The following is a 55,135-nucleotide window of genomic DNA, read 5'->3' on the forward strand; positions in this document are numbered from 1 at the left end:
GCGGCGACTTCGATCTGGCCGGCTTCGCCGTCGGCGCGATGGAACGCGGCACCCACCTGCCGCAGGGCGTGGCCGAGGGCGACGTGCTGCTCGGCCTCGCCTCCAACGGCGTCCATTCCAACGGCTATTCCTTCGTCCGCAAGGTGGTGGAACTGTCGGGCCTGTCGTGGTCCTCGCCGTCGCCCTTCGGCGAGGGCAGCCTGGGGCAGGCGCTGCTGGCGCCGACCCGGCTCTACGTCAAGCCCGCGCTGGCGGCGATAAGGGCGGGCGGCGTCCACGGCCTCGCCCATGTCACCGGCGGCGGGCTGACCGAGAACCCGCCGCGGGCGCTGCCCGACGGCCTCGCCTGCGAGATCGACCTGTCCTCCTGGCAGTTGCCGCCGGTGTTCCGCTGGCTGGCCGCCACCGCCGGGATGGCCGAGGCGGAACTGCTGAAGACCTTCAACTGCGGCATCGGCATGGTGCTGATCACCGCCGCCGACCGCGCCGACGACCTGACCGCGCTGCTGGAAGGGCAGGGCGAGACCGTCGCCCGGCTCGGCCGGGTGGTGCAGGGGGAGGGCGTGGCCTACCGGGGCCGGCTGCTGTGAAGCGCGTCGCCGTCCTGATCTCCGGCGGCGGCTCCAACATGCTGCGCCTGCTGGAGAGCATGGAGGGCGACCATCCGGCCCGTGCGGTGCTTGTGGCCTCGAACGACCCGGCCGCCGCCGGGCTGGCGAAGGCGGCGGCGAAGGGCATTCCCACCGCGGCGGTGGACCACCGCCCCTTCGGCCGCGACCGCGAGGGCTTCGAGGCAGCGTTGCTGCGGCCGATCCTCGCGGCGGAGCCCGATATAATCTGCCTCGCCGGTTTCATGCGGGTGCTGACCCCCGGCTTCGTGCGCCGCTTCGAGGGGCGGATGCTGAACATCCACCCGTCGCTCCTGCCGAAATACCCCGGCCTCCACACCCATGCCCGGGCGCTGGCGGCGGGCGACAGCGAGGCCGGCTGCAGCGTGCACGAGGTGACGGCAGACCTGGACGCCGGCCCGATCCTGGGCCAGGCGCGGGTGCCGGTGCTGGAAGGGGACAGCGAGGAAACCCTCGCCGCAAGGGTGCTGGCGATGGAACACCGGCTCTACCCGGCGGTGCTGCGCCGCTACGCGCAGGGCGACCGGACGCCGCTCATGCTGCCGTAAGGCCACGGATTTTCGACGAAAATCCGGCTACCCCTTCGGCCCCGACGGCCGGGTCAGCACGAAGGCCGCCCCCGCCCCCATCAGCACCCCCTGTCCCAGCAGCGCCTGCCAGGGCAGGCCGAGCGCCACCGCCAGCACGAAGCTCGCCGCCATCATCCCCACCGCCAGCCGCTTCGCCCAGGGGGCGATGGCGCCGTGTTCCTCCCAGTTGCGGATCGGCGGGCCGAAGACCGGATGCTCCAGCAGCCAGCGGTGCAGCCGCGGCGAGGAGCGGGCGAAGGCCGCGGCCGAGACCAGCAGGAAGGGCGTCGTCGGCACCACCGGCAAGAGCACGCCGACCAGCCCGAGGGCCAGGAACAGAAGACCAAGGCTTTGCCACAGCCAGCGCAAGGGCGCCTCCGCCATCGGGTTCGGGCCGCATGGAAGCCACAGCCGGCGGCCCGGCGCAAGGCGGCATCGGCGCTTTCCTTTTTTCCCCCGCGCGCTTATAGCGAAAAACAGCTTGCGGGACGACCCCGCGCCCAGCCACAGGACGGCCCATGCGCACGATCACCACGACCGAGGACCTCGCCACCTTCTGCGAGGCCGCCCGGGCCGCGCCCTACGTCACCATCGACACCGAATTCCTGCGCGAACGGACCTACTGGTCGAAGCTCTGCCTGATCCAGATGGCGCTGCCCGGCAAGGACGGCGAGGCGGTGCTGATCGACCCGATCGAGGGCGAGGGCATGAGCCTGCAGCCGCTCTACGACCTCTTCGGCCACGAGGCGACGGTGAAGGTCTTCCATGCCGCCCGGCAGGACCTGGAGATCTTCTTCGTCGAAGGCGGCGTCTTCCCGAAGCCGCTGTTCGACACCCAGGTCGCCGCCATGGTCTGCGGCTTCGGCGAGCAGGTGGGCTACGAGACGCTGGTGAAGCGGATCGCCAAGGCGTCGCTGGACAAGACCAGCCGCTTCACCGACTGGTCGCGCCGGCCGCTCAGCGAGGCGCAGAAGGACTATGCCCTGGCCGACGTGACGCACCTGCGGGTGATCTACGAATGGCTGGCCGCGCAGCTGAAGAAGAACGGCCGCGGCCCCTGGGTCGAGGAGGAGCTGGCGATCCTGACCGACCCGGCCACCTATACCACCCACCCCGACGAGGCCTGGCTCAGGATCAAGACCCGCACCTCCTCGGGCCGCTTCCTGGCGGTGGTGAAGGAACTGGCGCGGTTCCGCGAAGCCTATGCGCAGGCGCAGAACGTGCCGCGCTCGCGGGTGATGAAGGACGATGCGCTGCTGGAACTGGCCTCCACCCGGCCCGCCTCGATGGAGGAACTGGGGCGGTCGCGGCTGCTCTTGCGCGAGGGCCGCAAGCCCGAGATCGCCGAGGGCATCCTGGCGGCGGTCAAGGCCGGGCTGGAGATGCGGCCCGAGGACATGCCCAAGGTCGACCCGGCCAAGGACCAGCCGCAGGTGAACGGCGCGCTGGCCGACCTGCTGCGGGTGCTGCTGAAAGCGAAGTCCGAATCCCTCGGCGTCGCGCCCCGGCTGATCGCCTCCTCCGCCGACCTGGACGCCATCGCCTCGGGCAGCCGCGAGGTCGAGGCGCTGCGCGGCTGGCGGCGCGAGGCCTTCGGCGAGGATGCGCTGCGGCTGTGCAAGGGCGAGGTGGCGCTGTCGGCCAAGGGTTCCGAGGTCCGCGTCGTCCGTCTCTGACCGCCGTCGCGGTATTGCGCGGCTTCGCCGCAAGCCTTTTGTCTCGCCTCTGCGCCTTTCAGGCGCAACCGGCTCGGGTCTGCCTCCGGCGGGGATATTTAGGGGCAGGTGAAAGAAAGAAGCGCTCTTCTTCCAAATTCACCTGCCACAAATATCCTCAGGGGGTTTGGGGGCAGAATGCCCCCATCAGCCGACAGCAGCCGCAAGAGCCTCCGCCAGCCATCACGAAAAGGAATGCGGCGGCAGCCGCGCCTTTGGATACAGGATCAGCGGCGGGCGGCGCGGGCGTTCATCTCGCCCTGCACCACGATCTCGCGGATCGAGTCCAGCTTGTAGTTCGAGAGGTAAAGCGCCACCACCACCTCGCGCGAGGGCGGCGTGCCCGCCCGCATCGCCTCGATGGGCGGGAAGACGCGGAAGTCCAGCACCAGCCGGCCGCTTTCGTCCAGCGGCTGCGGCACCAGCTCGGCGTCCCAGTAGCCTTGGGTCGGCGGCAGGCCGGTGGCGCGGACGATGGCGCCGCCCGGCACTTCCTCGACATGCAATGTCACCACCTGCTGTACCAGCGCCCGGCGGTCCTGCGGGGCGGCGGGCAGGGCGACCTTCTCCACCTCCTGCGAGCGGCCGAACCAGTTGAACGGGTTCATCTTGCTGTCCCGGAAGCCGCCGCAGCCCGCAAGGACCAGGCAGAGGCAGATGAGGGCAGGGCGCAGCGTCGGGCGGATCATGCGGGGTCTCCAGCTTCTGACCCTTGGCTAGCGCATGGCGCGGCTTTTGAAAAGCCGCGATCCCCCACCCACTGGACACGGCCGCCCGCAGGGCCTACCTCGGGGCGGCAGGAGAAAGACCATGGCCACCGCCGCCTTCGAGGACATCGCCGAGACCTTCGACTTCCTGGACGACTGGGAGGACCGCTACCGCCATGTGATCGAACTGGGCCGCGCCATGGTGCCCTTGGACGACAGCTTCAAGGTCCCGGCCTACAAGGTGGAGGGCTGCGCCAGCCAGGTCTGGCTGCGGCCGATGATCGAGGGCGGCCGCTTCGACTTCCAGGGCGACAGCGATGCCATGATCGTCCGAGGGTTGATCGCGGTGCTGCACGCGCTGTATTCCGGCCTGCCGCTGGCGGGCGTAGCCGAGGTGGACGCCGCCGCCGAACTGGCCCGGCTGGGGCTGAACGAACACCTCTCCTCGCAGCGCTCCAACGGTCTGCGCGCCATGGTGGAGCGCATCCGCAAGGTTGCGGCGGAGGGATGAGGCGGAGGACGGCCCTGCTTCCCGTTCTCCTCCTGCTTGCAGGTCCGGCGATTTCGGGCATGGCAAGGCCCGCCCTCGCGCAACAGGAGTTCCCCGATCTGGAACCCGGTGCGATAAGGTCGGCCTATGAGGCTGCCAGGGCTGGCTGGACGACCGTTCCCGAGTCCGTGAAACATGCCTTTCTGGTCGCGGAAGACAAGACCTTTCGCCGGCGCGCCCCGTCCCGATCCACGATCACCGCAAGCATCGCATCGTGGTATCCCGAACCGGGCGGGCGGCAGTCGTTTCCCGTCGCCATTGCCATCGCCCGGGCGCTTGCGCCGGACGAGATTCTGGATTGGTTCGTCCATGGCAGCTTCCTCGGGCAAGGATGCTTCGGTGCAGGACGGGCCTCGCAGGCCTATTTCGGCAAGGAAGCCGCACGGCTCGACCTTCATGAGGCGGCGCTTCTTGCCGCCCTTGTGGCCGATCCAGCCGCCTTGGGCAGGGATCCGGCCCGGGTCCGCGACAGAAGGAACTACATTCTGTCGGTCATGGCGGAGGAGGGCTTCGTCCCGCGGGAGGATGCCGAGGCGGCCGCATTGCGATCCCTGTCGCTGCGCGATCCGTTGGGGGAGTGCCTGCCGGAGTGATCGTCCCCTCCGGGATGGCCTGCGCAGGGCAGATTTCCCGCAAGGGTTCTACCCTTCACATCGCCGCGCAGGCCGCCCGGCACCACTCCAGCGCCTCTGCCGACAGCCTTGGCCTCAGCTTTTCCAGCACCTCGGCGTGGTAGCCGTTCAGCCAGGCGCGTTCGGCCGGGGACAGGGCCTCGGCGCGGATCAGGCGGCGGTCGAAGGGGACGAAGGTCAGGGTCTCGAAGCAGAGCTGCCGGCGGTTGTCGCCGAGCGGCGGCGCCTCCTGCACCACGATCAGGTTCTCGATGCGGATGCCGAAGGCGCCCTCGCGGTAATAGCCGGGCTCGTTCGACAGGATCATCCCCTGTTCCAGCGGCACCTCGGAGATGCGGGACAGCCGCTGCGGCCCTTCGTGCACCGAAAGAAACGCGCCGACGCCATGGCCGGTGCCGTGGTCGAAGTCCTGCCCCTCCACCCAGAGCGGAAAGCGCGCCAGCGGGTCGAGGTCGCGCCCCGCCAGCCCGACCGGCCAGCGCACGCGGGAGATGGCGATCAGGCCCTGCAACACGCGAGTATAGCAGGTCCGCGCCTCCTCGCCAGGGCTCCCGATGGCCATGGTGCGGGTGATGTCGGTGGTGCCATCGAGGTATTGCGCGCCGGAATCGACCAACAGCAGTTCGTTGCGTCCGACCGCGCGGTTGGTCTCCTCGGTCACCCGGTAGTGCATCATCGCCCCGTGGGGGCCCGAGCCGCAGATGGTGTCGAAGCTGATCTCGTGCAGGGCGTTGGTGGCGCGGCGGAAGCCCTCCAGCGCGCGGACCACCGAGATTTCGGTCAGCGAGCCTTCCGGCTGCGCGTCCAGCCAGCACAGGAATTCGACCATCGCCGCGCCGTCGCGCAGATGCGCCTCGCGCATCCCCTGCACCTCGGCCTCGGTCTTGCGGGCCTTGGGCAGGCGGCAGGGGTCGTCGCCCCAGGCCACCGCGATTCCGGCTTCCTCCAGTTCCTGCGACACCGCCAGCGGCGCGGTGCCGCGGTCCACCCGCACCGGCCCCGGCAAGGTGTGCAGGGCGGGCACGAAGGCCGAGGGCGGGCGGATCGTCACCTGCGGGCCGAGGTGGGCGCGCACCGCATCGTCGATCTTGGCGGACTCGGCGAAGAGCGTCACCTTCGCGTCGTCGTGCAGGACGGCAAAGCCGTGCAGGATCGGGTTGCGCGGCACGTCCGCCCCGCGGATGTTCAAAAGCCAGCAGAGCGAATCCGGCAGGGTGATCACCGCCGCCCGCTGCCCGGCCTTGCGCAGGTCCTCGGCCAGCCGGGCGCGCTTGGCCGCGCTCGATTCCCCGGCCAGCGCCTCGGGATGGACGAACGCCAGGCCCACCGGCGCCGGGGGCTGGTCGGGCCAGATGGCGTCGACGAAGTTCCGCGTCGGCCGCAGGGTGACGCCGCTGCCCTCCAGCGCGGCGCGGATGCGGGCGATCTCGTCCGCCGTGTGCAGCCAGGGGTCGAAGCCGACCTCGCCTTCCGCCAGATGCTCGCGCAGCCAGTCGCCCGGCTTCACCTCGGGCCAGGGGACGGGCGTGAAATCCGACAGCGCCACCTGCGCCTTGACCTGGGTCCGGTAGCGGCCGTCGATGAAGATCCCGGCCACATCCGGCAGCACGATGCAGAACCCGGCCGAGCCGGTGAAGCCGGTCAGCCATTGCAGCCTTTCGTCCCGCCTGGCGACATATTCGCCCTGATGCACATCCGCCCGCGGCACGATGAAACCCGCCAGCCCCTCGGCCGCCAGCGCGCGGCGCAAGGCGGCCAGACGCGGCGGACCCTGTTCGGGCGAGGCATGGCTGTCGAAGGTCTGGAACACGTCAAAGCCTCATTTTCTGTCTGCAAGTATCCCGGGGGTAGTCTATCGGTTTCGCCATCGGTTCGAGAAACCGATGGACTGGGGGGCTGGCCCCCCGGGCCACCGGCCACAGGCTACCCCGTCCGCCGCATCGTGCTGCGCCGCTGCGCCCGCGGGTCGCTGTCGAACAGGCTCGCCAGCTGCTCGGTCATCGCGCCGGCCAGCTGCTCGACATCGGTGATGGTGACCGCGCGGTTGTAGTAGCGGGTCACGTCATGGCCGATGCCGATGGCGATCAGCTCCACCCGTCGCAGCCGCTCGACCATCGCGATCACGTCGCGCAGGTGCTTTTCCAGATAGTTCGCCGGGTTGACCGAGAGGGTGGAATCGTCCACCGGCGCGCCGTCGGAGATCACCATCAGGATCTTCCGCGCCTCCGGCCGGCCGGCCAGCCGGCGGTGCGCCCATTCCAGCGCCTCGCCGTCGATGTTCTCCTTCAGCAACCCTTCCTTCATCATCAGCCCGAGGTTCGGCCTGACCCGCCGCCAGGGCGCGTCGGCCGACTTGTAGATGATGTGGCGCAGGTCGTTCAGCCGGCCCGGCTGCTGCGGGCGGCCCTGGGCCAGCCAGCGCTCGCGGCTCTGTCCGCCCTTCCAGGCCCGGGTGGTGAAGCCGAGGATTTCCACCTTCACGCTGCACCGCTCCAGCGTCCGCGCCAGCACGTCGGCGCAGATCGCGGCGATGGAGATCGGGCGGCCGCGCATGGAGCCGGAGTTGTCCAGCAGCAGCGTCACCACGGTGTCGCGGAACTCGGTGTCCTTCTCCCATTTGAACGACAGCGGCGTGGTCGGGTTCGCCACCACCCGGGCCAGCCGCCCGGCGTCGAGGATGCCTTCCTCCAGGTCGAACAGCCAGCTGCGGTTCTGCTGCGCCTGCAGCCGCCGTTGCAGCTTGTTCGCCAGCCGGCCGACCGCGCCCTTCAGCGGCTCCAGCTGCTGGTCGAGATAGGCGCGCAGACGTTCCAGCTCGGCCGGTTCCGCCAGTTCCTCGGCCTTGATCTCCTCGTCGAAATCGGTGGTGTAGACGGTGTAGTTCGGGTCGGCGTCGGAATGCGGGGCAGGGGGCGGCGGGTCCAGCGGCGCCTCGCCCTCGGGCAGCTCCGCCTCGTCGCCCTGTTCCATGTCGGCGCTGTCCTCCATGGTGACCTGCGCCTGCGACTGGTCCTGCTGCTCCTCCTGGTTCTGCTCGGGGCTGGCGTCCGACTCCTCGGAGTCCTGCTCCTCCTCGCCGGCGGAATCGGGGCTGTCCTGGTCCTCCTCGGCCTCGTCGCCGGCCTCGTCTTCTTCCGGCCGGTCCGGGTCGTCGCCCAGCTGGTCGCCGTAGCCGAGGTCGGCGATCACCTTGCGCGCCAGCCGGGCGAAGGCGGCCTGGTCGTCCAGCACATGATCGAGGGTCTCCAGCGTCCCCCCCGCCTGTTCCTCGATGAAGCCGCGCCAGAGGTTCATCACGTTCTGCGCGCCGCGCGGCAGGTCGCGGCCCGTCGCCAAGTTGCGCACCAGATAGCCCGCGGCCACCGGCAGCGGCGCGTCCTGGGGGTTGGTGATCTGGGCATAGGCCTTGCGGTCGGCCTCGTGGCCGATCTTGGCATCGATGTTGCCGGCGGTGCCCGGCATGTCGCGGGCCCCCATTGCCTCGCAGCGCGCGGTCTCCATCGCGTCGTAAATGTCGCGCGCCAATTGACCGACCGGGGCATAGCGGGTGCCGACGCCATCGTCGTGATACTTGCGGCGCAGGGCGAAGGCATCCGCCGTGCCGCGGGCCAGCAGCACCTCGTCCCGCGTCATCCGGCGCGAGACCTGCGGCAGGCGCACGCCTTCCTTGTTCATCCCCGGCGGATCGACCGAATAGGAGACGGTCATCTCCGGGTCGTCCGCCATGGTGCGGGTCGCCTCGGCGAGGGCCTTCTTGAACGGGTCGGCGGGGTTGTCGGAGGGTTTGCTCATATCTCACCCGCGGCGGGCAGGGTGGGGGCCTGCCCCACCGCCCGGCTCATTTCATCGCCATGCTGGCCGCCGATTCCGGCAGTTCCTCGTTGAAGCAGCGCTGGTAGAACTCGGCCACGGTCTGCCGCTCCAACTCGTCGCACTTGTTCAGGAAGGTCAGCCGGAAGGCATAGCCGACGTTGCGGAAGATCTCGGCGTTCTGCGCCCAGTTCAGCACCGTCCGCGGCGACATCACCGTGGAGAGGTCGCCGTTCATGAAGGCGGTGCGGGTCAGGTCGGCCACCGTCACCATCTGGCTGATGGTCTTGCGGCCCTTCTCGTTGTTGTAATGCGGGTTCTTGGCCAGGACGATGGCGGTCTCGGCATCGTGGCTCAGGTAGTTCAGCGTCGCCACCAGCGACCAACGGTCCATCTGCGCCTGGTTGATCTGCTGGACCCCGTGGTAAAGGCCGGTGGTATCGCCAAGGCCCACCGTATTCGCGGTGGCGAAGAGGCGGAAGCTGGGGTGGGGCGTGATGATCTCGTTCTGGTCCAGCAGCGTCAGCTTGCCGTCATGCTCCAGCACCCGCTGGATGACGAACATCACGTCGGCGCGGCCGGCGTCGTATTCGTCGAAGACGATGGCGACCGGGTTGCGCAGCGCCCAGGGCAGGATGCCCTCGTGGAACTTGGTGACCTGCTTGCCGTCTTCCAGCTTGATCGCGTCCTTGCCGATCAGGTCGATGCGGGAGATGTGGCTGTCGAGGTTCACCCGCACGCAGGGCCAGTTCAGCCGCGCCGCCACCTGCTCGATATGGGTGGATTTGCCGGTGCCGTGATAGCCCTGGATCATCACCCGGCGGTTGTAGGCGAAGCCCGCCAGGATCGCCAGCGTGGTGTCGGGGTCGAACTTGTAGGTCGGGTCGATCTCGGGCACCCGCTCGGTCTTGTCGGCAAAGCCCTTGACCCGCATCTCGGTGTCGATACCGAAGGTCTCGCGGACGGAGATTTCCTCGGTGGGTTTCGCAATGGTATCGAGCATGGGAACGTCCTGACTTCTCGCGCCCGCGAGCGCGAGCCAATCGGTCCGAGTAGTGGAGGATTCGCCGCGCAGCCGCAAGGGGAAGCGGCAGAAATGTGCCTGCTCGCGGAGCCCGGTATCCCTGGCGAAGGCGCGTGCCTTCGCCACTGTGCACCGTTTCAGCCGGGACCGGCCGGGCCCCCAAGGCCCGGCCAGCGCCCGCCCCGCCCTCGGCGGGCGCTTCTCGCCCGCCGGGTCGGGCGCTGGCCTCTCGGGGTCTCGTGACTGCCGTCTCGGGGTGCTGCCGCCGCGCACGGGCGGGGGCGAGGCAGTGCCTCGCCTCATCCCGCCCGGACAGAGCGGGAGTGATCCCGGCCCTCAATCCCGGAAGTAGCGGCTGTCCTTGATCTGGTCCCAGGCCCAGACCACTTCCTGCAGTTGCTCCTCGTGGCCGCGGTCGCCGCCGTTCATGTCGGGGTGCAGCACCTTGATCAGGCCCTTGTAGACCTTGCGGATCTCCGTCTTCGACATGGTGTCGCGGGCGTCGAGGATCTCGATCGCCTTGCGCTCGGTCGGCGGCAGCTTGCGGGTCGCGCCCGAGGCCGGGAGGGCGCCGGGGTTGCGGGTGGCCTTCTCGCCCAGGATCTGCATCGGGTCGTTGACGCCCATCCGCGCCCAGGCATTGCCGTCGCCCTGGCGCGAGAAGGGCTTGGTCTCGCGGCCCCAGACGCGGTCCTGGTCGACGATCTTCTGGAATTCCTCGTCGGTGGTGCCGTGGAAGTAGTTCCACTTCAGGTTGTATTCGCGGATGTGGTCCTTGCAGAACCAGAAGAACTCGTCCAGCAGGTCGGGCGACTTCGGCGCGCGATAGGCGCCGGGCCGGTCGCAGCCGGGATGGTCGCAGGCGCGGCCGGTCGCCTCGGCCGCGGCGGGGCCGCCGCGGCGGCTGGCCTGCTTGCGCTTCTTGTCGGCGCTGACGCGCAGGTCGAAGTCAAAGGGGGGCTTGGTCGCCATATTCCGGATGCCTGCTGCTGCCTTTCCGACTCGGGGGGAGGAGTTTAAGGCCTTTGCCGGCGGATTGAAGGGGGAGGAAGAAAAATGAGCGTGAAGGACGAGATCGAGGCCCGGCTGACCGAGGCCTTCGCACCGATCGAGCTGGTGGTGGAGAACGAGAGCCACCGCCATGCCGGGCACGCCGGCGACGACGGCTCGGGCGAGAGCCATTTCCGGGTGACGATCCGCGCCGCCGCCTTCGCGCCGATGGGCCGGGTGGAACGGCACCGGGCGGTGCATCGCGCGCTCGGCGACCTGACGGCGCGAATCCACGCGCTGGCGCTGGACATCGGCTGAGGCAATCGCGCGGCTGCCGCCGCAAGCCTCTTGTCTCGTCGTCGGCCTTCGCCTCCTCCTCGGCGTTGGGGGCATTCTGCCCCCAAACCCCCTGAGAGTATTTGAGCCAAGATGAAGGGCATGCAGCTTCATCTTGGCTCAAATACTCCCGCCGGAGGCTCCGCCGCCCGGGCCAGGCGCTCCGTCAGCCTGCCGCCTTGGCCTTCAGCCGGTAGGCGTGCAAGAGCGGCTCGGTATAGCCCGAGGGCTGTTCGCGCCCCTTGAACACCAGATCGCAGGCCGCCTGGAAGGCGATGCCCTGAAAGCCCGGCGCCATCGGGCGATAGAGCGGATCGCCCGCGTTCTGCCGGTCCACCACGGCGGCCATCTTCTTCATCGCCTCCATCACCTCGTCGCGGCCGACCACGCCCTGGTGCAGCCAGTTGGCGATGTGCTGGGCCGAGATGCGGCAGGTCGCGCGGTCTTCCATCAGCCCGACGTCGTTGATGTCGGGCACCTTGGAGCAGCCGACGCCCTGGTCGATCCAGCGCACGACATAGCCGAGGATGCCCTGCGCGTTGTTCTCGACCTCCCGGCGCACCTGGTCGGCCGACCAGCGGCGGAAGCTGGCCAGCGGGATCTCCAGGATGCCGTCGACATGGGCGCGCCGCCCGCCCTTGGCCAGCTTCGCCTGCACCGCCAGCACGTCGACCTTGTGGTAGTGCAGCGCGTGCAGCGTGGCCGCGGTGGGCGAGGGCACCCAGGCGCAGTTCGCGCCTGCCCGCGGATGGGCGATCTTCTCGTCCAGCATCGCCGCCATCAGGTCCGGCATCGCCCACATGCCCTTGCCGATCTGCGCCTTGCCCGACAGCCCGCATTCCAGCCCGATGTCGACGTTCAGGTTCTCGTAGGCGGTGATCCAGCCCTTGCGCTTGATGAAGTCCTTGCGGCTGAACGGCCCGGCCTCCATCGAGGTGTGGATCTCGTCGCCGGTGCGGTCGAGGAAGCCGGTGTTGATGAAGGCCACCCGCGATTTCGCCGCCCTTATGCATTCCTTCAGGTTGACCGAGGTCCGCCGCTCCTCGTCCATGATGCCCAGCTTCACGGTGTTGCGGGGCAGGCCGAGCACGTCCTCCACCCGGGTGAAGATCTCGTCGGCGAAGGCCACTTCCTCGGGCCCGTGCATCTTCGGCTTGACCACATAGACCGAGCCGTGGAGCGAGTTGCGCGCGCCTTCCGCCTTCTTCAGGTCGTGGATGGCGATGGCGGTGGTGACCATGGCGTCCATGATCCCCTCGGGGACCTCGGAGCCGTCCGGCAGCAGGATCGCCGGGTTGGTCATCAGATGGCCGACATTGCGCACCCACATCAGGGCGCGGCCCTTCAGCACCAGCGGGCTGCCGTCCGGCGCGGTATAGCTGCGGTCGGCGGCCAGGCGGCGGGTCAGCTGCTTGCCGCCCTTCTCGAAGTTGTCGGCAAGGTCGCCCTTCATCAGCCCCAGCCAGTTGCCATAGGCCAGCACCTTGTCCTCGGCATCGACGCAGGCGACCGAATCCTCGCAATCCATGATCGCCGACATCGCGCTTTCCAGCTGCACATCGGCCAGGCAGGCCTGGTCGCGCGCGCCGATGAAATGCGCCCGGTCGAAGACCAGCTCGACATGCAGCCCGTTGTTCCGCAGCAGGATGGCGTCGGGGGCCTTCGGGTTGCCCTTGTAGCCGACGAATTTCGACGGCGTGACCAGCGGCATCTCGTCCACCAGCAGCGCGCCGTCGCGGACATGATAGCGCCGCACATCGGCGTGGGAGGCGCCGTCGATCGGGAAGGCCTCGTCCAGGAACACCCTTGCGCGGGCCACCACCCGGGCGCCGCGGCCCTTGTCGTAGCCGCCCTTCGGCGGGGCCGAGCCCAAGGCATCGGTGCCGTAGAGGCAGTCGTAAAGGCTGCCCCAACGGGCATTGGCGGCGTTCAAGGCATAGCGGGCATTGGTGATCGGCACCACCAGCTGCGGGCCGGGGACGCGGGCGATCTCGGGGTCCACGTTCTCGGTCTCGATGCGGAAGGCCGGGCCTTCGGGCAAGAGATAGCCGATCTCGGCCAGATAGGCCTTGTAGGCGGCATGGTCATGCGGCTGGCCCCTGCGGGCCCGATGCCAGGCGTCGATCTTGTCCTGCAGGTCCTGCCGTTTCGCCAAGAGCGCCCGGTTCTTCGGCGCGAGGTCGGTGAGGATTGCGGCAAACCCGCTCCAGAACGCCTCCGGCGCGACCCCGGTGCCGGACAGCGCCCGGTCCTCGATGAAGCGGGCCAGCTGCCCGTCGACCTGAAGCCCGGATTTCGTCACCCGTCCTGCCATCGCGGCCTCCTTCGCATACCATGGCACACATTACGCCCCGGTCCGGGGCAGGGGCAAGGTGCGAGGCCGGCGGATTATCCGCCATCGCCGACAAGCACCTTTCGGGATGCGTTGAAAGCGAAACTTAGCCGACCGGCGAAGTTTTTCTTGCCGCGGGGCCGGGCGGATGATAGTTAGAGATATGGCTAAGCATGATGCCGACCTCTCGCTTCTCTTCCACGCGCTCTCCGATCCCACCCGGCGGGCGATCCTGACCCGGCTGGCCGAAGGGCCGGCGCCGGTGACCGCGCTTGCCGCCCCGACCGGGCTGCGGCTGCCGACGGTGATGCGGCACCTCTCGGTGCTGGAGGAGGCGGGGCTGATCGCCACGGCGAAGGATGGCCGCGTGCGGTCCTGCGCCATCGTGCCGGAGGCGCTGGCCCCGGTGCGGAGCTGGCTCGACGAGCAGCGGGCGATCTGGGAGGCCCGGCTCGACCGGCTGGACGACTATGTGACCAAACTGATGAAGGAACGCGCGAAATGACTGTCAAAGCCCCCGAACTGGACCCGAAGACCGACCTCAGCTTCACCCGCACCCTGGCGGTGCCGCGGCAACTGGTCTGGGACTGCTGGACCAAGCCCGAACACATCCCGCATTTCTTCATTCCGAAGCCGCACAGGGTGACGGCGGTGGACATCGACCTGCGGGTCGGCGGGCGGTTCAACACCACCTTCGACGTCGAAGGCAATGTGATGGACAACCAGGGCGTCTATCTGGAGGTGGTGCCGCAGGAGAAGCTGGTCTTCACCGACGCCTATACCGAAGGCTGGAAGCCGGCACCCGAGCCGTTCATGACCGCGATCCTGCTCCTGGCGGACGCGCCCGGCGGCGGCACCAGCTATACCGCCATCGCCCGCCACCGCAGCCCGGAAACCCGCGAAAGCCACGAGCAGATGGGCTTCTTCGACGGCTGGGGCACGGTGGTCACCCAGCTTGAGGATTATGCCAGGGGCCTGCTGAAATGACCCGCTTCGCCACCCTGAGCTTCGACCGCAGGGTCGAGGCGCCGGTCTCCACCCTCTGGCAGGCTTGGACCGCCCCCGCCGCGCGGGCGGTTTGGTCGGCGCCCTCGCCCGAGGTGACGGTGGAAATCCTGCAATCCGATCCGCAGGTTGGCGGGCGCGAGGTCTCGATCTGCCGCGGGCCGCAGCCGCCGGAGATCCGCTGCGAAGGCGGCTGGCTGGAGATGCAGCCCGGCCGCTGCAGCGTGAACTACGAGGTGATCTCCGCCGAAGGGATCATCCAGTCGGCGGCGCTGGTGACGGCGGATTTCGCCGCCGAGGGCGAGGGCAGCCGGATCGCGGTGACGGTGCAACTGTCCTCGCTGGCCGAGGACATGGAAGAGGGCTACCGTCAGGGCTTCGCCGGCGGCCTCGACAACCTGCGCGGCGTGGCGGAACGGTGCATGGTGCTGGAGCGGGTGATCAAGGCGCCCCGCCCGGTGGTCTGGGGCGCCTGGCTGAACAACGACAGCCTGCCGCAATGGTGGGGGCCGGAGGGGTTCTCCTGCCGCACCAAGCGCATCGACCTGCGGGCGGGCGGCGAATGGGTCTTCGACATGATCGGCCCGGACGGCACGGTCTTCCCCAACCACCACCGCTATGGCGAAATCCTGCCCGAGGACCGGCTGCACTACACCCTGCACTGGGGCGAGAACGGGCCGAAGCACGCCGACGCCTGGGCCCGGTTCGAGGACCAGGACGGCGCGACCAAGGTCACGCTCGGCATGGTGTTCAACACGGCGGAGGAATTCCGCGACGCCAAGGGCTTCGGCGCCGTGGAACTGGGCCTGCAGACGCTGGGCAAGCTGGCGCGCTTCGTCGGGGCATGACCGGGGCCTCCTCGTCGCATTTCATGCGCTCGTCGGCGAGGAGCGCCGAAGGCACGCGACGAGCGGGGGGCGGCCCTTGAAGCCGCCCGCCGCCGCCCCTAGGCTTCCGGCCGGAACAGCCGGAGAGAGCCATGGAAGACGCCGCCCCGCAGACCATCTATCTTGCCGATTACCGCCCCTTCGGCTGGATCGTCGAGGAGGTGGCGCTGACCTTCCGCCTGTCGCCCGATGCCACCCGCGTCGCCAGCCGCATCCGCTTCGCCCCCAACCCCGAGGCCCCGCCGCAGGAGTTCTTCCTGCAGGGCGAGGACCTGCGGCTGGTCTCCGCCGCCATCGACGGCCGGCCCGTGCAGCCCGACGTCACCGCCAAGGGCCTGACCTGCGCCGTCCCCTCCGGCCCCTTCCTCTGGGAGGCCGAGGTGGAGATCGCCCCCGCCGCCAACACCGCGCTGGAGGGGCTTTACATGTCGAAAGGCATGTATTGCACCCAATGCGAGGCCGAGGGCTTCCGCAAGATCACCTTCTACCCCGACCGCCCCGACGTGATGGCCCCGTTCAAGGTGCGGATCGAAAGCGACCTGCCGGTGCTGCTGTCGAACGGCAACCCGGCAGGGCAGGGGGCGGGATGGGCGGAATGGCACGACCCCTGGCCGAAGCCCGCCTATCTGTTCGCGCTGGTGGCGGGCGACCTGGTGGCGCATCGCGACAGCTTCACCACCCGCTCCGGCCGCAAGGTCGGGCTGGCGGTCTGGGTCCGGCCCGGCGACCAGGACCGTTGCGCCTATGCGATGGACAGCCTGATCCGGTCGATGAGATGGGACGAGGAAGTCTACGGCCGTGAATACGACCTGGACATTTTCAACATCGTCGCCGTCGATGACTTCAACATGGGCGCGATGGAGAACAAGGGCTTGAACATTTTCAACTCCAAGCTCGTCCTCGCCTCTCCCGAGACCGCCACCGACGACGACTATGCCCGGATCGAGGCGGTGATCGCGCATGAGTATTTCCACAACTGGACCGGCAACCGCATCACCTGCCGTGACTGGTTCCAGCTGTGCCTGAAGGAGGGTCTGACCGTCTTCCGCGACCAGCAGTTCTCCGGTGACATGCGCAGCCATGCGGTGAAGCGGATCGAGGATGTCGTCACCCTGCGCGCCCGCCAGTTCCGCGAGGATCAGGGGCCGCTGGCGCATCCGGTGCGGCCCGACTCCTTCGTGGAGATCAACAACTTCTACACCGCCACCGTCTACGAGAAGGGCGCCGAGGTCATCGGGATGCTGAAGCGGCTGGTCGGCGATGAGGGCTATGCCAGGGCGCTGGATCTCTACTTCGACCGCCACGACGGCGATGCCGCCACCATCGAGGACTGGCTGAAGGTGTTCGAGGATGCCACCGGCCGCGACCTGAGCCAGTTCAAGCGCTGGTATTCCCAGGCCGGCACCCCGCGGCTGAAGGTCTCGGACGACTGGAAGGACGGCAGCTATACCCTTCATTTCCGCCAGGAAAACCCGCCCACCCCCGGCCAGCCGCAGAAGGACCCGCGGGTGATCCCCATCGCCGTGGGCCTCTTGAACCCCAACGGCGACGAGGTGGTGCCGACCACGGTGCTGGAGATGACCGAAGCGGAGCAGAGCTTCCGCTTCGAGGGGCTGGCGACCCGGCCGATCCCCTCGATCCTGCGCGGCTTCTCGGCCCCGGTGGTGCTGGAGCGGCAGGTCCCGGCGCAGGAGCAGGCGTTCCTGCTGGCCCATGACACCGACCCGTTCAACCGCTGGGAGGCGGGGCGGGCACTGGCCCGGGGCGAGATCCTCGCCATGGTGACCGAAGGCGCCGCGCCCTCGCCGCAGTGGCTGGAGGCGCTGGCCGGACTGGCGCTGGACGAGAGCCTCGACCCGGCGTTCCGGGCGCTGGCCCTGCGGCTGCCGGGCGAGGACGAACTGGCGCAGACCCTGCACGACCGCGGGGTGACGCCGGACCCGGACGCCATCCACACCGCCCGCCGCGCCGCCGGCCGGGCGCTGGCGACGCGGCTGGCGCCGCAACTGCCGGGGCTGATCGCGGCGCTGACCGACCGCGGGCCGTTCTCGCCCGATGCCGCGGCGGCCGGGCGGCGGGCGCTGAAGGGCGCGGCGCTGATGCTGCTGACGCGGACCGACGGCGGCGCGGCGGCGGAAGCCGCCTTCGCCGCGGCGACCAACATGACCGACCGGATCGCGGCGCTGTCGGCGCTGCTCGACTCCGGCAAGGGGCAGGCGGAACTGGCCGCGTTCGAGGCGCAATGGCAGGACAACCCGCTGGTGATGGACAAGTGGTTCGCCCTGCAGATCGCCTTCGCCGCCCCGGCCGAGGCTGCCGAGACCACCGAGCGGCTGACCGCCCATCCCCGCTTCGACTGGAAGAACCCCAACCGTTTCCGGTCCGTCATCGGCGCGCTGTCGGGCAACCATGCCGGCTTCCACCGGGCCGATGGCGCGGGCTACCGGGTGGTGGCGGACTGGCTGCTGAAGCTGGACCCGCTGAACCCGCAGACCGCGGCGCGGATGTCCACCGCCTTCGAGACCTGGGCCCGCTACGACGCTACCCGGCAGGCGCGGGCCAAGGCGCAGCTGGACCGCATCCTCGCCGCCCCCGGCCTGAGCCGCGACCTTTCGGAGATGGCCTCGCGGCTGCGCGGGGCCGCCGGTTGACGGCTGCCGCGGCGCAAGCCAAGGTCGGCAGGCGTGTTTTCAGGAGGTTGCCGTCATGCCCTATGTCATCGCCCTGCTCGGACTGGTCGCGGCGGCGTATTTCTGGATCAGCCGGGCGCGCGCCGCCGGTCATGCGGCGCAGGACCTGGCGGGGATGGCGCAGGACGTGATGTCGGCCGCCCGCCGCTTCGGCTTCCGCCGCCGCTACGACGAGCATCCCGTGGACAGCCTGCGGGACCCGGACGTGGCGGTGGCCGGGGCGGGGCTGGCCTTCCTGGACCTCGCCGGCCTGCCGACGGCGGAACAGCAGGACGCGCTGCTGGTCAGCCTGCAGTCGCGGCTGGGGCATGACCGCGCCAAGGCGGAAGAGGCGATGATCCTCGGCCGCTGGCTGGTCGCCGAATGCGGCGGGCCGGACGCGGCGCTGAAGCGCTTCTCGCGCCGGCTGGTGAAGATGAAGGGGGCCGCGGCGCTGCAACCGCTGATGGAGGTGGTGAAGGACGTGGCGGCCTCGGGCCGCGACGGCGCGCTGACGCTGCGGCAGAAGGAGGCGCTGGAAGAGATTTCCCGCGCTTTCAGGCTGGGCTGACCGACCGATTTTTCGGCGAAAGATCGCTCCCGTTTCAGCCCTTGGCGCAATAGGGCTGGCTGGCGATCCATTCCGCCATCTCGCTGCGTTTCCCGGCCTTGCGCAGCGGCATCCATTGCCGCCCGACGCCGCGGTTGCCCTTGCCGGCGACCACCCCGTCGCGGGCCACGTCGCGCGAGAACACCTCGACCGCGCATTCCAGGTTCTCGCCGCCGTCCTTCAGCGCCCCGGCCGAGGTGGCGTCGCAGCCGTTCGCCTGCGCCGTCTTCGGCGAGATCTGCATCAGCCCGACATAGCGCCCGCCGCCGCCCGCCGCCGCCGGGTTGAAGCTGCTCTCGGACTTGGCGACCGCGCTCATCAGCCCGACCCAGAAGGCGCGGCGGTCGTTCAGCGGCGCCTCGGCATAGCCCGGGCACCAGGCGGCGATGTCGCCCGGCACCCGCCCGGCCAGCACCGCGTCCTTCTCGGCCACCGCGACGAAGGCGGCGGCGGTCCAGGTGTCGGCCTCGGGGTGGTGGTCCCAGCGGGTGGGCACGTCCGGCAGGCTGGAGGACAGGCCGGCGCCCATCTCCTCGGCCACGCAGCCGGAGAGGCCGATCATCAGGACTGCCGCAATTGCGCCCTGCCGCGCCCTCCGGCCTGCGCAACCATCACGCGAAATCCTTTGCCGCACCATCTTTCCGCCCCTTTCGGCCGTCAGTCTTGCCCGAGGAAACGCTGTCTACGGGCGAACGGAATGGTCACTACACCGCAGATCCCGGGCCTGGCCACCCGCCTTGCCGCGCCTGCGCGGCTTCTTGCCACGCGGCTGGGGCATCTGGCCCGCGCGCCGCGCCGCGGGCGGCCCGCGCCGCCGCCGGTGCCGGGGGCGATCCTCGGCGGCCGGCTGCACGCCCCGGTGCTGGCGGCCAGCCCCGAATCCGTCCTCTGGGCAGCGATGCGGGCGGAGCACGCGGCCCTTGCCGCCGAGGGCCGGTGGGCCGAGCTTTTCGCCGTCCTGCGCCGCGCCGACCATGCCCGCACCGCCGCGCCGGGCGGCCGCCGCCTCGCCGCGCTGGTCAGCGAGGGCGCCCGGATGCCTTTGGCGCAGGCGCTGGCCCGCCGCGACTGGCCCGCCGCGCTGGCCGGGATCGACCGTCTCGCCGATGTGCAGGCCGCGCATGAGGACGACCCGATGGCCGCGCATCTGCTGGCGCAGGCGCATCTCGACTATGGCTGGGCGCGCCGCAGCGCCGAGCCCGGGCCGGGCGTCCCGCGCGAGGTCTGGCAGGACTTCCTCCACCACACCGCGCTGGCCGAGGCCGCGCTCGGTTCCTTCGACCCGGTCGAGGAGGATTCGCCGCTGCTGGCCGGCACCCGCTATCTGCTGGTGCGCGGCATCGAGGAGGGCGATGCCCATTGCCGCGACTGGTATGAGGACTGGTCCGACCTCGACCCCACCAACCCCGAGCCGCACCTGACCCATGCCGTCCACCTGCTGCCGCAATGGTTCGGCACCCTGGCCGGGTTCGAGGACGAGGCCCGCGCCGCCCTGCGCCGCACCCGGGCCTGCACCGGCGCCTCGGCCTATGCGCTGTTCCATCTGGCGGCGGCGGAGATGCTGGGGGACCTGCCGCCCGGCGCGAATCTGGCGCTGTTCGTCGCCGGGCTGGTGGATCATTTCCACGCCACCGGCTGCCAGTATCGCGCCAATATCGTTGCCGCCGCCCTGACTGAATTGCATCACGGCCTGACCGAGGCCCCGCCGCAGCGCCGGGCGGTGGTGCAGGAGGCGCTGGACGACCACCTGCGCAACTCCGTCCGCGAGTTCCACCTTTCGGCCTGGGAGAACGGCGGGGCGGGCATCTCCTATGCGCTGGAGCAGGTGTTCGGCCGCGACCTGGCGAGGGGGGAGCATGTCTGTCTCGGCCCGGAGGGACTGGTGACGCGGCTGCCGGGGTGAGGGAGGTCGCACGACTTTCTCACTCCGGCCTCCTTGGCGAAGGCTATTGCCTTCGCCACATCGCAACGGTTCCCCTTTATCCCGGCCGGGCCTCAATGGCCCGGCCAGCGCCCGCCCCGCCCTCGGCGGGCGCTTCTCGCCCGCCGGGTCGGGCGCTGGCCTCCCGCGGGCTCGTGCTACCGTCGTCTCCGGTTGATATGCCGCGCACGGGCGGGGCGAGGCAGTGCCTCGCCTGTTTCCGCCCGGACAGGCGTAGACACTTCCGGGGTTGCCCCACCCCCCTTGCCCCGCCGGGCCTTGCGGCCTAAAGCCTAGGGCCGAACGCCAGAGGGGATGCCCATGCTCGACCTGACCTTCACCCCGCCGCAGCCCAAGGTGATCCAGGGCGCGAAACACGACTGGGAACTGGTGATCGGGATGGAGATCCATGCCCAGGTCGCCTCCAACGCCAAGCTGTTCTCCGGCGCCTCCACCACCTTCGGCGCCGAGCCGAACTCCAACGTCGCCTTCGTCGATTGCGCGATGCCGGGGATGCTGCCGGTGATCAACGAATTCTGCGTCGAACAGGCCGTCCGCACCGGCCTCGGGCTGAAGGCGCAGATCAACCTGACCTCGGCCTTCGACCGCAAGAACTATTTCTACCCCGACTTGCCGCAGGGCTACCAGATCAGCCAGCTCTACCACCCCATCGTCGGGGAAGGGGAAGTGCTGGTCGAACTCTCCCCCGGCATCGCCCGCCGGGTCAGGATCGAGCGCATCCACCTGGAGCAGGACGCCGGCAAGTCGATCCACGACATCGACCCGAACCTCAGCTTCGTGGACTTCAACCGCACCGGCGTCGCGCTGATGGAGATCGTCTCCCGCCCCGACATCCGGGGACCGGAGGAGGCGGCGGCCTATGTCACCAAGCTGCGGCAGATCCTGCGCTACCTCGGCACCTGCGACGGCAACATGCAGAACGGCAACCTGCGGGCGGACGTGAACGTCTCGGTCTGCCGGCCCGGCCAATACGAGAAATGGCAGGCGACCGGCGATTTCTCGCACCTCGGCACCCGCTGCGAGATCAAGAACATGAACTCGATGCGCTTCATCATGGCGGCCATCGACTACGAGGCGCGGCGCCAGATCGCCATCCTGGAAGACGGCGGCACGGTCACGCAGGAGACCCGGCTCTACGACCCCGACCGCAACGAGACCCGCTCGATGCGGTCGAAGGAAGAGGCGCACGACTACCGCTACTTCCCCGACCCCGACCTGCTGCCGCTGGAGATCGAGCAGGAGTGGGTGGACGGCATCGCCGCCACGATGCCGGAACTGCCGGACGCCAAGAAGGCCCGGTTCATGGCCGACTTCGGCCTGACCGACTACGACGCCTCGGTGCTGACGGCGGAACTGGATTCGGCGCGCTACTTCGACGAGGTGGCCAAGGGCCGCGACGGCAAGCTGGCGGCGAACTGGGTGATCAACGAGCTGTTCGGCCGGCTGAAGAAGGAAGGGCTGGAGATCGCCGGCAGCCCGGTCTCGGCCAAACAGTTGGGCGGGCTGGTGGACCTGATTTCCGACGGCACCATCTCGGGCAAGATCGCCAAGGAGTTGTTCGAGATCCTCTGGACCGAGGGCGGCGATCCGGCCGCCATCGTTGAAGCCCGCGGCATGAAACAGGTCACCGACACCGGCGCCATCGAGGCGGCGGTGGACGAGATCATCGCCGCGAATCCGGGGCAGGTCGAGAAAGCCCGCGTCAACGCCAAGCTGGTCGGCTGGTTCGTCGGACAGGTGATGAAGACCACCGGCGGCAAGGCCAATCCGGCGGCGGTGAACGATCTGGTGGTGAAGAAGCTGGGGCTCTGACCCCATCCGTTGGGGGCGGCGGCCAGCCGCCCACCAGATGCGGGGGATGTGGCGCGAAGGCGCTGGCGCCCCGGCGGAAAACCTTTTGCGGATTTGCCGTTGCGGTGCGAATCCCGCTAATATCCCGCGCAAAGGCGGGCAGGAGGCTTCGATGCAGCGCTACGAATACAAGGTCGTCCCCGCCCCCCGGCGCGGCGAGAAGGCCCGCGGCGTGAAGACGACCGAGGAGCGGTTCGCGCTGGCGCTGACCGGGCTGATGAACCGGATGGGGGCCGAGGGCTGGGACTATGTCCGCGCCGATGCGCTGCCCTGCGACGAGCGGGTGGGTCTGACCGGATCGAAGACCACCTTCCAGAACATGCTGGTGTTCCGCCGCGCGCTGGAGGCCGGGACCTCGCTGACGCTGGCCGACGTGCCCGTCGCGGCCCCGCTTCTGGCCGCGCCGGAGGTGGAACCGCCGCTGCCGCCGCTGCGACTCGGCGCGGCCGAGGCGCCGGTGGGACCTGCGCCCTCGCTCGGCCCGGCCAAGCCCGACCTCGCGGCCGAGTGATCAGCCGGCGGCCTTCAGCGCCAGCGGCAGCACCTCCTCCACCACGTCCAGCGCCGGGTCCGGGCCGATGCTGATGCGCAGGCAGCGGTCCAAGGGCGCGACGCCGGGCATCCTGATGAACAGCCCGCGGGCCTGCGCCTCGGCCAGCACCTTGCGGGCATGGTCGCCGTCGCGGCCGAGGTCGATGGTGACGAAATTGGTGGCCGAGGGCAGCGGCTCCAGCCCGTTGGCGCGGGCGATCCGCCCCAGCCTGTCGCGCCCCGCGGCGATCTGCGTCTTCACCTGACGTAACCAGTCCTGATCCGCCAGCGCCGCCAGCGCGCCGATCTGGCTGGTCCGGCCCATGCCGAAATGGTCGCGCACCTTGTCGAAGGCCAGCGCCAGCCCGGGCTCGGCGATGGCATAGCCGACCCGCGCGCCGGCCATGCCGTAGCCCTTCGAGAAGGTGCGGAAGCGGATCACCTGCGGGTGGTCGGCCGGGATCGCCGGGATGGCATCCTCCGGCGCCAGGTCGGCATAGGCCTCGTCCAGAATCAGCAGCGTGTCCGCCGGCAGGTTCGCCACCAGATCCTCGATCACCGCCGCCGGGTGGTGGCTGCCCATCGGGTTGTCGGGGTTGGCAATGTAGAGCAGCCGCGCCCCCTCCGCCTTGGTGGCGGCCAGCAGCGCCTCGGCGTCCTCATGCGCGCCGCGGTAGGGGACGCGGGTCAGCGCGCCGCCGTAGCCGGCGACATGGAAGGCGAAGGTCGGATAGGCGCCGAGGCTGGTCACCACCGGGGTGCCGGGGGCCAGCGTCAGCCGGCAGATCAGGCCGAGAAGGCCGTCGATGCCGGGGCCGACCACCACATGCGCCGGCGTGCAGCCGTGGTGGCGGGCCAGCGCCTGTTTCAGGTCGTGGTTCTCGGGGTCGCCGTATTTCCACACCTCCGCCGCCGCCCGCTCCATCGCGGCGATGGCCTCGGGCGAGGGGCCGAACAGGGATTCGTTGGCGCCGAGGCGGGCGCGGAAGGCGCTGCACTGCCGCCGCTCCAAGGTCTCCGGCCCGGTGAAGGGCACGGTGGAGGGCAGGGCGGCGGCATGGGGCGTCAGGAAGCGGCTCATCCCCGCATCATTGGCGCGGCCCGCCCGCCGCCGCAAGATGGCTCAGGGGGCGGAAAGCGCGATGCTCGCGGTGTAATCCTGCAGCACCGGCAGGCGTGCGCGTCGGGCCAGTTCCGCCGTCGAAGGTTCCAGCCCCTCGAAACGCAGGATCATGCCCGGCAGATCGGCGGTGCGGCCGCCGTCGTCGCAGGCGTTGCAGAGGATGACGCTGCGGCTGTCATCCGGGGCCAGCACCGCCTCGATCTCCAGCCGTATCATCCCCTCCCAGACGCAGGCGACGTCGGCCGGGCAGCGCTGGTCCGTCACAGCGGTTAGCCGGAAGGTGACGCCAGTTGTCGGGTCGGAGACCTCGCGGTCGCCGGGCAGGAGAAGGACGCGCCCGTCCTCCGTGGACCCCTCGGCGGCAAGCGGCAGCGGCAGGGCGGCGAGGGCGAGGGCAAGGGCGGCGGGCAGCAGGCGCATGGTCTGTCCTTTCGCAGGGCGCGGCGCCGGGAGTCTGGTCCCGCCCGCCGCCCCGCGCAAGTCGGGTTTGCCTCAGCCCAGGTCGGCCAGCCGGGCGAGGGCGGCCCGCAGCTTGGCGGCCTCTTCCTCGCGGGCCTCCAGGTTGGACTTCGCCTCCTCGACCACATCCTCGGGGGCGGACTTGGCGAAGTTGGGATTGTCGAGCCGGCCTTTCAGCCCGCCGATCTCTTTCCCCAGCTTGTCCAGCGCCTTCTGCAGCCGCGACTTCTCTTCGGCGATGTCGATCAGCCCTTCCAGCGGCAGGGCGAAGGCCGCGCCTTCCGCCGCGATGGCGATCGAGCCTTTCGGGGCCGGGCCTTCGGAGAAGCCCTCGATCCGCGCCATCCGACGGATCAGCGCCTCGTTCCTGTCCCATGCCGCGCGGGCGGTCGGGGAAAGCTCGGTCGCCACCAGATCGGCCTTCAGCCCCACCGGCACATGCACCTGTGCCCGGGCCGAGCGGATGTCGTCGATCAGCCCGGTGACGAAGGACATCTCGGCCTCCGCGGCGCGGTCGATCAGGCTGGCGGGCAGCTCGGGCCAGTCGGTGTGGACCAGCAGCTTCTCCCGCTTCCCGGTCGTGCCCCACAGTTCCTCGGTGATGAAGGGCATGAAGGGGTGCAGCAGGATCATCGACTGGTCCAGCACCCAGGCCATGGTGGCCCGGGTCTCGGCGGCATCCTCGCCGTCGAACAGCGGCTTGGCGAATTCGACATACCAGTCGCAGACCTTGCCCCAGACGAACTTGTAAAGCGCATCTGCGGCCTGATCGAAGCGGAAGTCCTCAAGCGCTGCATTGACCTCGGCCAGCGCCTTGGTGGTCTCGCCGATGATCCACTTGTTCGCTGTGGCCCTGGGGGCGGGCGGCGCGCTTTGCGTCGCGTGGCCCTCCCAGACCCCGTTCATCTCGGCGAAGCGGCAGGCGTTCCACAGCTTGGTGCCGAAGTTGCGGTAGCCGGCGATCCGTTGCGTATCCAGCTTCAGCACGCCGCCGAGGCTGGCCATCGCGGCATTGGCGAAGCGCAGCGCATCGGCGCCGTATTCGCCGATGATCTCCAGCGGGTCGATGACGTTGCCCAGCGACTTCGACATCTTCTTGCCCCTGGCGTCGCGGACGAGGCCGTGCAGGTAGACGGTGCGGAACGGCACCTCGTTCACCACGGCAAGCTGCATCATCATCATCCGGGCGACCCAGAAGAACAGGATGTCCTGCCCGGTGACGAGGACCGAGGTGGGGAAATAGCGCTGCAGTTCCGGGGTATCCTCGGGCCAGCCGAGGGTGCCGATGGGCCAGAGGCCGGAGGAGAACCAGGTGTCGAGGACATCGGGATCGCGCCAGACCGGATAGACCAGCCGGGTCGGGTCCTGATTGACGGTGTAATCGGCCAGCGAGTCCGCCAGCAGGGCGGCCGCCGCGGCGCGGTCGGCGACCTCGACCACCCGGGCGTGGTTCAGCGGATGCGGCAGGGCGGCGAGGTCGTCGCGGAAGCGGTCGGCCACGGCGTCGAAGGCGGCGGCGCAATGGTGCCGGGTCTCGCCGTTCACATGGCCGGCGTCGGTGAGGATGCGCAGCATCTCCACCTCGTCCAGCGCCTCGTCGCCCTCGTCGTCGGTGAAGCCGGGGGCATCGAGGGCGAAACCATACCAGACCGGGATCTGGTGGCCCCACCAGAGTTGCCGGCTGATGCACCAGGGTTCGATGTTCTCCAGCCAGTGGTAATAGGTCTTCTCGCCGGAGGGCGGCATGATCTTCGTCGCGCCCGAGCGCACGGCCTCCAGCGCCGGTTCCACGATCTTCGCGGTGTCGACGAACCACTGGTCGGTCAGCATCGGCTCGATGACGACCTTGGAGCGGTCGCCGAAGGGCTGCATGATCGGCTTCGACTCGACGTAAGGCACCCGCTCCAGATGTTCGGCGCCGGTTTCCTTGTCGATGCTCTTCTTCAGCGTGGTGACGGCCAGCCCCTCGGCGTTGATCTGCTCGACCACCCGCTTGCGGGCCTCGTAGCGGTCCAGCCCGCGCAGGTCGTCCGGCACCAGGTTCAGCGCGTCCACCTCGGTTTCCGACAGCGCCAGCGGCTGCTCGGCGATGCCGGGCGTCGCATAGCCCTTCGCCACCAGCCAGGCACGGGAGGCGGCCTGCGCCACTGCAGCGGCCTCGGCATAGGGCAGGCCGTCGTCCCGCATCTGCGCGCGGCTGTCCATCAGCCGGTAGCAGGGGATGCCGTTGCGCCGGGCCACCGCATAGTCGTTGAAGTCGTGCGCCCCGGTGATCTTCACCGCGCCGGAGCCGAAGGTCGGGTCCGGGTATTCGTCGGCGATGATCGGGATCAGCCGGCGGTGTTCCTTCGGGCCGACCGGGATTTCGCAGAGTTTCCCGATGATTGGCGCATAGCGTTCATCCGATGGATGAACTGCCACCGCCCCGTCGCCCAGCATGGTTTCCGGCCGCGTGGTGGCGATGGAGATATAGTCGCGCTCTTCCTCGAAGGTGACGTTCCCGTCGGCGTCCTTCTCGCGGTAGATGTAGCTCTCGCCCCCCGCCAGCGGGTATTTGAAGTGCCACATATGGCCGGGGGTGTCGATGTTCTCGACCTCAAGGTCCGAGATCGCGGTCTCGAAATGCGGGTCCCAGTTCACCAGCCGCTTGCCGCGGTAGATCAGGCCCTTGCGGTAGAGATCGACGAAGACCTTGATCACCGCGTCGTGGAAGTTGCCCTCCTCGCCCGCCGGCGCCCCCGGCGCGCCGGACATGGTGAAGGCCTCGCGGTCCCAGTCGCAACTGGCGCCGAGGCGCTGCAACTGGCCGATGATGGTGCCGCGCGAGCGCCGCTTCTGCTCCCAGACCTTCAGCGTGAAGGCCTCGCGCCCCATCTCGCGGCGGGTGGCGTTGCCTTCCTTGGCCATCTCGCGCTCGGTCACCATCTGGGTGGCGATGCCGGCATGGTCGGTCCCGGGCTGCCAGAGCGTGTCGTCGCCGCGCATCCGGTGCCAGCGGATCAGGATGTCCTGCAGGGTGTTGTTGAAGGCATGGCCCATGTGCAGGCTGCCGGTGACGTTCGGCGGCGGGATCATGATGGAGAAGGCCGGCGCGCCGGGTTTCGCATTGGCGCCGGCGGCAAAGGCCTTGCGGTCCAGCCAGAGCTGCGAGATGCGGGCCTCGGCTTCCGCGGCGTTGAAGGTCTTTTCCATCGGCATCGGGCATTCCCCCTTGGGCTATGGCCCGGGGTTTAGCCTTTGGCCGCGGGATCGGCAATTGCCCATGCTACGGCCCGGCGGCCTGCCAATGCGCCATGTGGTCGGCCAGCGCCTTGCCGAAGGCCGGCCGCGCCAGCGCCCGGTCGTGATAGGCGCGCAGGGCGGGCAGGTGCTCCAGCAGGCCATGCGCCGCAGGGATGCGCAGCACCTCGGCCAGCAGCAGGTCGGCCACGGTGAAGCGGTCCGCCACCATCCAGTCGCGCCCGTCCAGCGCGGTCTGAAGCTGCTCCAGCCGCTGCAGGGCCAGCTTCGCCGCCTGTTCGGCCTCCGCCTCGTCCTTGCGGAACAGCTTGGCGATCTGCCAGGGCAGCGTCCAGGTCTCGATCGAGTTCAGCGCCGCGATCACCCATTGCAGCACCCGCGCACCGTCGTCGCCTTCGGGCAGAAGCGGCGTCCCCTTCGCCAGATGCAGCAGGATCGCGCCGCTTTCGAACAGCACCAGGTCCCCCTCGCGGATGAAGGGGACCTGGCCGAAGGGCTGCTGGCGGAAATGCTCCGGCGTCTTGCCCCGCAGCGGCACCGTCTCCACCCGGTAGGGGCGGCCGATCTCTTCGCAGAGCCAGCGCACCCGCAGGTCGCGGACATTGCCGCGGGGCATCTCGGGCACCCAGTCGTAGGTGACCAACACCAGCGGGTCGGTCATGCCGGGCCGACCACGGCGAAGGCGGCGCCGCGCGGGTCCTGCGCCATGACGATGAAGGCGCCGCCGGGCACCTCGACCGGGCCATGCAGGACCTTGCCGCCCGCCGCCTCGATGGCGGATTTCGCCGCCCCCGCGCCGGGCACGCCGAAATAGGGCAGCCAGTGCGGCGGCACCCCCGGCGGCCCCATCAGCCGCATCATCCCGCCGATGTCTGCGCCCTGGTGCGCGAACAGCTGGTAATTGCCCATCTCGCCCATCGGCATGGCGGTGGTGGGCTTCCAGCCCAGCAGATCGGCATAGAAGGCCAGCCCCGCCTCCGGATCGGTCGAGTGCAGCTCGTGCCAGTTGCCGTGGCCGGTCTTCTTCTGGTCGAAGGCCCCGCCCGCGCCGCCGGGCAGCGGTTGCAGCAGGCCGAAGACCACGCCCTGCGGATCGGTGGCGATGGCGAAGCGGCCGGTGCCGGGAATGTCCTCCGGCCCGCGGTGGAGGCTGCCGCCGAGCGCCTTCGCCTTCTCCGCCGCCGCGTCGCAATCGTCCACGGCGAAATAGACCAGCCAGAACTCCGGCATCGGGCTGTCCGGCTCCATCAGCCCGGCCACCATGTCGCCGCCGGCGACCGCCAGCGTATAGGAGAAGTCCGGCATCCCGGCATCCTGGAAGGACCAGCCGAGGATCGGGCCATAGAAGGCCTGCGAGGCCGCGCTGTCGGCGGTCGACAGCTCATACCAGCAAGGCGCACCGTGGTGGGACATCGCTCAGCCTTCCGTGACGATGGGGGTGAAACCGCCGTAGATCATGCGCTTGCCGTCGAAGGGCATCGCCTCGGGCTTCATCTCGGGGTCGGTCTCCGACTGCTCCATCATCTTCTTGTAGGCGGCGTCGCGGGTGGCCTTGTCGGGCCAGGTCATCCAGGCGAAGACCACCGTCTCGCCCTCCTTCAGGTCGACCGCGCGCAGGAAGTCGGTGTGCTTGCCCGCCGGCACGTCGTCGCCCCAGCCGACCCAGAGGCTCAGCGCGCCGGCGTCGCGGAAGCTGGGCCACCATTTCAGCTCGTGCTGGCGGTATGTCTCGCGGTCCTCGGTGCGGACGGGAATCAGGAAACCGTCGATATAGGACATCTTGCCGCTCCTTCGTTGCTTGCCGGAAGAGGCTTGCGGCTTTAGTTGTAAAAAGCAACTGAAAATCGGAGCAGCGATGGAAACCCGCCGACGAAGCTATGACGAGGGCTGCATCGCCGCCCATGCGCTGGACCTGATCGGCGACCGCTGGGCGCTTCTGGTCGCGCGCGAGCTGATGCTGGGCGGGCGGCGGTTCTCGGAGCTGCGGGCCGGGCTGCCGGGGATCGCGGCCAATGTGCTGACCCAGCGTCTGGAGGGGATGGAGGCTGCCGGGCTGGTCTTGCGCGAGGGCCGCGCCTATGCGCTGACGCCGGCGGGCTTCGGGCTCTGGCCGGTGCTGAAGGCGCTGTGCCTCTGGGGCGCGGCGCAGCCGGGGCACGATCCGCGGCTGTTCATCAGCCCGACGGCGCTGATGCTGTCCATGCGGGCGACCTGCCGGCGCGAGGCGGCGGGGATGCACCGCGCCGGCTTCGTGCTGGCGGGCGAGCGCTTCACGGTGGAGACCGGCCCCGGCGCCTATCGCGTGGCGCGCGGCGGCGGGGGGGAGCCGATGCTCTTCGAGGGCGGCACCAATGCCATGGCCGCGGCGGTCTACGGGCCGCGGCCGCTGACCGAGACCGCTGAGGACAGCGTGGGCTTCACCGGCGACCTGGCGGAGGGGCAGGCTTTCCTGGACCTGTTCTCGCTGCGGCGGGGCTGAGGCGGCCTTTCGCGCCCGGTTCATTTCCCGCCTTGCACCCAGGCCCTGAACCGGCGCAGATCGGGCAGGACAGCGCAGGGCAGGGCGGGGAGGCGGCGGTGCGCGGCGACAGGCTGATCGGATTGGACATCGTGAAGACCGCCGCGCTGGTCTCGATGGTGGCCTATCACTTCGCCTACGACCTCGACCTCTTCGGCCTGATCCCCCGCGGCACCGCCGTCACCGGCTTCTTCTGGTGGCACGCAAGGGCCACCGCCGGCAGCTTCATCTTCCTCGCCGGCCTGTCGCTCTGGCTGGCGCATGGGGCGGGCATCCGCTGGCCGGCGTTCTGGCGGCGCCTTGCCAAGATCGCCGCCGCCGCGGCGCTGGTGACGGTCGCCACCCGTTTCGCCCTGCCCGGGCTGACGGTGTTCTACGGCATCCTGCATTCCATCGCGGTCTCCTCGATCCTGGCGCTGGCGGTGCTGCGCCTGCCTGCGGCGCTGACGCTGGCGCTGGCGGCAGGCGCCTTCGCCCTGCCGCTGCTGTTCCGCGACCCCCTGTTCAACGGCGCGCTGGTCTGGACCGGGCTCGGCACCGTGCCGCCCGTCACCGCGGATTTCCTGCCGCTGTTCCCCTGGATCGCGCCGATGCTGGCCGGGGTGGCGGCGGGGCGGCTGATGACCCGCTTCGCCCTCTGGCCGCGGCTGGTGCTTGCGCCCACCCGGCCGGCCCGCGCGCTGGCCTGGCCGGGGCGGCATACGCTGGCGATCTACCTGATCCACCAGCCGTTGCTGATCGGGGCGTTCAACCTGTGGTTCTGGGCGATGCGCTAGGCGCCCGATTTTTCGACGAAAAATCGTTCTAGCCGCGCCCGTCCAGCGAGCCGACCGCGCGGTAGAGATCGACCCGGCGGTCGCGGAACAGGCCCCAGCTGGCGCGCAGCTCGGCGATGGCGGCAAGGTCCACCGTTGCCGCCAGCACCTCCTCGCCGTCGCGCCCGGCCTTGGCCAGCAGCTGGCCGGTGGGATCGGCAATGAAGCTCGATCCGTAGAAGGTCACCTCGGTGCCGCCCGGCGCCGCCTCGCGGCCGATGCGGTTGGAGGCCACCACCGGCAGGATGTTCGCCGCCGCATGGCCGCGCATCACCATCTCCCAATGCGGCTGGCTGTCGTAGCCGGGCGCCGGCGGTTCCGAGCCGATGGCGGTGGGGTAGAGCAGCACCTCCGCCCCCTGCAATGCCATCGCCCGCGCCGCCTCGGGGAACCACTGGTCCCAGCAGATGCCAAGACCGATGCGGCCGAAGGCGGTGTCCCAGACGCGGAAGCCGGTGTCGCCGGGGGAGAAGTAGTATTTCTCCTCGTAGCCCGGCCCCTGCGGGATGTGGCTCTTGCGGTAGATCCCGAGGTTGCGGCCGTCGGCGTCGATCATCGCGGCGCTGTTGAAATGCGCCTGGCCCGCCTTCTCGAAGAAGGAGCAGGGCAGCACCACCCCCAGCTCCTTCGCCAGGCTCTGGAACAGCGCGATCAGCGGATGGCCCTCGGCAGGGCGGGCGAGGCGGAAATATTCCGCCCGCTCCTCGATGCAGAAATAGGGCGCCTCGAACAGCTCCTGGATGAGGATCACCTGCGCGCCTTTCGCTGCCGCCGCCCGGATAGCGCGTTCGGCGGAGTCGGCGTTTTTCGGCAGGTCCCAGGAGCAGGCGAACTGGGTGGCGGCGAGGGTGACGGTGCGCGGCATCGGCAGGCTCCGGGGCTTGGGGACAGCGCCGGGGGTTTTCCACCCCCGGACACCCGGAGGATATTTCCAGACAGAAAATGACGTAAGCCCTATTCCGCCGGCTGTCCCAGCATCGGCCAGCGCGCCCTTTCCGCCTGCGGCACGCTTTCGTGCAGCCGCTCGCTGCGGTCGCGGCCCACCACCCGGCGGCGGCGCAGGAGGAAGACCTTGCCCCAGCTGCGCCAGGTGCCGACCATCGGCGCCCGCGGGTCGCAGGGAAAGCGCGCTTGCCATCCGGGCGGCAGCTCCAGCCCGCAGGCCTCGGCCCGGCCCAGCATCCAGACCAGCGGGATGTTCGATAAGGGCCGCGCCGGGGTGAAGGCGCCCAGCTGGCCGCCGACATCGCCATGGGCGCCGCGGAACCAGACCTGCTCGACATTGCCCTCCCAGCCCGGGGGACAGTCCCACAAGAGCGGCTCGAACACCGCCCGGGTCTCGTCCAGCGCCAGCGCGTGGAAGCCGTGGCGGATCGAGGGGCCGAGCTGGTGGTTGTGGAAGGCGTGCTCGCCGTCGGTCAGCATCCACATCAGCGGCAGCCGCAGGCCGAGCGCCTTGACCGTGTCCCAGACCCCCAGCATCTCGATCGGTGCTTCCAGATGGCAGTTTGCCCGGGCGAAGGCCTGAGCGGCCGGGGTGCCGGGGCCGTTGCGGTAATGCCGCCAGGCCAGGGTCACGTTCCGCTCGGTCGCCGCGTCGTGGCGCAAAAGGCCCACCCGGTCGATCACGCCCGCCAGCGAGCGCACGGCGAAGGCGCCGCGGGAATAGCCGAAGAGATAGATCCGGTCGCCCTCGCGGTAGTGGCTGGCGAGATGGCCGTAGGCGCGGCGGATCTGGCCTTCCAGCCCGACGCCGTTGATCACGTCCATCCCCCGCCGCCAGCCCTGCCACTGGATGCCCTCTTCGTAGTAGAGCGTCCGCCGCGCCCGCGGCCCGTCTTCGGCCAGAAGCTGGAAGGTCAGGCCGGCGTTCGACACTTCGCCGTCGCGCAGCGAGGAGAAGGTGCCGTCCAGCACGATCACATGATCCACCCGCCCCCGCGCCGCGCCCTTGCCGGGCGGCAGGGAGACATCGGTCTCCGACACCGGGACCGGGCGCAGCCAGCGCTTGATGCGGTCGATGAAGGACGTGGCGGCCTCCTTCGGGCGGGGAGTCACTGCGGCAGGATGCCCGTGTCGCGTGACGGAATGGTTAACACCGAAAGGCTAGCGGCCCGGCCGGGATTGTCCAGCCGGGCCGCGCGATGTCGGGGGGGTGTGAAGGCTCAGACCTTCAGGTTCAGCACCGTCGCCATGGTCAGGTCGCCGAAGCCGTTGAAGCGGCTGTTCGTCACCACCGAATAGGAGCCGAGGCCGTGCCAGATGATGTAGTCGCCTTCCTCCATGTCGCCCGGCAGCGGGATCTCGCCCGGCAGCCGGTCCACCGAATCGCAGGTGGGGCCGAAGACGATGCGGTCCACCGGCTTGGCGCTGCGGATCGCCCCTTCGGGGCTGATCACCTGCATCCGGTCGATGATGCCGATCAGCGGCAGCTCGGTCAGGGTGCCGTAGACGCCGTCGTTCAGGAAGACATGGGCGTCGTCGCGGATCGCCTTGACCTTGGCGGCCAGCGTGAAGGCGTCGCCGCACATCGACCGGCCCGGCTCGCAGACCAAGAGCGGACGGTCGGCGCCGAAAGCCTCGGTCGCCACGCGGTCGATCAGCTGGAAGGTCGCCTCCAGCTGCGGCACCACGGCTTCCAGCCGGTGGCTGGGGAAGCCGCCGCCGACGTTCAGCCGGGCGATGGTGACGCCGGCGTTGCGCGCGATCACCGCGGCCTCGCGGATATAGGCCTCCCAGGCGTGGGGATCGGTGCATTGGGTGCCGGGGTGGAAGGTGATCGAGGGCACGAAGCCCGCCGCCGCCACCGTCTTCAACAGTTCCACCGCCAGATCGGAGGTCGCGCCGAACTTGGCGCCGAAGTTGTAGGCGGCGCCGGCCACCGGCAGCTTGAAGCGGACCGAGATCTCGGTGCCCTCGGCCGGGACCATCTCGATCAGCTTGGCGAGTTCCGATTTCGAATCGACGGAATAGGACTTCACGCCCTTCGCCACCGCATGGGCGATCTCGGCCCGGGCGCGCACCGGGTTGTTGTAGTGGATCGCCGCATCGGGGGCGAGCCGGCGGATCAGGTCGATCTCGAAGGGGGAGGCGCAGTCGTAGCCGCGCACGCCGGCGGCGGCGAGGTTCTCGATCATCTCCTCGCCCGGGTTGGACTTCACCGCATAGGTGACCATGCCGGGGAAGCCGTCGATGAAGCGGCGCGCCATCGCCTGCACCACCGAGGGCGCGAAGAACAGCACCGGATTCTCCGGCGCGACGTTGCGGATCATTTCGGTGGGGTTCGTCCAGATCGTCTTCGACAGTCCCATCGGCGCTTCCTCTCTGCCAACAAGACGCATCGCCCTTGACCCCGTGCAGCGCGGGGGGCCGGGCACCAGCGTGGTTTTCATCAACCAGGCCAGGTGCGTATGAGCCGCCCTTTTCCTGCACTCAGGATGCGCGATATGGGTGACATCTTCACCGATGAAAACTATATATCTGCCGCGAAATCTCGTTATAATGACGAAAATACCGGACAGATTGCATGGACGAACTGGATCGCAACATCATCGGGCTGCTGGGGGCGGATGCCCGCATGTCGGTGGCCACGCTGTCGCGCCGGCTGAAGGTGGCACGTTCCACCATCCAGGCCCGGCTGGAGCGGCTGGAGACCGGCGGAGTGATCGCCGGCTACACGCTGAAGCTGGGCGAAGGCGCGCGGGAAGGGCGGCTGCGCGCCTCGGTGCTGCTGACGGTGGAGCCGCGGTCGCAGGCGGCGATCCTGACCCGGCTGAAGGCGGTCAGCGAGGTGGAGCGGGTCTTCACCACCTCCGGCCGCTTCGACCTGCTGCTTCAGGTGGCCTGTCCGAACACCCAGGTGCTGGACCAGGTGCTGGACCAGATCGGCGCGATGACCGGGGTGAAGTCCAGCGAGAGCCTGATCCATCTGTCGACGAAGATCGACCGGGCGGTGTAGGCGGGGCCATTTGGCCGGGCGGGAACAGGCGAGGCACTGCCTCGCCCCCGCCCGTGCGGGACCTGTCAACCGGAGACGTTGCGGCACATATCCCCGAGAGGCCAGCGCCCGACCGGGCGGGCGAGAAGCGCCCGTCGAGGGGCGGGCGGGCGCTGGCCGGGCCATTGAGGCCCGGCCGGTCCGGCTGAAATGGTGCGCTGTGGCGAAGGCGATGGCCTTCGCCATGTCAATGACGAACACCGGCCGGGACCTTGCGGTCCCGGCCGGGCAAGCGAAGCGGCGCGCGCCGTCTCAGCGGTTGCGCAGGTCGACGTAGTCGCGGCGGTCGGGGCCGATATAGAGTTGCCGCGGACGGCCGATCTTCTGGTTCTTCTCGGCGATCATTTCCTTCCACTGGCTGATCCAGCCGACGGTGCGGGAAATCGCGAAGATCGGGGTGAACATCGAGGTGGGGAACCCCATCGCCTCCAGGATGATGCCCGAGTAGAAATCGACGTTGGGATAGAGCTTCTTCGAGATGAAATACTCGTCCTCCAGCGCGATCCGCTCCAGCTCCTTCGCCACCTGCAGCGTCGGGTTGTTGTGGATGCCCAGCAGGTCCAGCACCTCGTCGGCCGATTCCTTCATCACCTTCGCCCGCGGGTCGAAGTTCTTGTAGACCCGGTGGCCGAAGCCCATCAGCCGGAAGCCGGAATTCTTGTCCTTGGCCTTGGCGATGTATTCCGGGATGCGGTCGACGGTGCCGATCTGCTTCAGCATCTCCAGGCAGGCCTGGTTCGCGCCGCCATGGGCCGGGCCCCAGAGGCAGGCGATGCCGGCGGCGATGCAGGCGAAGGGGTTGGCGCCCGAGGACCCGGCCAGCCGCACCGTCGAGGTGGAGGCGTTCTGCTCGTGGTCCGCATGAAGCATCATGATGCGGTCCATCGCCTTTTCCAGGATCGGCGAGACCACGTATTCCTCGGCCGGGACGGCAAAGCACATGTTCAGGAAGTTGCCGGCATAGGAGAGCGAGTTCTTCGGATAGACGAAGGGCTGGCCCATCGAATACTTGTAGGCCATCGCGGCGATGGTCGGCAGCTTGGCGACCATGCGGATCGCCGCGACCTCGCGCTGCCAGGGGTCGTTGATGTCGAGGCTGTCGTGGTAGAAGGACGACATCGCGCCCACCACGCCGACCATCGTCGCCATCGGGTGGCTGTCGCGGCGGAAGCCGCGGAAGAAGTAGTGCATCTGCTCGTGCACCATGGTGTGGCGGGTCACCCGTGCGGTGAAATCGGCCAGCTGGTCGGCGGTGGGCAGGTTGCCGTAAAGCAGCAGGTAGCAGACTTCCAGATGGGTGGACTTCTCGGCCAGCTGCTCGATCGGGTAGCCGCGGTAGAGCAGTTCGCCCTTGTCGCCGTCGATATAGGTGATTGCGCTTTCGCAGGCGGCGGTGGAGGTGAAGCCGGGGTCGAAGGTGAAGACATCGGCCTCGCCGTAGAGCTTGCGGATGTCCACCACGTCCGGCCCGATGGTCGGGCGGAGGACCGGCAGGTCGTATTCCTTGTCGTCCAGCCTCAGCGTGGCTTTGCGGTTCGTCATTCTCAATGTCCCCCTACGGGCCGGCCGCGGGCAGGGGCGGCGGGCCATTGGCCAGTTCCGGCCCCGGTCGGGGCCCATGAAAGACCGGCGGGGGGCCGCGTCAGGCGGCTGCGTCCGTCAGCCTTGCAATCGTCTCGTCCCGACCGATGACCAGCATCATGTCGAAGACCGAAGGTGTCGCGCTTCTGCCTGCCAGGGCCGCCCGCAGGGGCGCCGCCAGCTTGCCGAATCCGATGCCGTTCTCGGCGGCGATCTGGTTCAGGATGGGCTCCAGCGTTTCTTTCGTCCAGCTAGCATTTTGCAGCCGCGGCGTCAACGATTTCAGTATACCACGGGATACCGTATCCAGCGCCCCGGCGGCCTTCTCGTCCGGCTCGACGGGGCGGGAGGCCAGTGCAAACTCCCCTTTTTCAATAAGTTCCGGGAAGGTCTTCGCGCGTTCCTTCAACACCGGCATCGCCTTCAGCAGCCGCTCGCGCTGCAGCGCGGTCAGCGCCGGCCGTGCCGCGGCTGCAAGATAACCCTCCAGTTCATGCAGCAGCGCGGCATCCTCGCTCATGGCGATGTGATGGCCGCAGGTGCTTTCCAGCTTCTTGAAGTCCAGCCGCGCCGGCGCCCGGCCGATGCCCTCCAGCGAGAAGACCTTCATCGCCTCCGCGCTGGTGAAGATCTCCATGTCGCCATGCGCCCAGCCGAGCCGGGTCAGGTAGTTGCGCATCCCCGCCGCCGGGTAGCCCATGGCCTGGTATTCCTCGATTCCCGTCGCGCCGTGGCGCTTGGACAGCTTCTTGCCGTCGGGACCGTGAATAAGCGGTATATGCGCCCAGACCGGCACCGCCCATCCCATGGCGTCGTAGACCATCTGCTGGCGGGCGGCGTTGTTCAGGTGGTCGTCGCCGCGGATGACATGGGTCACGCCCATGTCGTGGTCGTCCACCACCACCGCCAGCATGTAGGTCGGCGTGCCGTCGGAGCGCAGCACGATCATGTCGTCCAGCGTCTCGTTGCGGATGACCACGCGGCCCTGCACCTTGTCCTCGATCACCGTCTCGCCGGTCCGCGGGGCCTTCATGCGGATGACGTAAGGCGCGCCGTCGGGATGGGCCGCCGGATCGGCGTCGCGCCAGGGCGACAGGAACACCGGATAGGAGACGCCCCGCGCCTTCTCGGCCTCGCGGAAGGCCTCGATCTCGGCGGCGGTCGAGAAGCATTTGTAGGCGGTGCCGCGGGCCAGCATCTCATGCGCCACCTCGGCATGGCGGTCCTTGCGCGCGAACTGGCTGACGACATCGCCGTCCCAGTCGAGGCCGAGCCAGGTCAGCCCCTTCAGGATCGCCGCCGTCGCCTCGGGGGTGGAGCGTTCGCGGTCGGTGTCCTCGATCCGCAGCAGGAATTTCCCGCCGCGGCCGCGGGCGAAGAGCCAGTTGAACAGCGCCGTCCGGCCGCCGCCGATGTGCAGGTAGCCGGTGGGCGAGGGCGCGAAACGGGTGACGACCGGCTGGGACGCGGAAGCGGCGGACATGGGCGGGAATTAACCTTTCGCTAACCGGCCTCGGGCAGGCTGGCCGGGGAACGGGCCGGGTTTAGACGGGAAAGGGGGCGCGGGCAAGGTGGCGGGATTGCGGGCCATTGCGATGCGCCCCCTGCTGGCGCTGGAGGAGGCGCGCGGGCATCTGCTGCCCTTCGCCGCCATGGCGATGGGGATCGGCATCGGCCTGTGGTTCGTGTGGCCGCGGGAGCCGGGCGCGGCGGACTACCTGTCGGCGGGCGGCGTCGGGCTGGCTCTGGCGGCGCTGTGGCTCTGGGGGCCCTGGCCGCTGCGCCCCCTTGCGGGTTTCGCGGCGATGCTGGCTGCCGGCTTCCTTGCGGCGGGGCTGCGGGCGCAAGGAGTGGCCGCGCCGATGCTGGAGTTCCGCTACTACGGCCCGGTCGAGGGGCGGGTGGTGGAGATCGACCGTTCCACCTCCGACGCGCTGCGGGTGACGCTGGACCGGGTGGTGCTGCGCGAAATGACCCCCGCCCGCACCCCGCGACGGGTGCGGGTCTCGCTGCATGGCGACCTGCTGCACGACCCGCAGCCGGGCGAGGTGCTGGCGATGACCGCGCATCTGGCGGCGCCGGAGGGGCCGGTGGAGCCTGGGGGCTTCGACTTCCGCCGCATGGCCTGGTTCGACGGCCTTGGCGCCGTGGGCTATACCCGCAGCCCGGCGCTGCTGCTGGAGCCGCCGGCGGCGGGCGAGGAGGTGATCGCAAGGATGCGCGCCTGGCTCTCGGCGGCGATGCGGGCGCGGATCCCGGGCGATGCCGGCGCCTTCGCCGCCGGGGCGATGACCGGCGACCGCTCCGGCATCACGCAGGAGACGGTGCGGGCGCTGCGCGACAGCTCGCTGGCGCATCTGCTGGCGATCTCCGGCATGAACCTGGCCTTCCTGACCGGCTTCGTGTTCTGGCTGGTGCGGACCGGCATCGCGCTGGTGCCGCCGCTGGCGCTGCGGGTGAACGCCAAGAAGGTCTCGGCGGCGCTGTCGCTGGCGGTGGCGCTGTATTACCTGCTGCTCTCCGGTTCCAACGTGGCGACGGAGCGGGCCTTCGTCATGGCGGCGGTGGTGCTGGGGGCGGTGATGCTGGACCGCCGGGCGATCACCCTGCGCAGCGCCGCCATCGCGGCGATGATCCTCCTGGCGCTGCGGCCGGAAAGCCTGATGGAACCGGGGTTCCAGATGTCCTTCGCCGCCACCGTGGCGCTGGTCGCCGGTTTCCGGGTGCTGGACCGAAAGGTGCTGCTGGAGCGCTGGCCGCGCTGGACGGTGCCGGTCTTCACCCTGGTCGCCAGTTCGGCCATCGGCGGCTTCGCCACCGCGCCCTTCGCCGCCGCCACCTTCAACCGCTTCGCCGATTTCGGCCTGTTGGCCAACCTGCTGACCGTGCCGGTGATGGGCGCGGTGGTGATGCCGGCCGGCGCGATGGCTGTGGTGCTGGCGCCCTTCGGCCTGGCCTGGGTGGCGCTGCGGGCGATGGAATGGGGCGTGCGCTGGATCCTCGGCGTCGCGCATTGGGTGGCCGGGCTGGAGGGATCGGTGACGATGATCCCGGAACCCCACGCGGCGGCGCTGCCGCTGATCGCCCTCGGCGGGCTCTGGCTGGCGGCCTGGCCGGGGCGGGCGCGGCTGGCCGGGGCGGCACTGGTGGCGGCGGGGTTGCTGGCCTGGCCGATGGCGGGGCGGCCGGAGCTGCTGATCTCCGCCGACGGGCGGCTTCTCGGGCTGCTGGGGCCGGAGGGCCGGGCGCTCTCCACTGCCCGCGGCGGCGGCTTCGCGGCGGAGAACTGGCTGGAGAACGACGGCGACCTCGCCACCCAGGAGGAGGCCGCGGCCCGCCCGGGCTTCACCGGCCCGAAGGAGGCGCGGGAATTCATCCTCGCCGGGCTGAAGGGCGTGGCCCTGCAGGGAAGCGGCGCGCTGGCTGCGCTGCCGGCGGCCTGCGCCGCGCATGACCTGGTGGTGATCGCGGCGACGGTGGAGGCTGTGCCCGAGGGCTGCGAGGTGATCGACCAGACCCGCCTGCGCCGGACCGGGGCCTTGGCGCTCCGGGTGGTCGGCGGCGATGTGGAGGTCACGGCCACCCGCGCCCGTGCGCGGGTCTGGGTTGGCAGGCCGATGGAGCCGGAGGCGCTGCCGGTGTTCCGGTGAGCGGCGATCCTTCGACGAAGGATCGTGGTTCCCGCCCGGGCCGGATGCGATTTTTCGACGAAAAATCGGGGCTTTGCGGATCAGTAGCTGCGGATCAGGCCGACCAGGCGGCCCTGCACCTTGACCAGATGGTCGGGGAAGACCCGGGTCTCGTAGGCCGGGTTGGCGGCTTCCAGCGCGATCATGTTGCCCTTGCGGCGGAAGCGTTTCAGCGTCGCCTCGTGATCCTCGACCAGCGCCACCACGATGTCGCCGTTCTCGGCGGTGGTCTGTTCGCGGATCACCACGATGTCGCCGTCGTTGATCCCGGCCTCGATCATCGAATCGCCCTTGACCTCCAGCGCATAGTGGTTGCCGCGGCCCGAGAGCATCGAGCCCGGCACCGCGACATGCTGCGAGACTTCGGAGATCGCCTCGATCGGCACGCCGGCGGCGATGCGGCCCATCACCGGCAGCTCCAGCGCATGGACGGCTTCGACCGGGATCGCCCCGCGCGGCGGGTCGCTGCGGTCGCCCTGGATCACCTTCGGCGCGAAGGCAGGCTTGAAGCCGGGCTTCTCCATCGCCTCGGGCAGCTTGATGATCTCCAGCGCGCGGGCGCGGTGGGCGAGGCGGCGGATGAAGCCGCGTTCCTCCAGCGCGGTGATCAGCCGGTGGATGCCGGATTTGGAGCGCAGGTCCAGCGCCTCCTTCATCTCGTCGAAGGAGGGGGGGACCCCGTCGGCCTCGGTCCGCTGCTTGATGAAGGACAAGAGTTCCAGTTGCTTGCGCGTCAGCATCGGCGATCTCCGGGCGGCTGTCGTTGACACAATGTTCTGCCCGTGTTCCCGGTTTGTGTCAAGCGCTTTGGCGGGGTGCTTGTGGCCGGCGTCGCGGCGGGGGCGCTTCGCCCCCGCACCCCCAGAGGATATTTGTGGACAGATGAAATCAGAGCGGCAGGTAGGGGACCGTCTCGCCCGCCTGCCGCGGGCCGTCGCCGGCCGGGCGGATCAGCAGCGCGTCGGCCTCGGTCAGGATGGTGAGGAGCGAGCTGTCCTGGCGGTCGAAGGGGGCGATGGTCTCGCCGTCGAGGCGGGCGCGCATGTAATGGGTGCGCGGCCCGGTGGCGGGCAGGTCCAGCGCCAGCCGGGCGGTGCGGGTCTGCGGCAGCGGCGCCGGGTCGCCCTGCATCGCCCGGATCAGCGGCAGGAGGAACAGGTGGCCGGTGACGATGGCCGAGACCGGGTTGCCGGGCAGGCCCAGCATCGCCGCCCCGCCCATCCGGCCCGCCATCAGCGGCTTGCCCGGGCGCATGGCGATCTTCCAGAACGCCGGCTCCATCCCGAGGTCGCGGGCGACCTTGCCGACCAGGTCGTGGTCGCCGACCGAGGCGCCGCCGATGGTGACCAGGATGTCCGCCCCTTCGGCCAGTGCGAAGGCCTGGCGCAGCGCCGCCTCGCTGTCGCGGGCGATGGGCAAGAGCCGGGCCTCGGCGCCCTCGGCCTCGGCCATCGCCTTCAGGGCGAAGCCGTTGGAGGCGATGATCTGGTCGGGGCGCGGGTCTTCCCCGGGCATCACCAGCTCGTCCCCGGTCATCAGCAGGGCGACCACCGGGCGGCGGGCGCAGGGGACGCTGGCGACATTCATCGCCGCCAAGAGCGACAGGTCGGCCGGGCGCAGGCGGCGGGGGGAGAGGGTGGCGCCGGCGGGGAAATCGGTCCCGCGCGGGCGGATGTTGTCGTTGCGGTCGGCAGCGGTCAGGGTGATGCGGTCGCCGTCGCGGCTGACATTCTCCTGGATCACCACCCGGGTGGCGCCGGCGGGGACCGGGGCGCCGGTGAAGATGCGGACGGCCTGGCCGGGTCCGACAGCGCCGGCGAAGCCGTGGCCGGCGCCGGATTCGCCGATGACGGCGAAGCTGTCGCCGGGGGCGGGGTCGCCCTGCAGGGCGTAGCCGTCCATCGCCGAGGCGTCGAAGGGCGGCTGGTCGGCGCGGGCGGCGACCGGGCGTGCCAGCCAGCGGCCCACGGCCCGGGTCAGGGCCAGGTCCTCGGTCCCGAGCGGCCTTGCCATGGCCAGCACACGGGCCTGGGCTTCTTCGACCGGAATCATCGCTTCGCCTCGTATCGGCCTGATTTCCCGCCGTCTTTCGACAGAAGCCGGATGCCCTCGATCCGCATTCCCTTCTCTACCGCCTTCACCATGTCGTAGACGGTCAGGCAGGCGATGGAGACCGCGGTCAGCGCCTCCATCTCCACCCCGGTCTGGCCGGAGGTCTTCACCGTGGCCTCGATGCGGATGGCGCTGCGGGCGGGATCGGGGGTCAGGTCGACCGCCACCTTGGTGATCGGCAGCGGGTGGCAAAGGGGGATCAATGCCGAGGTCTGCTTGGCCGCCATGATCCCCGCCAGCCGGGCCACCGAGAGCACGTCGCCCTTCTCGGCCCGGCCCTCGGTGATCAGCGCCAGAGTGGCGGGCTCCATCGCCACGAAGCCCTCGGCCACCGCGGTCCGCGCCGTCACCGGCTTGCCGGAGACATCGACCATATGGGCCGCGCCCTTGTCGTCGAAATGGCTGAGGCCGCTCATAGCCGGCCCGGGGCAGTCAGCGGTTTCGCCAGGATGGCGCGGGTTGCCTCGGCCACGTCCTCCTGCCGCATCAGGCTTTCGCCGATGAGGAAGCAGCGGGCGCCGTAGCGGGCGAGGTCGGCGAGGTCGTCGGGGGTGAAGAGCCCGGATTCGGCGACGATCAGCCGGTCCTCCGGCACCCGGCGGGCCAGCGTGCGGGTGGTGTCCAGCGTCACCTCGAAGGTATGCAGGTTGCGGTTGTTGATGCCGATCAGCGGCGATTTCAGCCGGGCGGCGCGGTCGAGTTCGTCCTGATCGTGCACCTCGATCAGCACGTCCATGCCGTAGGAGAAGGCCGCCGCCTCCAGCTCCGCCGCCTGGGCGTCGGAAAGCGAGGCCATGATGAGGAGGATGCAATCGGCCTGCAGGGCGCGGGATTCGGCGACCTGCCAGGGATCGTAGAGGAAATCCTTGCGCAGGCAGGGCAGGCGGGTGGCCTCGCGCGCCTGCGCCAGATAGACCTCGTCGCCCTGGAAGGAGGGGCCGTCGGTCAGCACCGACAGGCAGGTGGCGCCGCCGGCCTCATAGGCGCGGGCCAGCGCGGGCGGGTCGAAATCGGCGCGGATCAGGCCCTTGGACGGGCTGGCCTTCTTGATCTCGGCGATCAGGCCGTAGCCGGTGACGGCGGCCTCCTGCAGCGCGCGGGCGAAGCCGCGGGGGGCGGGGGCGGCGCGGGCGGCCTCTTCCACCTCGGTCAGCGGACGGGCGGCCTTGCGGGCGGCGACCTCCTCCAGCTTGTAGGCCTTGATGCGGTCGAGGATGGTGGTCATGGCTTCTCCTTCGGCCCCGCCCCCCGGGGGTTTCACACCCCCGGACCCCCGTGGGATATTTATGGACAGATGAAGGGGCCGGACTTTGTTGCGGTCCTAGCGTGGCGGCCCGGGCGGGGAAAGTCTAGAGCGACCAGTCGATTTCCTTCTCGCCCCGGGCGGCAAGCCATTGGTTCACCTTGCCGAAAGGGCGGGAGCCGAAGAAACCGCGGTGGGCGGAGAGCGGCGAGGGATGCGCGCTTTCGAGGAAGAGATGGCCGTCGCGCGGCAGCCGGGCGCAGAGCCTTTGCGCCGGCCCGCCCCAGAGCAGGAAGGCGCGCGGGCCGTCGGCGGCGGTGGCGGCCAGCACCTCGGTGGTCAGTCCCTGCCAGCCGAGCGCCTTGTGGCCGTGGGACTGGCCGGTAGGAACGGTCAGGACCGGGTTCAGCAGCAGCACCCCCTGGGTGGCCCAGCCGGTCAGGTCGCCGTCCTGCTTCACCTGGCCGGTGTCGCTGGTGACCTCGGCCAGGATGTTCTTCAGGCTGTCGCGCGGCTTCTGGCCGGGCGGGAAGGAGAAGGCGAGCCCGGTGGCGCGGCCCGGCGTGGGATAGGGGTCCTGGCCGAGGATGATGACGCGGACCTGCGGCCGCGGGGTCAAAGCAAGGGCGCGGAAGATCGCCTCCGGTGCGGGCTGCCAGTCGGGCATGGTCTCCAGCTTGCGCCAGAGCGCGTCCCAGCGGCCATCGGTGAAGAAGGGCAGCGAGGCCCAGCTGGCCGGCGGCTCGGGCCGGTCAGCCATGGGTCAGGCGGGCCAGCGTCGCCACCTTGGCCTTGGCCGCGCCGCTGTCGAGCGAGGTGCGGGCGATCTCCACCCCTTCCTTCAGGCTGGCGGCCCGGTCGGCCACCATCAGCGCGGCGGCAGCGTTCAGCAGCACCGCGTCGCGGTAGGCGCCCTGCGCGCCGTCCAGCAGCGCCCGGAAGGCCTGCGCATTTTCGGCCGGGGTGCCGCCGAGGACATGCTCGAACGGGTGGACGGGCAGGCCGGCATCCTCGGGCCCGATCTCGAAATCGCGCACCGCGCCGCCTTCCAGCGCCGAGACCTTCGTCGGCAGGGCGATGGAGATCTCGTCGGTGCCGTCGCCGCCATGCACCAGCCAGGCCTTCTCGGAGCCGAGCGCCAGCAGGGTCTCCGCCATCGGCCGGATCAGGTCGGCCGAGAAGGCCCCGGTCAGCTGGCGCTTCACCCCGGCCGGGTTGGTCAGCGGCCCGAGGATGTTGAAGATCGTCCGCGTCCCCAGCTCCGCCCGCACCGGGCCGACATGGCGGGTGGCGGGGTGGTGCATCGGCGCCATCATGAAGCCGATCCCGGCCTCGGCGAGGCAGCGCTCCACCACCTCGGCCCCGACCATGACGTTCAGCCCGAGTTCGGTCAAAGCATCCGCCGCGCCGGATTTCGACGAGAGGTTGCGGTTGCCGTGCTTGGCCACCGGCACTCCGGCGCCCGCCACCACGAAGGCGGTGGCGGTGGAGATGTTCAGTGTGCCCTTGCCGTCGCCGCCGGTGCCGACGATGTCGATGGCCCCTTCCGGCGCCCGCACGGCGTTGCATTTCGACCGCATCACCGAGGCGGCGGCGGCATATTCGTCCACCGTCTCGCCCCGCGTGCGCAGCGCCATCAGGAAGCCGCCCATCTGGGCGGGGGTGGCCTCGCCCTCGAACAGCGCGGTGAAGGCGGTCTCGGCCTCGGCCCGGGTCAGCGGGCGGCTGGCGGCGGTGCCGATCAGATTGCGCAGCGCGTCGCTCATGCCGGGACCTTCACCTTCGCGGAGTCGAGGAAGTTGCGCAGCAACTGGTGGCCGTGTTCGGAGGCGATGCTCTCGGGGTGGAACTGCACGCCCTCGATCGGCTTTTCCTTGTGGCGCAGGCCCATGATGGTGCCGTCCTCCAGCCAGGCGGTGACCTCCAGGCAGTCGGGCAGCGTCTCCCGCTCCACCACCAGCGAATGGTAGCGGGTGGCTTGGAAGGGCGAGGGCAGGCCGGCGAAGACGCCCTTCCCGCCGTGGTGCATGGTGCCCATCTTGCCGTGGACGATCTCGTGGCAGCGGATGACGCGGCCGCCGAAGGCCTCGCCGATGGTCTGGTGGCCGAGGCAGACGCCAAGGAGCGGCACCCCCGCCTCCGATGCCGCCCGGGTCAGCGGCAGGCAGATGCCGGCCTGCGCCGGGTCGCAGGGGCCGGGGGACAGCACGATGGCCTCCGGTGTCATCGCCAGCGCGTCCTGCACCTGCAGCGCATCGTTCCGCACGACCTTCACCTCGGCCCCCAGCTCGCCCAGGTAATGGACGAGATTCCAGGTGAAGCTGTCGTAGTTGTCGATCAGAAGCAGCATATTGCCGTGCCTCGCCGGAAAGGGGATGAAGCGCCACGCGGGTCGCGCTATACATGGTCAGGTCGCGGCGGCGAGGTCAAGATCAACTCCCCGCGGCCGCGGCGGGACAGGCGGGGGCAACCCGCGGCGCGAGGCAAGGCGGGCGAGGACGGAGGTTTCGGTGATCGGCAGGTTCCTGTTGGGTGCGGGGCTGGGGGCCCTTGTGGGCACGGGCCTTCTGGCCATCGTCTCGGTGATGGCGCCGGGACCGAAGCCTGCGCCGGCGGGGCCGGCGGAGCCTGCGGCGGCGGAAAACCCGGCGCCCGAGACGGCTCCGGCGGAACCGGAGGTGGCCGAAAGCCCGGTGCCGGAGGAGGCTCCGGCAGAGCCTGTGGCCGAGGCTCCCGCGGCAGAGGCCGCCGCCCCCGCGGTTGCCGATGCGCCCGAGGCTCCCCCGGTCGCCGCAGCCGAGGAGAGCGGTCCCGACACTCCCTCCGACGCGGCCGGGCCCGCGGTGGCCGAGGCCCCTTCCGCCCCGGCCGAACTGACGGACGATCCGGCCCCCGGCCCGGCGGAAACCCCGGCCGCCGCCCCGGGGGTGGAGGCCGCGGCGGCCCCCGAGGCCCCGGCCGCGCCCGAAGCCGGTGCCGCCGCCATTCCGGTGCCGGAGACCGTGACCGAAGCCGCGCCGCCCGCCGGAGGCCCGGCGAAGCCGGAGGCCCCGGTTGCCGAGGCCGCTCCGGCCCCGGCCGAGCCGCCGGGACTGCCGCCGCTGACGCCGGAGGAAGAGGAGATGCTGGCCCGGATTGCCGCCGAAGGCCCGGGCTCCGCCCTGCCGCCCGGCGAGACGGCGCCCGAGCCCGCCGCCGAAGCCGCTCCCGAAGCCGCGCCGGAACCGCCTCCGGTGCTGACCGAGCGCGAGGACGACCGGGTGCTGCGCCCGGAGGAGGAGGGCAGCACCCTGCCGCCGGCCCCCGCCCTGGCCGACGAGGGCGAGGGCGTCACCACCGGCCGCCTGCCGCGGATCGGCGATGCGGCGGAGGAGGCTCCGGCGGAAGCGGCCGCGACGGATACCCGCCCCATCGCGGCCCATGCCCGGCCCTTCGACAACCCCGAGGGCAAGCCCGCCTTCGCCATCGTGCTGATCGACGAAGGCGCGGCCGACACCGACCGCGCCGCGCTGGCCGCGCTGCCCTTTCCGGTGACCTTCGCGCTGGACCCGACCGATCCTCTGGTGGCCGAGCACGCCGCGATCTACCGCGGCGCCGGGCAGGAGGTGGCGATGCTGGCGACGGCGCTGCCCAAGGGCGCGCAGGCGGCCGACATCGAGGTGGCGCTTTCGGTCATGGCCGCGGCGCTGCCCGAGGCGGTGGCGGTGATGGACCTGCCCGCCCGCGCCTTCCAGGCCGACCGGCCGCTGGCGACGCTGGTGGTGCCGGCTGTGGGGGCGGGCGGCCGCGGCCTCCTGACCTGGGACCAGGGGCTGAACGCCGCCGACCAGGTGGCCCGGCGCGAGGACATCCCGGCGGCGGTGGCCTTCCGCGACCTCGACGGCGCCGGCGAATCCGCCCCGGTGATCCGCCGCTACCTCGACCGTGCGGCCTTCAAGGCGGCGCAGGAGGGGCGGGTGACGGTGGTCGGCCGCACCCGGCCGGAAACCGTGGCGGCGCTGCTGGAATGGGCGGTGGAGGGCCGCGCCGCGACGGTGGCGCTGGCGCCGCTGACCGCGGTGCTGTCGGTCGACTGACGGCTTCAGATCGCGCGGCTTCGCCGCAAGCCTTTTGTCTCGCCTCTGCGCGCAAGCGCGCAACCGGCTCGGGTTTGCCTCCGGCGGGGATATTTGGGGGCAGGTGAAAGGGAAGAAGCGCGCCTCTCCCTTTCACCTGTCTATAAATATCCTCAGGGGGTTTGGGGGCAGAATGCCCCCATCCGCCGGCAGCAGCCGCAGGAGACTCCGCCGGCCACCACGAAAAGGAATGCGGCGGCAGCCGCGCCTTTGGATCAGAGCGCGCGCCAGCCGATGTCGCGGCGGCAGAAGCCTTCCGGCCAGTCGATGCGGTCGACCATGGCATAGGCTTCGCCGCGGGCCGCTGCCAGGGTTTCCGCCCGGGCGGTGACGTTCAGCACCCTTCCGCCGTTGGCGGTGACCTCGCCCCCCTCCAGCCTGGTGCCGGCATGGAAGACCATGTGCCGGCTGTCTCCGGCCAGCGCCTCCAGCCCGCGGATCGCGCTGCCCTTGGCATAGGCGCCGGGATAGCCGCGCGCCGCCATCACCACGGTCAGCGCGTGGTCCTCGGCCCAGTTGACCCGCGCGCCCTCCAGCCGCCCTTCGGCGCAGGCCAGCATCAGGTCCAGCGCCTGCGCGCCGAGGCGCATCATCAGCACCTGGCACTCCGGGTCGCCGAAGCGGCAGTTGTATTCGACCAGCCGGGCGCGGCCGTCCGCGATCATCAGGCCGGCGTAGAGGACGCCCCGGTAGGGGGTGCCGCGCCGCGCCATCTCGCGGATGGTCGGCAGCACGATCTCCTCCATCGCCTGGCGTTGCAGCGCCTCGGTCAGGACGGGGGCCGGGGAATAGGCGCCCATGCCGCCGGTGTTGGGGCCGGTGTCGCCGTCGCCCGCGCGCTTGTGGTCCTGCGCGGTGCCGATGGGCAGGGCGGTCTCGCCGTCCGAGAGGATGAAGAAGCTGGCTTCCTCGCCCGCCATGAACTCCTCGATCACCACCTCGGCCCCGGCTTGCCCGAATTCGCCGCCGAACATGTCGTCCACCGCGGCCAGCGCCTCCTCGACCGTCATCGCCACGATCACGCCCTTGCCGGCGGCGAGGCCGTCGGCCTTGACCACGATGGGCGCGCCCTGCCTGCGGATGTAGTCGCGGGCCGGGGCGGCTTCGGTGAAGCGGGCCCAGGCGGCGGTCGGGGCGCCGTAGGCGTCGCAGATCTCCTTGGTGAAGGCCTTCGAGGCCTCCAGCCGCGCCGCCTCCGCGCTCGGCCCGAAGGTCAGCAGGCCCGCGGCGCGGGCTGCATCCGCCACCCCGGCCGCCAGCGGCGCCTCCGGCCCGACGATGACGAAATCGACGGCGTTCTCCTCGCAGAACGCCACCACCGCCGCGCCGTCCAGGATGTCCAGCGTGGCGCATTCGGCGATTGCGGCGATCCCGGCATTGCCCGGCGCCACGATCAGCCGGTCGCATTTCGGGTTCTGCTTCACCGCCCAGGCGAGGGCATGTTCGCGCCCGCCGGAGCCGAGGATCAGGATGTTCATGTGCCGCCCCCTGCTGCCTTCGCCCGCCTGATAGGGGGAGGCCGGGATGCAGGCAAGCCGCCGCGCCGATTTCTTCTCAGAAATCGGGCCGGAGCCTGTGAAGGCTCCGGCGCGGAGTTTGCGAAAACTCCGCCGGCCGGGGTTTTCCTCCGGCGGCGGGGTGCCTATTCTGCGCCGCATGGACATCTTCGAGGACCTCGCCCCGCAGGGCAACCGCCCGGAATACACCGTCTCGGAACTGTCCGGGGCGGTGAAGCGGGTGATCGAGGGGGAATTCGGCCTCGTCCGGGTGCGGGGCGAGGTGGGGCGGGTGTCGCGGCCCTCGTCGGGGCACCTCTATTTCGACCTGAAGGACGACCGGGCCTGCCTGGCGGCGATCGCCTGGAAGGGACAGGCGGCGCGGATGCAGGTGCGGCCGGAGGAGGGGATGGAGATCGTCGCCACCGGGCGGATGACCACCTTCCCCGGCCAGTCGAAATACCAGCTGATCGTCGAGGACGTGGTCCCCGCCGGCGCCGGCGCGTTGATGGCGATGCTGGAGAGGCGCCGCGCCGCCCTGCAGGCCGAGGGATTGTTCGACCCCGCCCGCAAGAAGCCGATCCCCTATCTGCCGGGGGTGATCGGCGTCGTCACCTCGCCCTCCGGCGCGGTGATCCGCGACATCCTGCACCGGCTGCGCGACCGCTTCCCCCGCCGGGTGCTGATCTGGCCGGTGGCGGTGCAGGGGCAGGCCTGCGCGCCGGAGGTGGCCGCCGCCATCCGCGGCTTCAACGCCCTGCCCGGCGACGGTTCGGTGCCGCGGCCGGACGTGATCATCGTCGCCCGCGGCGGCGGGTCGCTGGAGGACCTCTGGGGTTTCAACGAGGAGATCGTGGTGCGGGCGGCGGCGGAGAGCCGGATCCCGCTGATCTCGGCGGTGGGGCACGAGACCGACACCACGCTGATCGACCATGCGGCCGACCTGCGCGCGCCCACGCCCACGGCGGCGGCGGAGCTGGCGGTGCCGGTGCGGCTGGACCTGCTGGCGGCGGTGGCGGACCTCGCGGCGCGGCAGGGGCGGGCGGTGGCGGCCGGGGTGGAGCGCCGCGGCCAGCGGCTGCGCGACCTGTCGCGCGCCCTGCCGCGGCCCGAGGCGCTGACCGGCGCGGCGGCGCAACGGCTGGACCTCTGGGCCGGGCGGCTGTCCGGCGCGCTCGGCCTGATGGTGGCGAGGAAGCGCGGCGCCTTCGACCGGGCGGGCGGCGGGATGCGGCCGGACCTGCTGCTGCGGCTCTTGTCGCGGCGGGCGGACGGGCTGGCTGCGGCCGGCGGGCGGCTGGCCGACCGGGCCGGGCGGGCGCTGGAGCGGCGGCACCTGGGCTTCGACAAATGGGCCTCGCGGCTGGCCCCCGCGCTGGCGCGGCTCTTGGCCGAGGCCGACCGGACCGGGCGCAAGGGCCGCGCCGATCTGGCCGTTCTGGCCGGGCGGCTGGAGGCGGCGCCGCGGCGGCGGCTGGCCGATCTGGCGCGGCGGCTGGAGCAGGTGGACCGCACCCGGCAGACGCTCGGCTACGCCGAGACCCTGAAGCGCGGCTTCGCGGTGATCCGCGGCGACGGCCATGTCGTCACCAGCCGGGAGGAGGCCGCCAGGGCCGCGGTGCTGGAGGCCGAGTTCCGCGACGGCCGGCTGCCGCTGGGGCAGGGCGCGGCGCCGGCGCCGAGGAAGCCGAAGCCGGGCGGCGACGGCGGGCAGGGATCGCTGTTCTGACCGGGGCAAGGTTTCCGGCGCGAGGTCAGGCGCCGAGGTATTCGTTGCAGGTCATCGCGTGGTTCGAGGGCTTCAGGTAGATCGGCTCCACCGAGGGGTCGCCGTTGAACTGCGCCGAAAGCCCGCCGTCGCCGGTGTCGAAGTAGGTCCAGCAGTCGGGGGTGGAGGGATCGTCCTCGTAGGTGAAGCAGATCATCTCTCCCACCTGTTCCCAGGTGCCATACATGCAGCCGCGCTCGTCCTCCCAGATCGACCTGCCGCCGGGCAGGAACTTCTCCACCCCGTAGATCGAGCCGAAGGACCAGGTGTCCATCACCTTGCCGCGGGTCAGCGTGTCGAATTCCTCGGCGGTCAGCGGCTTGCCGCCCTCGGCCAGCGCGGGCAGGGGCAGGGCCAGCAGGGCGGCCAGAAGGGCCTTGCGCATCGTCATCGCTATACCCCCACGTCGGCGGGGCAGCTGAGGCCCCGGGTCGCATCCTTGACCTCGGAAAGCTCGTCGCCCGGCAGGTCCTCGGTCGACAGTGCCCTCAGCCCGCCGTCCTCCTGCCAGAACGACCAGCAATGTTCGCCGTCGGAATATTCATAGGCGAAGCAGATCAGCCCGCCCTTTTCATACCAGCGGCCGTATTGGCAGATGTCGCCGGTGACCTGCCAGCGGACGCGGCGGTTCGGCAGGTATTCCTCGGTGCCGTAGATCTCGCCGTATTGCGAATAGGTCAGGGTCTTGCCGGTGGCATAGGCGTCGAATTCCTCGGCCGTCATCGGGTCCTGGGCGAGGGCGGTCAGGGGGACGAGGGCGGCGATGGTGGCAAGGGCGAGGGCGCGCATGGGCGGTCTCCGCTGGTCGGGTTTTCGGGCGGACCCTGCCAGAGCGCGGCGGGAAAGGCCAGTCAGCCTTGCGTGACCTGGGCGGGGGTCGGCCGGTGGGGCGTGCGGATTTTGCTTCGGCGATCCATCCATTTTGGCGAAGGCGCGTGCCTTCGCCATGGCGCACCATGTCAACCGGGACCGGCCGGGCCTCCAAGGCCCGGCCAGCGCCCGCCCCGCCCTCGGCGGGCGCTTCTCGCCCGCCGGGTCGAGCGCTGGCCTCTCGGGGTTCAGAGCTGACAGGTTTCCGGGTGCTGCCGCCGCACACGGGCGGGGGCGAGGCAGTGCCTCGCCTTTTCCCGCCCGATCAGAGCTTCCGTGGTCGTAGCTACCGCGCCCCCTGCCAGCGTCGCAGCGCCGGGCGGATGGCACGTTTCCACAGCGGCGGCACCAGCGCGAGGGTGCAGGCCAGCGGCAGCGGCCAGGGCAGGCGGGGGGCCTCGTCCGCCTCTCCCAGCCGCAGGACGGGATAGGGGCGGGTCGGGTGGCTGTGGTGGTCGGAATGCCGCGGCGCGTTCAGCATCAGCGCCGAGGAGAACCAGGGGCCGGAGTTCCAGCTGTGCGCCGGACCCACCGGCGCCGGCCTGCCGTCGGCCAGGGCGGCGCGGCGCAGGCCGTAGTGCTGGACGTAATCGGACAGCAGGATCTGCATCTGCGCCAGCGCCGCCAGCCCCCACCAGGCCGCCACCCCGCCGCCTCCGGCGATGACATAGGCGACGACCAGCGCCAGCAGACTCCCCGCCAGATGCCAGAGATAGGGATGCAGCCCCCGCGGCCCCGATCCGCGCTTGCGCAGCGCGGTTTCGGCCCGCCGGCCGGCCCGGTAGCTGCCGATCCAGGCCCGCAGGGCGAAGCGGTAGAAGCCCTGCCCCTCGGGCGCGGAATTGGGGTCCTCGGGCGTGGCGACATGGCGGTGGTGCACCAGCCGGTGGGCGCTGGCGTGCTGGCCGAACAGGATGGCGGCGTAATAGCCGGTGCCGAGGCGGAACAGCCAGCGGTTGCCGCGGTGGATCAGCTCATGCGCCGCCGGATGGCCGACCTGGCCGAGCCAGAGCCCGGCGCCGAGGAAGATCAGCCCGCGGCCGAGCGGGGACAGGCCGGACGGCCCCGCCACCGCCCAGGTCGCCAGCGGCAGGAGCGCCAGCGCGGAAAGGCCGACCGCGACCAGAAGGGCGTCGGAGCCGGGAAACTCCTGCCCCTCGGTCGCGTCGGCGGCGACATGGGGGATCAGCCGGTCCAGCACGGCGGAAAGGCAGAACATGTAGAGGAAGCCGGCCCAGACGAAAGGACCGCCGCCCCAGAGGCCGAGCGCGAACAGCGGCAGCGGCGCCAGCGCGGCCGCGGCGAAGGCGGCGACAGGCAGGGGATGGCGCAGGCGCTTGGTCTTGGGCATGGTCAGGAGGGAAGCACGAAACCGCCGGGCTGGAAAGGCCACGGCTTGCCGCAGGGGGCGGGGATGGAGGCGACGGGCATCGGGCTGGCCGGGGCGGCGCTGCTGGCGGCGGCGGTCTATGGGCTGCGCTATTGCACCCGCGACGATCCGGGGCTTGCGGGCGCCGCGGTCAAGACGGCCTCTACCGGCCTGCTGGCGCTGCTGCTGTGGCGCTTCGCCGGGTTGCCGCTGTTCTGGACCATCGCCCTTGGCATGACGCTGGGAGCGGCGGGCGACTGGTTCCTGGCGCGCCGGGGCGAGGCGGCTTTCCTGGCCGGGATGGCGGCCTTCGGCGCCGGCCACCTGGCCTATGCCGGCGGAATGCTGGCGCGGTCGCTGGAGCTGGGGCTGGACGGGGTTTCCCTTGCCGAAGGGACGGCGCTGGCCGCGCTGCTGGCGCTGGTCGCCTCGACCGAGGTCTGGCTGGCCCCGCGCACCGGCGCCTTGCGCTGGCCGGTCAGGGCCTATGTGCTGCTGATCGGGCTGATGGGGGCTGCGGCGGTGCTGTTGCCTGCCCATCCGGGGCAGCCGGCCCTGCGGCTGGGGGCGGCGCTGTTCCTGGCCTCGGACCTGCTGCTGGCGCTGCGGCTGTTCGTGGTGGCCGATCCGGCGCGGCAAAGGGCGCTGTCGCGGGCGCTCTGGCCGGCCTATTGGGCCGGGCAGGCGCTGATCGGCTGGGGCGCGCTGCTGTTCTGGCTTCCCAAGGGCTGACGCCCTTTCCATCGCGGGCCTTAGGCATTAGGTGGGAAGGAACCGGCAAAGGGGGCCACCGATGTCTTTCTTCTCGAAGCTCAAGGACCGGATGTTCCGGTCCTCGTCGAAGATCGGCGAGGGGCTGGATGCGCTGGTGGCCGAGGGGGCGGAGGAACAGGCTCCGGCCGCCGAAGCTGCGCACGAGGCCCCGGCTCCTGCCCCCGCCCCGAAGGTTCGGCCGGACCCCGAGGCGCGGGTCGCGCCGGAACCTGCGTTTGCGCCCCCCGCTCCCGCGCCGGAGACCCGGCCCGCGCCGACGCCTGCACCCGAATCCGCCGCCTCTCCCCGCTCCGCGCCGTCCGAGGACGCCCCCAAACCCGGCCTCTTCGGCCGCCTCTTCGGCCGCGCCGCTGCCGACGAACCGCGCCGGGTGCTGGACGATGCCATGCTGGAAAGCCTGGAGGAGGTGCTGATCCAGGCCGACCTCGGCCCCGAGACCGCGGTGCGGGTCACCGCCAACATCGCCGAAGGGCGCTTCGGCAAGAAGGTCTCCACCGGGGAATTGAAGGCCGCGCTGGCCGCCGAGGTGGCGCGGATCATGGCGCCGGTGGCGCGGCCGCTGCCGCTTTATCCGCAAAAGCCGCAGGTGGTGCTGGTGGTGGGCGTCAACGGCTCCGGCAAGACCACGACCATCGGCAAGCTCGCCTCGCAGTTCAAGGCCGCCGGCAAAAAGGTGGTGATCGCGGCCGGAGACACCTTCCGCGCCGCGGCGGTGGATCAGCTGAAGGTCTGGGGCGAACGCGCCGGCGTGCCGGTGCTGACCGCGCCGGAAGGGTCGGACCCCGCGTCGCTGGCCTTCGACGCCTTGACCAAAGCGAGGGCCGAGGGTGCCGACCTGCTGATGATCGACACCGCCGGCCGGTTGCAGAACCGCGCTGACCTGATGGAGGAGCTGGCCAAGATCGTCCGCGTCATCCGCAAGGTCGACGCCAGCGCGCCGCACAACACGTTGCTGGTGCTGGATGCCACCACCGGCCAGAACGCCATCACCCAGGTCGAGATCTTCCGCAAGATCGCCGATGTCTCCGGCCTGGTGATGACCAAGCTGGACGGCACCGCCAAGGGCGGCGTGCTGGTGGCGCTGGCCGACCGCTTCGGCCTGCCGATCCATGCCATCGGCGTCGGCGAGCAGATCGACGATCTTTCCCCCTTCGACCCGGAGGATTTCGCCCGGGCG

The 55,135-nt window shown here is 70.4% G+C and carries 52 protein-coding genes (2 of these 52 running past the window's edge); 22 read left to right on the forward strand and 30 right to left on the reverse strand.

Annotated elements, in window-relative coordinates; translation table 11 throughout:
* Both purM and purN read left to right on the forward strand, forming a co-directional pair.
* A protein-coding gene (gene purM / locus G5B31_RS08595; protein ID WP_165016077.1) for a phosphoribosylformylglycinamidine cyclo-ligase crosses the window boundary here: on the forward strand, positions 1–590 show its 3' portion. It extends 457 nt beyond the left edge of the window; 590 of the gene's 1,047 nt are visible here — the last part of the coding sequence; its start codon lies off the left edge, out of view; the stop codon is at positions 588–590.
* Entirely contained in the window at positions 587–1,177 is a 591-nt protein-coding gene (gene purN, locus G5B31_RS08600) for a phosphoribosylglycinamide formyltransferase (RefSeq protein ID WP_165016080.1), read from the forward strand. Before purM ends, purN begins: the two co-directional genes overlap by 4 nt.
* Positions 1,178–1,204: 27 nt before the next feature.
* Here purN and G5B31_RS08605 read toward each other — a convergent pair whose 3' ends face one another.
* Positions 1,205–1,582: a YbaN family protein gene (locus G5B31_RS08605; protein ID WP_240904334.1), complete on the reverse strand. Its 378-nt coding sequence runs from the start codon at positions 1,580–1,582 to the stop codon at positions 1,205–1,207.
* Positions 1,583–1,716: 134 nt separating this feature from the next.
* On the opposite strand from G5B31_RS08605, the gene rnd reads away from it, so the two are divergent.
* Positions 1,717–2,874, forward strand: a complete 1,158-nt coding sequence (rnd, locus tag G5B31_RS08610) for a ribonuclease D (protein ID WP_165016083.1) — start codon at positions 1,717–1,719, stop codon at positions 2,872–2,874.
* A 266-nt stretch (positions 2,875–3,140) separates the two neighbouring features.
* On the opposite strand, the gene G5B31_RS08615 is transcribed toward rnd, so the two are convergent.
* Positions 3,141–3,602 (reverse strand): hypothetical protein, encoded by a 462-nt coding sequence (locus G5B31_RS08615; protein ID WP_165016085.1) that lies wholly within the window; start codon positions 3,600–3,602, stop codon positions 3,141–3,143.
* A 121-nt stretch (positions 3,603–3,723) separates the two neighbouring features.
* Here G5B31_RS08615 and G5B31_RS08620 point away from each other — a divergent pair, with 121 nt between their 5' ends.
* On the forward strand, positions 3,724–4,131 hold the full coding sequence (locus G5B31_RS08620) for a SufE family protein (RefSeq protein ID WP_165016088.1): 408 nt from the start codon (positions 3,724–3,726) through the stop codon (positions 4,129–4,131).
* A 59-nt stretch (positions 4,132–4,190) separates the two neighbouring features.
* Positions 4,191–4,763: a transglycosylase domain-containing protein gene (locus tag G5B31_RS08625; RefSeq protein WP_165016091.1), complete on the forward strand. Its 573-nt coding sequence runs from the start codon at positions 4,191–4,193 to the stop codon at positions 4,761–4,763.
* A gap of 55 nt (positions 4,764–4,818) precedes the next feature.
* Here the strand turns inward: G5B31_RS08625 and G5B31_RS08630 are convergent, their stop codons facing one another.
* The 4 genes from G5B31_RS08630 to G5B31_RS08645 form a co-directional block, all read right to left on the reverse strand.
* Entirely contained in the window at positions 4,819–6,612 is a 1,794-nt protein-coding gene (locus G5B31_RS08630) for an aminopeptidase P family protein (RefSeq protein WP_165016094.1), read from the reverse strand.
* Between the two features lie 113 nt (positions 6,613–6,725).
* A complete protein-coding gene (gene cobT / locus G5B31_RS08635; RefSeq protein WP_165016096.1) occupies positions 6,726–8,594 on the reverse strand; it encodes a cobaltochelatase subunit CobT in 1,869 nt (622 codons plus the stop codon).
* Between the two features lie 46 nt (positions 8,595–8,640).
* Complete coding sequence (gene cobS / locus G5B31_RS08640; RefSeq protein WP_165016098.1) at positions 8,641–9,615, reverse strand: cobaltochelatase subunit CobS; 975 nt, start codon at positions 9,613–9,615, stop codon at positions 8,641–8,643.
* A 357-nt stretch (positions 9,616–9,972) separates the two neighbouring features.
* On the reverse strand, positions 9,973–10,608 hold the full coding sequence (locus tag G5B31_RS08645; RefSeq protein ID WP_165016100.1) for a J domain-containing protein: 636 nt from the start codon (positions 10,606–10,608) through the stop codon (positions 9,973–9,975).
* Positions 10,609–10,692: 84 nt separating this feature from the next.
* Between G5B31_RS08645 and G5B31_RS08650 the strand changes: the two genes are divergently transcribed.
* Positions 10,693–10,944: a BolA family transcriptional regulator gene (locus tag G5B31_RS08650; protein WP_165016102.1), complete on the forward strand. Its 252-nt coding sequence runs from the start codon at positions 10,693–10,695 to the stop codon at positions 10,942–10,944.
* Positions 10,945–11,128: 184 nt separating this feature from the next.
* Here G5B31_RS08650 and G5B31_RS08655 read toward each other — a convergent pair whose 3' ends face one another.
* Positions 11,129–13,276 carry a malate synthase G gene (locus G5B31_RS08655; protein ID WP_165016103.1) on the reverse strand — a complete coding sequence of 716 codons (2,148 nt, stop codon included), beginning with the start codon at positions 13,274–13,276 and terminating at the stop codon, positions 11,129–11,131.
* Between the two features lie 181 nt (positions 13,277–13,457).
* On the opposite strand from G5B31_RS08655, the gene G5B31_RS08660 reads away from it, so the two are divergent.
* The 5 genes from G5B31_RS08660 to G5B31_RS08680 all read left to right on the forward strand — a co-directional run bounded on the left by G5B31_RS08660 (position 13,458) and on the right by G5B31_RS08680 (position 18,426).
* On the forward strand, positions 13,458–13,799 hold the full coding sequence (locus G5B31_RS08660) for a helix-turn-helix transcriptional regulator (RefSeq protein WP_205911844.1): 342 nt from the start codon (positions 13,458–13,460) through the stop codon (positions 13,797–13,799).
* Positions 13,796–14,281, forward strand: coding sequence for an SRPBCC family protein (locus G5B31_RS08665; RefSeq protein WP_165016107.1), 486 nt, complete (start codon positions 13,796–13,798; stop codon positions 14,279–14,281). Before G5B31_RS08660 ends, G5B31_RS08665 begins: the two co-directional genes overlap by 4 nt.
* Positions 14,278–15,147 (forward strand): SRPBCC family protein, encoded by an 870-nt coding sequence (locus tag G5B31_RS08670; RefSeq protein WP_165016109.1) that lies wholly within the window; start codon positions 14,278–14,280, stop codon positions 15,145–15,147. The genes G5B31_RS08665 and G5B31_RS08670 overlap by 4 nt, the downstream gene beginning before the upstream one ends.
* Before the next feature lie 131 nt (positions 15,148–15,278).
* Positions 15,279–17,837 carry an aminopeptidase N gene (gene pepN / locus G5B31_RS08675; protein WP_165016110.1) on the forward strand — a complete coding sequence of 853 codons (2,559 nt, stop codon included), beginning with the start codon at positions 15,279–15,281 and terminating at the stop codon, positions 17,835–17,837.
* Positions 17,838–17,892: 55 nt separating this feature from the next.
* The gene (locus G5B31_RS08680; RefSeq protein WP_165016112.1) at positions 17,893–18,426 is read left to right on the forward strand and encodes a hypothetical protein; all 534 of its coding nucleotides are present in this window, start codon (positions 17,893–17,895) and stop codon (positions 18,424–18,426) included.
* Positions 18,427–18,460: 34 nt separating this feature from the next.
* On the opposite strand, the gene G5B31_RS08685 is transcribed toward G5B31_RS08680, so the two are convergent.
* Positions 18,461–19,027, reverse strand: a complete 567-nt coding sequence (locus G5B31_RS08685) for a transglycosylase SLT domain-containing protein (protein WP_240904335.1) — start codon at positions 19,025–19,027, stop codon at positions 18,461–18,463.
* A gap of 135 nt (positions 19,028–19,162) precedes the next feature.
* Here G5B31_RS08685 and G5B31_RS08690 point away from each other — a divergent pair, with 135 nt between their 5' ends.
* The 3 genes from G5B31_RS08690 to G5B31_RS08700 all read left to right on the forward strand — a co-directional run bounded on the left by G5B31_RS08690 (position 19,163) and on the right by G5B31_RS08700 (position 22,769).
* On the forward strand, positions 19,163–20,368 hold the full coding sequence (locus tag G5B31_RS08690; RefSeq protein WP_165016116.1) for a hypothetical protein: 1,206 nt from the start codon (positions 19,163–19,165) through the stop codon (positions 20,366–20,368).
* 339 nt (positions 20,369–20,707) lie between these two features.
* Complete coding sequence (gatB, locus tag G5B31_RS08695; RefSeq protein ID WP_165016118.1) at positions 20,708–22,219, forward strand: Asp-tRNA(Asn)/Glu-tRNA(Gln) amidotransferase subunit GatB; 1,512 nt, start codon at positions 20,708–20,710, stop codon at positions 22,217–22,219.
* A gap of 151 nt (positions 22,220–22,370) precedes the next feature.
* Entirely contained in the window at positions 22,371–22,769 is a 399-nt protein-coding gene (locus tag G5B31_RS08700) for a DUF4177 domain-containing protein (protein ID WP_165016120.1), read from the forward strand.
* Here G5B31_RS08700 and G5B31_RS08705 read toward each other — a convergent pair whose 3' ends face one another.
* From G5B31_RS08705 to G5B31_RS08730, 6 genes are all read right to left on the reverse strand, one after another.
* Entirely contained in the window at positions 22,770–23,870 is a 1,101-nt protein-coding gene (locus G5B31_RS08705) for a pyridoxal phosphate-dependent aminotransferase (protein WP_165016122.1), read from the reverse strand.
* Positions 23,871–23,912: 42 nt separating this feature from the next.
* On the reverse strand, positions 23,913–24,332 hold the full coding sequence (locus tag G5B31_RS08710; protein WP_165016124.1) for a hypothetical protein: 420 nt from the start codon (positions 24,330–24,332) through the stop codon (positions 23,913–23,915).
* Between the two features lie 72 nt (positions 24,333–24,404).
* Positions 24,405–27,569, reverse strand: a complete 3,165-nt coding sequence (locus G5B31_RS08715; RefSeq protein ID WP_165016127.1) for a valine--tRNA ligase — start codon at positions 27,567–27,569, stop codon at positions 24,405–24,407.
* Positions 27,570–27,636: 67 nt separating this feature from the next.
* A complete protein-coding gene (locus tag G5B31_RS08720; RefSeq protein WP_165016130.1) occupies positions 27,637–28,272 on the reverse strand; it encodes a glutathione S-transferase family protein in 636 nt (211 codons plus the stop codon).
* On the reverse strand, positions 28,269–29,024 hold the full coding sequence (locus G5B31_RS08725) for a VOC family protein (protein WP_165016133.1): 756 nt from the start codon (positions 29,022–29,024) through the stop codon (positions 28,269–28,271). Before G5B31_RS08725 ends, G5B31_RS08720 begins: the two co-directional genes overlap by 4 nt.
* 3 nt (positions 29,025–29,027) lie before the next feature.
* Positions 29,028–29,390 carry a DUF1428 domain-containing protein gene (locus G5B31_RS08730; RefSeq protein ID WP_165016136.1) on the reverse strand — a complete coding sequence of 121 codons (363 nt, stop codon included), beginning with the start codon at positions 29,388–29,390 and terminating at the stop codon, positions 29,028–29,030.
* A gap of 76 nt (positions 29,391–29,466) precedes the next feature.
* Between G5B31_RS08730 and G5B31_RS08735 the strand changes: the two genes are divergently transcribed.
* Positions 29,467–30,090: a helix-turn-helix domain-containing protein gene (locus tag G5B31_RS08735; protein WP_165016139.1), complete on the forward strand. Its 624-nt coding sequence runs from the start codon at positions 29,467–29,469 to the stop codon at positions 30,088–30,090.
* A gap of 98 nt (positions 30,091–30,188) precedes the next feature.
* A complete protein-coding gene (locus G5B31_RS08740; RefSeq protein WP_165016142.1) occupies positions 30,189–30,905 on the forward strand; it encodes a heparan-alpha-glucosaminide N-acetyltransferase in 717 nt (238 codons plus the stop codon).
* 28 nt (positions 30,906–30,933) lie between these two features.
* On the opposite strand, the gene aguB is transcribed toward G5B31_RS08740, so the two are convergent.
* The 3 genes from aguB to G5B31_RS08755 all read right to left on the reverse strand — a co-directional run bounded on the left by aguB (position 30,934) and on the right by G5B31_RS08755 (position 34,255).
* Complete coding sequence (gene aguB / locus G5B31_RS08745; protein ID WP_165016144.1) at positions 30,934–31,809, reverse strand: N-carbamoylputrescine amidase; 876 nt, start codon at positions 31,807–31,809, stop codon at positions 30,934–30,936.
* Between the two features lie 89 nt (positions 31,810–31,898).
* A complete protein-coding gene (locus G5B31_RS08750; RefSeq protein ID WP_394352123.1) occupies positions 31,899–33,002 on the reverse strand; it encodes a DUF2235 domain-containing protein in 1,104 nt (367 codons plus the stop codon).
* Between the two features lie 107 nt (positions 33,003–33,109).
* Positions 33,110–34,255, reverse strand: coding sequence for a type III PLP-dependent enzyme (locus G5B31_RS08755; RefSeq protein WP_165016147.1), 1,146 nt, complete (start codon positions 34,253–34,255; stop codon positions 33,110–33,112).
* Positions 34,256–34,470: 215 nt separating this feature from the next.
* Here G5B31_RS08755 and G5B31_RS08760 point away from each other — a divergent pair, with 215 nt between their 5' ends.
* A complete protein-coding gene (locus G5B31_RS08760) occupies positions 34,471–34,902 on the forward strand; it encodes an Lrp/AsnC family transcriptional regulator (RefSeq protein WP_165016149.1) in 432 nt (143 codons plus the stop codon).
* 291 nt (positions 34,903–35,193) lie between these two features.
* On the opposite strand, the gene G5B31_RS08765 is transcribed toward G5B31_RS08760, so the two are convergent.
* Positions 35,194–36,483, reverse strand: a complete 1,290-nt coding sequence (locus G5B31_RS08765) for a citrate synthase (RefSeq protein WP_165016151.1) — start codon at positions 36,481–36,483, stop codon at positions 35,194–35,196.
* A 100-nt stretch (positions 36,484–36,583) separates the two neighbouring features.
* Positions 36,584–38,005 (reverse strand): glutamate--tRNA ligase, encoded by a 1,422-nt coding sequence (gene gltX / locus G5B31_RS08770; protein ID WP_165016153.1) that lies wholly within the window; start codon positions 38,003–38,005, stop codon positions 36,584–36,586.
* Between the two features lie 88 nt (positions 38,006–38,093).
* Here gltX and G5B31_RS08775 point away from each other — a divergent pair, with 88 nt between their 5' ends.
* Entirely contained in the window at positions 38,094–40,172 is a 2,079-nt protein-coding gene (locus G5B31_RS08775; protein WP_346763894.1) for a ComEC/Rec2 family competence protein, read from the forward strand.
* 80 nt (positions 40,173–40,252) lie between these two features.
* On the opposite strand, the gene lexA is transcribed toward G5B31_RS08775, so the two are convergent.
* The 7 genes from lexA to G5B31_RS08810 all read right to left on the reverse strand — a co-directional run bounded on the left by lexA (position 40,253) and on the right by G5B31_RS08810 (position 45,916).
* On the reverse strand, positions 40,253–40,951 hold the full coding sequence (gene lexA / locus G5B31_RS08780) for a transcriptional repressor LexA (protein WP_165016155.1): 699 nt from the start codon (positions 40,949–40,951) through the stop codon (positions 40,253–40,255).
* Positions 40,952–41,099: 148 nt separating this feature from the next.
* Positions 41,100–42,263 carry a molybdopterin molybdotransferase MoeA gene (locus G5B31_RS08785; protein WP_165016157.1) on the reverse strand — a complete coding sequence of 388 codons (1,164 nt, stop codon included), beginning with the start codon at positions 42,261–42,263 and terminating at the stop codon, positions 41,100–41,102.
* Complete coding sequence (gene moaC, locus G5B31_RS08790; RefSeq protein ID WP_165016159.1) at positions 42,260–42,739, reverse strand: cyclic pyranopterin monophosphate synthase MoaC; 480 nt, start codon at positions 42,737–42,739, stop codon at positions 42,260–42,262. Before moaC ends, G5B31_RS08785 begins: the two co-directional genes overlap by 4 nt.
* Positions 42,736–43,548, reverse strand: coding sequence for an indole-3-glycerol phosphate synthase TrpC (gene trpC, locus G5B31_RS08795; RefSeq protein ID WP_165016161.1), 813 nt, complete (start codon positions 43,546–43,548; stop codon positions 42,736–42,738). The genes moaC and trpC overlap by 4 nt, the downstream gene beginning before the upstream one ends.
* A gap of 124 nt (positions 43,549–43,672) precedes the next feature.
* Positions 43,673–44,326: a uracil-DNA glycosylase gene (locus G5B31_RS08800; RefSeq protein WP_165016163.1), complete on the reverse strand. Its 654-nt coding sequence runs from the start codon at positions 44,324–44,326 to the stop codon at positions 43,673–43,675.
* Complete coding sequence (gene trpD, locus G5B31_RS08805) at positions 44,319–45,332, reverse strand: anthranilate phosphoribosyltransferase (RefSeq protein WP_165016165.1); 1,014 nt, start codon at positions 45,330–45,332, stop codon at positions 44,319–44,321. The genes G5B31_RS08800 and trpD overlap by 8 nt, the downstream gene beginning before the upstream one ends.
* Positions 45,329–45,916 carry an aminodeoxychorismate/anthranilate synthase component II gene (locus tag G5B31_RS08810; RefSeq protein WP_165016167.1) on the reverse strand — a complete coding sequence of 196 codons (588 nt, stop codon included), beginning with the start codon at positions 45,914–45,916 and terminating at the stop codon, positions 45,329–45,331. Before G5B31_RS08810 ends, trpD begins: the two co-directional genes overlap by 4 nt.
* Positions 45,917–46,076: 160 nt before the next feature.
* On the opposite strand from G5B31_RS08810, the gene G5B31_RS08815 reads away from it, so the two are divergent.
* Positions 46,077–47,642: a divergent polysaccharide deacetylase family protein gene (locus G5B31_RS08815; RefSeq protein WP_165016169.1), complete on the forward strand. Its 1,566-nt coding sequence runs from the start codon at positions 46,077–46,079 to the stop codon at positions 47,640–47,642.
* A gap of 254 nt (positions 47,643–47,896) precedes the next feature.
* Here the strand turns inward: G5B31_RS08815 and purD are convergent, their stop codons facing one another.
* On the reverse strand, positions 47,897–49,159 hold the full coding sequence (gene purD, locus G5B31_RS08820) for a phosphoribosylamine--glycine ligase (RefSeq protein ID WP_165016171.1): 1,263 nt from the start codon (positions 49,157–49,159) through the stop codon (positions 47,897–47,899).
* A 178-nt stretch (positions 49,160–49,337) separates the two neighbouring features.
* Between purD and xseA the strand changes: the two genes are divergently transcribed.
* Positions 49,338–50,906 (forward strand): exodeoxyribonuclease VII large subunit, encoded by a 1,569-nt coding sequence (gene xseA / locus G5B31_RS08825; RefSeq protein WP_165016175.1) that lies wholly within the window; start codon positions 49,338–49,340, stop codon positions 50,904–50,906.
* A 25-nt stretch (positions 50,907–50,931) separates the two neighbouring features.
* On the opposite strand, the gene G5B31_RS08830 is transcribed toward xseA, so the two are convergent.
* The 3 genes from G5B31_RS08830 to G5B31_RS08840 all read right to left on the reverse strand — a co-directional run bounded on the left by G5B31_RS08830 (position 50,932) and on the right by G5B31_RS08840 (position 53,166).
* A complete protein-coding gene (locus G5B31_RS08830; RefSeq protein WP_165016178.1) occupies positions 50,932–51,336 on the reverse strand; it encodes a hypothetical protein in 405 nt (134 codons plus the stop codon).
* A gap of 2 nt (positions 51,337–51,338) precedes the next feature.
* The gene (locus tag G5B31_RS08835) at positions 51,339–51,734 is read right to left on the reverse strand and encodes a hypothetical protein (RefSeq protein WP_165016181.1); all 396 of its coding nucleotides are present in this window, start codon (positions 51,732–51,734) and stop codon (positions 51,339–51,341) included.
* Between the two features lie 367 nt (positions 51,735–52,101).
* Positions 52,102–53,166 (reverse strand): alkane 1-monooxygenase, encoded by a 1,065-nt coding sequence (locus G5B31_RS08840; RefSeq protein WP_165016185.1) that lies wholly within the window; start codon positions 53,164–53,166, stop codon positions 52,102–52,104.
* Between the two features lie 63 nt (positions 53,167–53,229).
* Between G5B31_RS08840 and G5B31_RS08845 the strand changes: the two genes are divergently transcribed.
* Both G5B31_RS08845 and ftsY read left to right on the forward strand, forming a co-directional pair.
* Complete coding sequence (locus G5B31_RS08845) at positions 53,230–53,916, forward strand: lysoplasmalogenase (protein ID WP_165016188.1); 687 nt, start codon at positions 53,230–53,232, stop codon at positions 53,914–53,916.
* Positions 53,917–53,977: 61 nt separating this feature from the next.
* Positions 53,978–55,135 carry the 5' portion of a signal recognition particle-docking protein FtsY gene (gene ftsY / locus G5B31_RS08850; protein WP_165016190.1) on the forward strand. The gene runs 21 nt beyond the window's last position, so the window shows 1,158 of its 1,179 coding nt (coding positions 1–1,158); it begins with the start codon at positions 53,978–53,980; the stop codon falls past the right edge of the window.

The organism is Rhodobacter sp. SGA-6-6 (assembly GCF_011043545.1).
GTDB lineage: Bacteria > Pseudomonadota > Alphaproteobacteria > Rhodobacterales > Rhodobacteraceae > Pseudogemmobacter.

Bases quoted from the DNA above. Each gene is read 5' to 3' on its own strand.
- G5B31_RS08670 (WP_165016109.1), top strand. From the start codon at position 14,278: ATGACCCGCTTCGCCACCCTGAGCTTCGACCGCAGGGTCGAGGCGCCG.
- G5B31_RS08845 (WP_165016188.1), top strand. From the start codon at position 53,230: ATGGAGGCGACGGGCATCGGGCTGGCCGGGGCGGCGCTGCTGGCGGCG.
- G5B31_RS08840 (WP_165016185.1), bottom strand. From the start codon at position 53,166: ATGCCCAAGACCAAGCGCCTGCGCCATCCCCTGCCTGTCGCCGCCTTC.
- G5B31_RS08715 (WP_165016127.1), bottom strand. From the start codon at position 27,569: ATGCCGATGGAAAAGACCTTCAACGCCGCGGAAGCCGAGGCCCGCATC.
- G5B31_RS08615 (WP_165016085.1), bottom strand. From the start codon at position 3,602: ATGATCCGCCCGACGCTGCGCCCTGCCCTCATCTGCCTCTGCCTGGTC.
- gatB (WP_165016118.1), top strand. From the start codon at position 20,708: ATGCTCGACCTGACCTTCACCCCGCCGCAGCCCAAGGTGATCCAGGGC.
- G5B31_RS08710 (WP_165016124.1), bottom strand. From the start codon at position 24,332: ATGCGCCTGCTGCCCGCCGCCCTTGCCCTCGCCCTCGCCGCCCTGCCG.
- G5B31_RS08690 (WP_165016116.1), top strand. From the start codon at position 19,163: ATGGTCACTACACCGCAGATCCCGGGCCTGGCCACCCGCCTTGCCGCG.
- G5B31_RS08605 (WP_240904334.1), bottom strand. From the start codon at position 1,582: ATGGCGGAGGCGCCCTTGCGCTGGCTGTGGCAAAGCCTTGGTCTTCTG.
- G5B31_RS08800 (WP_165016163.1), bottom strand. From the start codon at position 44,326: ATGGCTGACCGGCCCGAGCCGCCGGCCAGCTGGGCCTCGCTGCCCTTC.
- G5B31_RS08650 (WP_165016102.1), top strand. From the start codon at position 10,693: ATGAGCGTGAAGGACGAGATCGAGGCCCGGCTGACCGAGGCCTTCGCA.
- G5B31_RS08680 (WP_165016112.1), top strand. From the start codon at position 17,893: ATGCCCTATGTCATCGCCCTGCTCGGACTGGTCGCGGCGGCGTATTTC.
- G5B31_RS08735 (WP_165016139.1), top strand. From the start codon at position 29,467: ATGGAAACCCGCCGACGAAGCTATGACGAGGGCTGCATCGCCGCCCAT.
- trpD (WP_165016165.1), bottom strand. From the start codon at position 45,332: ATGAGCGACGCGCTGCGCAATCTGATCGGCACCGCCGCCAGCCGCCCG.
- rnd (WP_165016083.1), top strand. From the start codon at position 1,717: ATGCGCACGATCACCACGACCGAGGACCTCGCCACCTTCTGCGAGGCC.
- G5B31_RS08660 (WP_205911844.1), top strand. From the start codon at position 13,458: ATGGCTAAGCATGATGCCGACCTCTCGCTTCTCTTCCACGCGCTCTCC.
- G5B31_RS08700 (WP_165016120.1), top strand. From the start codon at position 22,371: ATGCAGCGCTACGAATACAAGGTCGTCCCCGCCCCCCGGCGCGGCGAG.
- G5B31_RS08765 (WP_165016151.1), bottom strand. From the start codon at position 36,483: ATGACGAACCGCAAAGCCACGCTGAGGCTGGACGACAAGGAATACGAC.
- cobT (WP_165016096.1), bottom strand. From the start codon at position 8,594: ATGAGCAAACCCTCCGACAACCCCGCCGACCCGTTCAAGAAGGCCCTC.
- G5B31_RS08730 (WP_165016136.1), bottom strand. From the start codon at position 29,390: ATGTCCTATATCGACGGTTTCCTGATTCCCGTCCGCACCGAGGACCGC.
- G5B31_RS08810 (WP_165016167.1), bottom strand. From the start codon at position 45,916: ATGCTGCTTCTGATCGACAACTACGACAGCTTCACCTGGAATCTCGTC.
- G5B31_RS08755 (WP_165016147.1), bottom strand. From the start codon at position 34,255: ATGGGACTGTCGAAGACGATCTGGACGAACCCCACCGAAATGATCCGC.
- xseA (WP_165016175.1), top strand. From the start codon at position 49,338: ATGGACATCTTCGAGGACCTCGCCCCGCAGGGCAACCGCCCGGAATAC.
- G5B31_RS08760 (WP_165016149.1), top strand. From the start codon at position 34,471: ATGGACGAACTGGATCGCAACATCATCGGGCTGCTGGGGGCGGATGCC.
- purD (WP_165016171.1), bottom strand. From the start codon at position 49,159: ATGAACATCCTGATCCTCGGCTCCGGCGGGCGCGAACATGCCCTCGCC.
- G5B31_RS08685 (WP_240904335.1), bottom strand. From the start codon at position 19,027: ATGATCGGCCTCTCCGGCTGCGTGGCCGAGGAGATGGGCGCCGGCCTG.
- G5B31_RS08835 (WP_165016181.1), bottom strand. From the start codon at position 51,734: ATGCGCGCCCTCGCCCTTGCCACCATCGCCGCCCTCGTCCCCCTGACC.
- G5B31_RS08725 (WP_165016133.1), bottom strand. From the start codon at position 29,024: ATGTCCCACCACGGTGCGCCTTGCTGGTATGAGCTGTCGACCGCCGAC.
- G5B31_RS08665 (WP_165016107.1), top strand. From the start codon at position 13,796: ATGACTGTCAAAGCCCCCGAACTGGACCCGAAGACCGACCTCAGCTTC.
- gltX (WP_165016153.1), bottom strand. From the start codon at position 38,005: ATGTCCGCCGCTTCCGCGTCCCAGCCGGTCGTCACCCGTTTCGCGCCC.
- G5B31_RS08625 (WP_165016091.1), top strand. From the start codon at position 4,191: ATGGCAAGGCCCGCCCTCGCGCAACAGGAGTTCCCCGATCTGGAACCC.
- trpC (WP_165016161.1), bottom strand. From the start codon at position 43,548: ATGACCACCATCCTCGACCGCATCAAGGCCTACAAGCTGGAGGAGGTC.
- G5B31_RS08620 (WP_165016088.1), top strand. From the start codon at position 3,724: ATGGCCACCGCCGCCTTCGAGGACATCGCCGAGACCTTCGACTTCCTG.
- aguB (WP_165016144.1), bottom strand. From the start codon at position 31,809: ATGCCGCGCACCGTCACCCTCGCCGCCACCCAGTTCGCCTGCTCCTGG.
- G5B31_RS08830 (WP_165016178.1), bottom strand. From the start codon at position 51,336: ATGACGATGCGCAAGGCCCTTCTGGCCGCCCTGCTGGCCCTGCCCCTG.
- lexA (WP_165016155.1), bottom strand. From the start codon at position 40,951: ATGCTGACGCGCAAGCAACTGGAACTCTTGTCCTTCATCAAGCAGCGG.
- G5B31_RS08705 (WP_165016122.1), bottom strand. From the start codon at position 23,870: ATGAGCCGCTTCCTGACGCCCCATGCCGCCGCCCTGCCCTCCACCGTG.
- G5B31_RS08785 (WP_165016157.1), bottom strand. From the start codon at position 42,263: ATGATTCCGGTCGAAGAAGCCCAGGCCCGTGTGCTGGCCATGGCAAGG.
- G5B31_RS08655 (WP_165016103.1), bottom strand. From the start codon at position 13,276: ATGGCAGGACGGGTGACGAAATCCGGGCTTCAGGTCGACGGGCAGCTG.
- G5B31_RS08645 (WP_165016100.1), bottom strand. From the start codon at position 10,608: ATGGCGACCAAGCCCCCCTTTGACTTCGACCTGCGCGTCAGCGCCGAC.
- moaC (WP_165016159.1), bottom strand. From the start codon at position 42,739: ATGAGCGGCCTCAGCCATTTCGACGACAAGGGCGCGGCCCATATGGTC.
- G5B31_RS08720 (WP_165016130.1), bottom strand. From the start codon at position 28,272: ATGACCGACCCGCTGGTGTTGGTCACCTACGACTGGGTGCCCGAGATG.
- pepN (WP_165016110.1), top strand. From the start codon at position 15,279: ATGGAAGACGCCGCCCCGCAGACCATCTATCTTGCCGATTACCGCCCC.
- cobS (WP_165016098.1), bottom strand. From the start codon at position 9,615: ATGCTCGATACCATTGCGAAACCCACCGAGGAAATCTCCGTCCGCGAG.